The 49,005-nt window shown below is 53.0% G+C and carries 39 protein-coding genes and 1 riboswitch; of the genes, 4 read left to right on the forward strand and 35 right to left on the reverse strand.

Annotated features, from left to right (window positions below; genetic code table 11):
- The coding region (locus tag PGX44_RS08435; RefSeq protein WP_498855021.1) for a transposase at positions 1-477 on the forward strand (477 nt) is incomplete at its 5' end.
- Positions 478-718: 241 nt separating this feature from the next.
- Here PGX44_RS08435 and PGX44_RS08440 read toward each other — a convergent pair.
- From PGX44_RS08440 to glyQ, 9 genes are all read right to left on the reverse strand, one after another.
- Positions 719-976 (reverse strand): hypothetical protein, encoded by a 258-nt coding sequence (locus tag PGX44_RS08440; protein WP_498855022.1) that lies wholly within the window; start codon positions 974-976, stop codon positions 719-721.
- Positions 977-1,261: 285 nt separating this feature from the next.
- Positions 1,262-1,507, reverse strand: coding sequence for a hypothetical protein (locus PGX44_RS08445; protein ID WP_498855023.1), 246 nt, complete (start codon positions 1,505-1,507; stop codon positions 1,262-1,264).
- A gap of 654 nt (positions 1,508-2,161) precedes the next feature.
- Entirely contained in the window at positions 2,162-2,329 is a 168-nt protein-coding gene (locus PGX44_RS08450) for a DUF6198 family protein (protein WP_498855024.1), read from the reverse strand.
- Between the two features lie 174 nt (positions 2,330-2,503).
- Positions 2,504-2,713: a hypothetical protein gene (locus tag PGX44_RS08455; protein WP_498855025.1), complete on the reverse strand. Its 210-nt coding sequence runs from the start codon at positions 2,711-2,713 to the stop codon at positions 2,504-2,506.
- Positions 2,714-2,773: 60 nt separating this feature from the next.
- Positions 2,774-4,252, reverse strand: coding sequence for a putative sulfate exporter family transporter (locus tag PGX44_RS08460; RefSeq protein ID WP_498855026.1), 1,479 nt, complete (start codon positions 4,250-4,252; stop codon positions 2,774-2,776).
- Positions 4,253-4,345: 93 nt separating this feature from the next.
- Positions 4,346-4,452: riboswitch (SAM riboswitch) on the reverse strand.
- Positions 4,453-5,889: 1,437 nt separating this feature from the next.
- On the reverse strand, positions 5,890-6,231 hold the full coding sequence (gene rplS, locus PGX44_RS08465; protein WP_186504353.1) for a 50S ribosomal protein L19: 342 nt from the start codon (positions 6,229-6,231) through the stop codon (positions 5,890-5,892).
- Positions 6,232-6,379: 148 nt separating this feature from the next.
- Positions 6,380-6,946, reverse strand: coding sequence for a hypothetical protein (locus PGX44_RS08470; protein WP_498855027.1), 567 nt, complete (start codon positions 6,944-6,946; stop codon positions 6,380-6,382).
- 165 nt (positions 6,947-7,111) lie between these two features.
- Positions 7,112-9,160, reverse strand: coding sequence for a glycine--tRNA ligase subunit beta (gene glyS / locus PGX44_RS08475; RefSeq protein WP_498855028.1), 2,049 nt, complete (start codon positions 9,158-9,160; stop codon positions 7,112-7,114).
- Positions 9,157-10,035 carry a glycine--tRNA ligase subunit alpha gene (gene glyQ, locus PGX44_RS08480; RefSeq protein WP_186504356.1) on the reverse strand — a complete coding sequence of 293 codons (879 nt, stop codon included), beginning with the start codon at positions 10,033-10,035 and terminating at the stop codon, positions 9,157-9,159. The genes glyS and glyQ overlap by 4 nt, the downstream gene beginning before the upstream one ends.
- Before the next feature lie 745 nt (positions 10,036-10,780).
- On the opposite strand from glyQ, the gene PGX44_RS08485 reads away from it, so the two are divergent.
- On the forward strand, positions 10,781-11,947 hold the full coding sequence (locus tag PGX44_RS08485; RefSeq protein WP_498855029.1) for a hypothetical protein: 1,167 nt from the start codon (positions 10,781-10,783) through the stop codon (positions 11,945-11,947).
- A 310-nt stretch (positions 11,948-12,257) separates the two neighbouring features.
- Here the strand turns inward: PGX44_RS08485 and PGX44_RS08490 are convergent, their stop codons facing one another.
- From PGX44_RS08490 to dcd, 3 genes are all read right to left on the reverse strand, one after another.
- Positions 12,258-12,620 (reverse strand): flavodoxin family protein, encoded by a 363-nt coding sequence (locus PGX44_RS08490; protein WP_498855030.1) that lies wholly within the window; start codon positions 12,618-12,620, stop codon positions 12,258-12,260.
- Positions 12,621-12,709: 89 nt separating this feature from the next.
- Positions 12,710-13,687 (reverse strand): P1 family peptidase, encoded by a 978-nt coding sequence (locus PGX44_RS08495; RefSeq protein ID WP_186504359.1) that lies wholly within the window; start codon positions 13,685-13,687, stop codon positions 12,710-12,712.
- Positions 13,688-14,218 (reverse strand): dCTP deaminase, encoded by a 531-nt coding sequence (gene dcd, locus PGX44_RS08500; RefSeq protein ID WP_498855031.1) that lies wholly within the window; start codon positions 14,216-14,218, stop codon positions 13,688-13,690.
- Between the two features lie 143 nt (positions 14,219-14,361).
- Between dcd and PGX44_RS08505 the strand changes: the two genes are divergently transcribed.
- On the forward strand, positions 14,362-15,411 hold the full coding sequence (locus tag PGX44_RS08505) for a Fic family protein (protein WP_498855032.1): 1,050 nt from the start codon (positions 14,362-14,364) through the stop codon (positions 15,409-15,411).
- A 47-nt stretch (positions 15,412-15,458) separates the two neighbouring features.
- On the opposite strand, the gene PGX44_RS08510 is transcribed toward PGX44_RS08505, so the two are convergent.
- The 22 genes from PGX44_RS08510 to mltG form a co-directional block, all read right to left on the reverse strand.
- Entirely contained in the window at positions 15,459-16,049 is a 591-nt protein-coding gene (locus PGX44_RS08510; protein WP_498855033.1) for a sugar O-acetyltransferase, read from the reverse strand.
- Between the two features lie 16 nt (positions 16,050-16,065).
- Positions 16,066-17,205, reverse strand: coding sequence for a PrpF domain-containing protein (locus PGX44_RS08515; protein WP_498855034.1), 1,140 nt, complete (start codon positions 17,203-17,205; stop codon positions 16,066-16,068).
- Between the two features lie 131 nt (positions 17,206-17,336).
- Entirely contained in the window at positions 17,337-17,762 is a 426-nt protein-coding gene (locus PGX44_RS08520; RefSeq protein ID WP_498855035.1) for a hypothetical protein, read from the reverse strand.
- A 35-nt stretch (positions 17,763-17,797) separates the two neighbouring features.
- On the reverse strand, positions 17,798-18,277 hold the full coding sequence (locus PGX44_RS08525) for a hypothetical protein (protein WP_498855036.1): 480 nt from the start codon (positions 18,275-18,277) through the stop codon (positions 17,798-17,800).
- Positions 18,278-18,494: 217 nt separating this feature from the next.
- On the reverse strand, positions 18,495-20,960 hold the full coding sequence (locus tag PGX44_RS08530; protein ID WP_498855037.1) for a DNA topoisomerase 3: 2,466 nt from the start codon (positions 20,958-20,960) through the stop codon (positions 18,495-18,497).
- 212 nt (positions 20,961-21,172) lie between these two features.
- Entirely contained in the window at positions 21,173-22,879 is a 1,707-nt protein-coding gene (locus PGX44_RS08535; protein WP_498855038.1) for an ATP-dependent nuclease, read from the reverse strand.
- A 193-nt stretch (positions 22,880-23,072) separates the two neighbouring features.
- Positions 23,073-24,029 carry an epoxyqueuosine reductase gene (locus tag PGX44_RS08540; RefSeq protein WP_498855039.1) on the reverse strand — a complete coding sequence of 319 codons (957 nt, stop codon included), beginning with the start codon at positions 24,027-24,029 and terminating at the stop codon, positions 23,073-23,075.
- The gene (locus tag PGX44_RS08545; RefSeq protein ID WP_498855040.1) at positions 24,026-24,610 is read right to left on the reverse strand and encodes a TetR/AcrR family transcriptional regulator; all 585 of its coding nucleotides are present in this window, start codon (positions 24,608-24,610) and stop codon (positions 24,026-24,028) included. The genes PGX44_RS08540 and PGX44_RS08545 overlap by 4 nt, the downstream gene beginning before the upstream one ends.
- A gap of 121 nt (positions 24,611-24,731) precedes the next feature.
- The gene (locus PGX44_RS08550; RefSeq protein WP_498855041.1) at positions 24,732-25,979 is read right to left on the reverse strand and encodes an NAD(P)-dependent malic enzyme; all 1,248 of its coding nucleotides are present in this window, start codon (positions 25,977-25,979) and stop codon (positions 24,732-24,734) included.
- A 55-nt stretch (positions 25,980-26,034) separates the two neighbouring features.
- Complete coding sequence (locus PGX44_RS08555; RefSeq protein ID WP_302593377.1) at positions 26,035-27,375, reverse strand: 2-hydroxycarboxylate transporter family protein; 1,341 nt, start codon at positions 27,373-27,375, stop codon at positions 26,035-26,037.
- A 133-nt stretch (positions 27,376-27,508) separates the two neighbouring features.
- On the reverse strand, positions 27,509-28,186 hold the full coding sequence (locus PGX44_RS08560; protein WP_498855042.1) for a response regulator: 678 nt from the start codon (positions 28,184-28,186) through the stop codon (positions 27,509-27,511).
- Positions 28,187-28,206: 20 nt separating this feature from the next.
- Positions 28,207-29,769 carry an ATP-binding protein gene (locus PGX44_RS08565; RefSeq protein ID WP_498855043.1) on the reverse strand — a complete coding sequence of 521 codons (1,563 nt, stop codon included), beginning with the start codon at positions 29,767-29,769 and terminating at the stop codon, positions 28,207-28,209.
- A gap of 257 nt (positions 29,770-30,026) precedes the next feature.
- Positions 30,027-33,422: a 4-alpha-glucanotransferase gene (gene malQ, locus PGX44_RS08570; protein WP_498855044.1), complete on the reverse strand. Its 3,396-nt coding sequence runs from the start codon at positions 33,420-33,422 to the stop codon at positions 30,027-30,029.
- A 69-nt stretch (positions 33,423-33,491) separates the two neighbouring features.
- The gene (gene glgA / locus PGX44_RS08575) at positions 33,492-34,931 is read right to left on the reverse strand and encodes a glycogen synthase GlgA (RefSeq protein ID WP_498855045.1); all 1,440 of its coding nucleotides are present in this window, start codon (positions 34,929-34,931) and stop codon (positions 33,492-33,494) included.
- Between the two features lie 30 nt (positions 34,932-34,961).
- Entirely contained in the window at positions 34,962-37,010 is a 2,049-nt protein-coding gene (gene glgB, locus PGX44_RS08580) for a 1,4-alpha-glucan branching protein GlgB (protein ID WP_498855046.1), read from the reverse strand.
- Positions 37,011-37,033: 23 nt separating this feature from the next.
- On the reverse strand, positions 37,034-39,466 hold the full coding sequence (locus PGX44_RS08585) for a glycogen/starch/alpha-glucan phosphorylase (protein WP_498855047.1): 2,433 nt from the start codon (positions 39,464-39,466) through the stop codon (positions 37,034-37,036).
- 18 nt (positions 39,467-39,484) lie between these two features.
- Complete coding sequence (gene glgD / locus PGX44_RS08590; RefSeq protein WP_498855048.1) at positions 39,485-40,597, reverse strand: glucose-1-phosphate adenylyltransferase subunit GlgD; 1,113 nt, start codon at positions 40,595-40,597, stop codon at positions 39,485-39,487.
- A 2-nt stretch (positions 40,598-40,599) separates the two neighbouring features.
- Positions 40,600-41,766: a glucose-1-phosphate adenylyltransferase gene (locus PGX44_RS08595; protein WP_186504050.1), complete on the reverse strand. Its 1,167-nt coding sequence runs from the start codon at positions 41,764-41,766 to the stop codon at positions 40,600-40,602.
- 545 nt (positions 41,767-42,311) lie between these two features.
- Positions 42,312-42,560, reverse strand: coding sequence for a DUF4911 domain-containing protein (locus PGX44_RS08600; protein ID WP_498855049.1), 249 nt, complete (start codon positions 42,558-42,560; stop codon positions 42,312-42,314).
- On the reverse strand, positions 42,553-43,776 hold the full coding sequence (locus PGX44_RS08605) for a peptidase U32 family protein (RefSeq protein ID WP_498855054.1): 1,224 nt from the start codon (positions 43,774-43,776) through the stop codon (positions 42,553-42,555). The genes PGX44_RS08600 and PGX44_RS08605 overlap by 8 nt, the downstream gene beginning before the upstream one ends.
- 15 nt (positions 43,777-43,791) lie before the next feature.
- Complete coding sequence (locus PGX44_RS08610) at positions 43,792-44,385, reverse strand: O-methyltransferase (protein ID WP_498855050.1); 594 nt, start codon at positions 44,383-44,385, stop codon at positions 43,792-43,794.
- Positions 44,382-45,485: an endolytic transglycosylase MltG gene (gene mltG, locus PGX44_RS08615; RefSeq protein ID WP_498855051.1), complete on the reverse strand. Its 1,104-nt coding sequence runs from the start codon at positions 45,483-45,485 to the stop codon at positions 44,382-44,384. Before mltG ends, PGX44_RS08610 begins: the two co-directional genes overlap by 4 nt.
- A gap of 222 nt (positions 45,486-45,707) precedes the next feature.
- Here mltG and PGX44_RS08620 point away from each other — a divergent pair, with 222 nt between their 5' ends.
- Complete coding sequence (locus PGX44_RS08620) at positions 45,708-47,621, forward strand: esterase (RefSeq protein ID WP_498855052.1); 1,914 nt, start codon at positions 45,708-45,710, stop codon at positions 47,619-47,621.
- A gap of 479 nt (positions 47,622-48,100) precedes the next feature.
- Here the strand turns inward: PGX44_RS08620 and PGX44_RS08625 are convergent, their stop codons facing one another.
- The gene (locus tag PGX44_RS08625) at positions 48,101-48,772 is read right to left on the reverse strand and encodes a hypothetical protein (protein ID WP_498855053.1); all 672 of its coding nucleotides are present in this window, start codon (positions 48,770-48,772) and stop codon (positions 48,101-48,103) included.
- Between the last annotated feature and the right edge of the window lie 233 nt (positions 48,773-49,005).

Genomic DNA, 49,005 nt, shown 5'->3' on the forward strand with positions numbered 1-49,005 from the left:
TATGCTGATCTACTGAGAGAAGCCGAAACGGCTCTTATAGGTATTTTAGCACGAATGAGAGAAATCGCCAAGACCTTGCCGGAATATGAACTTGTCGGCGAAATGGGTGGTGTGGGAAACATCTTACAGGTCATGCTCATTGCAAAAATTGGAGATGTCAGGCAATTCTCTAAGAAGGGATCGCTCGTCGCGTACGCCGGATTGGATTCACCGCCCAACCAATCCGGAATAAATCTCGGTACAGGCATGCCAATCACAAAGAGAGGAACCAGCAAGCTGCGAAAAATACTGTATCAGTTAGTCATGACTTTACTATCCCATGAAGAGCCTGTCGATAACGTGGTATACAATTTTGTAAAAAGGAAAGTAGCCGAAGGGAAACCTAAAAAAGTAGCAATCATAGCTGGAATGGCGAAGTTTTTACGGCAATACTATGGCCGTGTGATGAACTTGTATAGGCAGAGCGGCTTACTATAATTCGGATATGCTCGGGCCAGCCAATGGAAATTGCCGACTGCTTGATACGAACAGCAGCTTACTAAACGAATAGCACACAAAAAAACCGATAAAAGCTCGGTTCTTTTGTGCTGTCCAACATTCTTCATACGGGAGACAATCGACAGAGATCGGAGCTAATGACAAAAGAATTAAAAAATTATTGTTGACCCCTTGACTTATGGTAGCAGGTCTCTCCCCGCTTCGCGGGGAAAGCTTTCTTTTATGTATGGTTTTTGGGATAGAGTTCCAAAATTTCGTAGTAGCCTGGGATTTCTAGCATGGATTGGCCGTTTCTTAGGGCTGTGAGGACTTCGATTTTTTTGTCTAGGAGTTCCATGCTGTTTGCATCGAAGTATTGTTTGAGTGGCATGTCTGAGCATTGGAGCAGCAAGTCCATTACCTGATACCACTTGATTTCGTCGATTATTTCTTCGGGAGAGAATGTTTTTTTCAGTGCTCCCAGGGCTTCTTGCAGCATACTGCCACCTGCTTTCTCGTTTGAATGGGTTCTAAATTTGGGGCTTCTGTGTCCCTTGTGTGACATATTATAGCAGGTTCTGTGACAATTGATAGGTTTTCTAAATCAGAGTTTATGCAGTTCATTTTTTGTTTATGGTATGGATACGAATAAAGGCTTTCTCCGCTGTGTGGAGAAAGCCTTTGTCGTGAATTTTTCTGTATCGGCCCCTATGAGCCCTATGGGTCCTCTCTCCCCCGCAAAGCGGGTACTCTCCCCGGACTAGCGCCGGGGAAAGCATTGCTTTCATGTATGGCTTTTGGGATAGAGTTCCAGGATGTTGTAGTAGTTCGGGATGTCTGAGATGGTGGCGCCGTTTCTTAGGGCTGTGAGGACTTCAATTTTTTCGTCTATTAGTTTTAGGCTGTTTGTGTCGAAGTATTGTTTGAGTGGCATGTCTGTGCATTGGAGCCAGAGGTCCATCATTTGGTACCACTTGATTTCTGTGATTGTGTCTTCTGGGGAAAAGGCTTCTTTGAGTTTTGCCATCATTTTTTGGACCATGTGTGTCCACCTGCCTTTATATAATACATATATAGTAATTATTTAATTGCGTGAGATCTGGGGCAAGCGATTGGGTTCAACCGTTTGTTCCTGCAATTCTATTATACCATAATAATTACTAAAGGATAGTTGTTATTGATTTTATTTAGAAATGTTAATGTATTCTTTAGATATATGCCGCGATAAAAAAAGGAAAAGCACCTGCGTGGGATGCAGGTGCTTGTTCCCCAGTAGAGGATTTTGTGTTGTCCTTTAGCTTAAAATTCAGTTCATAGAAAGAGGCTGACGAACTTCCATACATTTTCTTGCACGTGCTGCTGGTTTACTTCCCGTTCGTAGGCTTGAGCTGCACGCCTTCCCAGATTAGCATTTTTTGTGATGTAATGTTTTCAGCCTGTTTATAGTCCCTGTTTTCGCTTTTAGGACGAATACACAGATAAAATTAAGAAGTTGTCTTTGCCTGCGAACGCAAGTGGGTACTAGTTTCGTTCGCCTTTGTGAATCTCTAGTGTGGGGGGCACTAGGATACTAGTTCGTCAAAGACGGCTTCTTGTTCTCTTATTATAGCATAGGTTTTCTTCCTATTATTAAAATTAGATTATAATTCTATTAACTTTTTCACAAATTTCCCTGCTATTTGTTTTACTGATACGCCTTTTTCGGCAGGATAACCTGTTCCCATTGAGTAAATAGGCCATGATATACGCGAATGATATAGCCTACGAGGAAGGCTGCTACGATAGTGCCTTCGCGAACGCCGTTCAGTTTTCCCATGGTGACCAGGCACAGGGCGGCCGATATGGCGGTCATGGATATATTCATCGGCACAGTGCTAAGCAGCTGCCTATGTGGAAAAGATCAAAGCTAGGGAAGAAATGTTTTGATTGCCTGAAAATGTAAAAGGAGCCTATGCACTACGAGCTTCCCCCGAAGCTGGTGTGCACAGGCTCTTTTAAAATTCCTCGTTCTTTTCCCGGGTGAAGCTTAGATTACTTCAAAGGCCAGGATGAATGCGGCCATGAGGACGATGCCCGGGCCAAAGGAGTACGCGCAAAGTTTCTTTTCAATGGGCTGCAAGGGAAAGTATTCGTCTTCGTCCAGGTCCATTTCTGCGCGGTTCCGTTCTACGCTGATTTCGTTGTTCTGATGTTTATAATAATATTCGTCTGCTGTTGCTAAGCGTTCTGCTGCCATGTGTAATTCCCCCTCTAAAATCTACGATATGTTGATACTACGAAATGTGTCCCCTCTTGCTTAAACAGTTGGCGGTACGATGCCGTGATAGAAAATCCAGGAAATGATGAGGCCGACCCAGATGATGAAGCCTACGAGCGCAATGGCATAGACGCCGACGACGCGGCCCAGGCCTGCGTGCCAGAGCTTACGTACGTTGGTGACGAGGCCAATGGAGAAAAAGCAAAGGCCGAAGAAGATGCTGCGCAGGAGGTTGGCCTGGCCGGCGCCTGCTTTAGCTGCAGAGACGATGTCCGGGAAGACATAGCCGGCGGCAAACATGAGGACCAAGGCGGCAACGAAGCCGATGATGAATTTCGGGAAGCGTTCCCAAATTTCCCGTTTTGATACGTGTGCGCTACCGCCCTGAGCCGTGCGGCTGTTGAGGTGGTAGACGGACCAGACGACGGCGAGGATGAAGGACCAGACGCCGATGAAGACATCGATGAAGACCTTTGATGTTGTCGTGGCCATGAGGATCCAGCCTTCCTGGTAGTTCACGCCGTATTGCTGCAGGGCTGCGTTGCGGATCAGTGTGTCCGCAATGGCACCGGAGGCGACGGCACCGCCATCACTCTTGACGACCAGGCCGAGCCACGAGCCGGCTACCATAGGTTCTCCGGAAAGGAAGAAGGCTGCCGCAAAGGGCAGGACCAAAAGCTCTACGGCGACGAAAACGATAATGACGGAAGCCAGGATGGTCGGTACGATTTGCCGGACCCGGATTGCACTGCCTGTAGCAATGGCTGCGGCGACGCCGCAGATGGAAATGCCTGACGCCATCGGTGCTGCCCATTCAGGCGTAAAGTGAAAGAACTTACGGGCAATGAAGTAAACCACAGGCCAGTAAATGAGGTAGGCTTCGACGACGGCGCACATGCCACGGATGATGACCGTACTGGCCAGGCTCATGGCGCTGATGGTCTGGATGCCGATGTTCATGCCAAGGATGACGATGCCGGTCTTGATGTACCATTCCGGCTTGGCGGCGTCTGAAAGAAAACGGGAAATCTTAGGAAAGAAGTTGCCAATAATGAGTCCGGCTAAGAGAGCCACGACGAAGCCCAGTTCGCCCAAGCTCAAGGACCAGGGAATCTGGAAGGCTTCGCGCTTGTTCGGCGTAGCGGCCAAGTAGGCGTAGTTGCCAATAATGTTGGAAATAATAGTAATCCAGTAAATGACGGTCAGGCCGAGGGCGAATTTCTTTACTTTTGTCCCCATGAAGTAGGCCCCAATGGTCGTAACGGCTAAGACGAAAAGGTAGGCTGCCACTACGGAGCCCAGTCCGCCGAGCCAGGCAAATTCCCCCGAATTGGCCTTGACGGCTTGAAGCGGATCGATCCAGACGCCAAAGGATGGCACCCAGCCTAATACGTTAATACCTAAAATCTGGCTAGAGCCGAGTACGGATATAAATAACCCGAGCCACACGGCCCACCAATCTTCACTGCTTAAGAGGCTGGAACGATGCGCAGCCTCTGTATATGTCCCCTGTGCCATATACGAAAACACCCCTATCTTTTTATGATTGTTTGTAAAAAAAAGCGCACTACCCAGACAGATAGTACGCGCATATGCCATGCACTTAACCCCTACTCATCTGTCAGGTATTAGATCCTGCTGGAATTGGCACCTTCCTGCCCTCACAGGAGGTTGCCGCAGCGTCATAAGGCCAGTCCTTCAGCTGCTCTGGATGATTTGTGTGCAATTCAGTTTTGATACGGTTCTTGTTGTATCAGCACACTAGGAGCTACAACAACAACACATGATGTAATTTTTTACGTAAGTCATGATTAATACCCCTCTTCTGCCCCTCAGCAGAATTTTCTTTTTTGAATTGGTGAAGCAAACATTGCAATGTTTACGGTTATGGTACACTATGCGTTGCGTCTTGTCAAGAGGGATTTTAGAATAAAGTTCTAAAAGTTGAAACTTTTTTCACGTACTTCATAAAGGCCTATAATCAGGCTTTTTTATGACTAGCGACCTAGGAATAACAGCATTTAGCTTTCTGCAACGGTACAGGTATAGTTGTACAAATTTCTATCATGTCCGTGTGGGATATACATGTATTTCCCTATCTGAAAAAGAAAAAAACGCCCTCGTGAAGCGTGGCGTCGTTGTAATTCTATGAATGTGTTGCCCTTGCCACACGAAGAAAGGCCTCGCAGTTTCCGTCATTTCTAAAGGAATTGTCCTGCCGTAACACGAGCGATGAACTGCAGCGCATGACACGCAGGAAGATTTTCTGCGTATATTGCAGGAACGTGTCATTTTCCAGCGTAGTTGGATAAGGACAAGTCCGTGTACAAGGCGGATTGGGTGTTATGAAGGGCTGGCGTGAGAGCTTTTTTGGGAGTTCAATGGGCTGATGGGTGTGAGGAATTTTTGTTTTGCTTATGAAAAAGAGAAAATCGAGAGAATTTTTTAATCTGCTGAAAATACAAAAAGAGCCTATGCAGCAGTAGCTTTCTCCAAAGCCACCATACTGCATAGACTCCTTTTCTACAGTTTTTCCTATAGAGGTGCCTCTACCACAGTACCTTCCACTGAAGATGCTAGGTAGTTCAGTTCCTCATGTGTATTGTATCAATTTTTTTCGTAGGTTTCAAGGGATGTGGGCGTTATGGGTGCTTCGGTTTTCCGTCGATTAGTGATTAATTAACGTTATGGTTGTCCCGTTGGCTCCGGGCTTGAAATTCTTTCAAGCTCGGAGTGATTAGGCCGTAACGCCCGCACACGGGATCGGCTTAATGCGTGAAATTTTTTCACGCATTAAGTAGTGACGGCGTAACACGCGCACGGGATTGGCTCCATGCGTGAATTTTTTTCACGCATGGAGTAGTGACGGCGTAACGCCCGCACGGGGGCGTTACGCCTCTTTCCCCCATTACTTGCGCAACGGGTACCTTCCCCTTTTTGTCTATCCACGTTATGGTTGTACCGTTTCCCTCTCTCCCCCGAGGCTGCGCCTCGCGGACTCTCCCCGCTTTGTCTATCACCTTTATGGCGGCTCATTTCGCCTCTTCCCCACGAGGCTGCGCCTCGCGTACCTTCCCCCCAGGGAAGGCTATGCAAAACAGGAGCCCTTTTTTGAGGGCTCCTGTTTTCTGTTCTTGTAATAGGAAGTTCTGTTATTACCGACGTTCGCGGATACGGGCAGCTTTGCCTGTAAGGCCGCGCAGGTAATTCAGTTTTGCACGGCGAACAATGCCGCGGCGCGATACTTCGATTTTAGCCAGACGCGGGGAGTGTACCAGGAAGGTACGTTCTACGCCTACGCCGTAGGAAATACGACGTACTGTGAAGGTTTCGCGGACACCGCCGTTGTGACGGCCGATAACGACGCCTTCAAATACCTGGATACGTTCGCGGTTACCTTCGACGACCTTTACGTGTACCTTTACGGTATCGCCAGGGCGGAAGTCGGGGATGTCGTTGCGAAGCTGTTCATTTTCGAGTACGCTGATAATGTTCATTGTTTTTTCCTCCTCATAGGCATTCGTGCCCCGTCGGTATCACGTACATACCGATCGTCGGCTGGACAGAGGACTGCCTGAATTAACAATAGTATTATACTACGCTGGGAAGGCTTTTGCAAGCTCTTTTTTTATAACTTTTTCGTGCTTAGATGACGGCGCCACTGGGCGTGAAGCTTTGGCTCATGTGGAAAATGTCTTTCTGGTATTTCTTGGCGTTTTTAGCCGGGCAGACGAAGGAAAAGGCTACGTACGTATTGGTGTCCGGTACGAGGTAGAGTTCTTTGTAGAAGTACTTGTCGTCTTTGGTCCACGAAATGGTGTAGTGGTTGCCTGTCTTCTGGTTGATAGTGAGTTTCGGCGAGCCGTTGATACCTACGTCCATGTTGTACAGTTCGTCCAGGGTGAAGTTCATCTGGTTTTTGACGGCGTACGTCGAGACGACGACTTTGTCGTTCAGGTTCTGGAAATAGCAGCCATCTCCGCCTTCGTTGACGTCGGCCTTGTTGACGTATGTCGGGATGTCCAAGGCGTAGTGATAGGTGTCATTGATATAGCGGTAGTAGTTCATGTCCAGAGCCTGGTAGACCAGGACTTTATCGTAGCTTTCTTCGTTAGAGCTGTTCAGCAAACCGTAGGGAGTGTTGGCAGCAAAGGCTGTGGAAGATACGACGGCCAGTCCGGCCAGGAGAAGGGCCAATTTTTTACATTTCATTTGTAGAAATCTCCTTTCCTACTCTCTTTTGCACTAGGTTCAGATAAAAATAGATGCAGGCGTAATTCCTGCACCTATTTTTATCCTATTATAGCATATTTGAACGTAGTCTGTCAGGAATCGGGGGCAAGTGACACAGAACTGTTACATTGCGCCACTGGCAGGTTAGTTCAGTTTTTTGATATCTCCAATGGGACGGATGAGATCGAAGGTCCGTGTAAGGAGGTTCATGCGGTTCTGTTTGACAGCCGGATTTTCGTGCATGACGAGAACGTTGTCGAGGAAGTTGTTGATAGCCGGTACGCCTTTGGCCAGTTCCTGAATAGCACCGGCAATGTCATATACGGCATAGTGCTGGTGTACTGTGTTTTCCAGGGCGGTTACAGCGGCATAGAGGGCTTTTTCTTCTTCTGTTTCAAAGAGGTTCGGGTCTACGTCTGTGTCTTCGGCGTCTTTGATCATGTTGCCTACGCGCGTGAAGGCCTGGAGCAGGTCTTCCTGGCTGCGGATGTCAGCAGCGATGAGGGCGTCAGCCCGTTTGGCTGCTTCAGCGGCGTTGAGCGTGTCCGAAGCGAGGACGCAGTCGATGATGTGGTAATCCATGTCTTCGTCCTGGAAGATATTTTTCAGACGGAGCGTGAAGTAGTCTGTGAGCTGGTCGATGACCGTGGCGCGTTTGTCTGCTTCTGTATCGAGGAGGCTCAGGATGTAGGCGAATACTTCCTGCAGGTTCAGGTTCCAGCCGGCTTCCATGAGGATGTGCAGGCTGCCGATGGTCTGACGGCGCAGGGCGAAGGGGTCCTGCGAGCCCGTCGGGATGAGGCCCAGGCTGAAGGAGCCTGTAATCGTATCGAGCTTGTCGGCAAGGCCGAGGATTTTCCCAAGGGTCGTCTGCGGCAGGTCGTCACCGGCAAAGCGCGGCAGATACTGTTCATAGATGGCCGTAGCGATTTCCGGTTTTTCGCCGTCAATCTTGGCGTATTCACAGCCCATGACGCCTTGGAGTTCCGTGAATTCGGCAACCATCTGGGTCAGGAGATCTGTCTTAGCCAAGGCGGAGACGCGTTTCAGGTCTTCATCTTCTACGCCGAGGTCGAGCTTGTGATTAAGGAATACGGTAATAGCCGAGAGGCGTTCTGCTTTGTCCTTGAGCGTGCCTAAGCCGTCCTGGAAGACAATGCGCTGCAGGTCGCCGACGCGGTCGCTGAGTTTCTTTTTCTTATCTTCTTCAAAGAAGAATTTGGCATCGTCCAAACGGGCGCGGAGTACGCGTTCGTTGCCGTGCTGTACCGTTTCCAGATGATAGTCGTCGCCGTTGCGGACGGTGAGGAAGAGGTTCATGAGGTTACCAGCTTTGTCGTGCATAGGGAAATAGCGCTGATGGTCTTTCATCGGTGTAATGATGGCAGCTTCCGGGAGCTGGAGGAATTCTTTATCGAATTCACCGCACAGGGCTGTCGGATATTCGACGAGGAAGATAACTTCTTCCAGGAGGTCTTCGTCCATCATGATGGTGCCGCCTTTTTCGTCAGCCAAGCGCTGGAAACCGGCGAGGATCATCTGTTTCCGTTCTTCCGGATCGACGATGAGGAAATGTTCCCGGGCTGTATCGACATAGGCAGCCATGGACGGGATTTCAAAGTCGCCCGTACCGAGGAAACGGTGGCCCCGGCTGATTTTGCCACTCTGGACATTGGCAATGGAGAACGGAATGACGTCTGTGCCAAAGAGAGCAACGAGCCAGCGCAGGGGGCGTACAAAGTGGACGGTCTGGGAGCCCCAGATCATGCTCTTTGGGAAGCTCAGGGAAAGGATGATGTCTTTGAGGATATCCGGCAGGAGACCGGCTGTTTCAGCGCCGATGGTGGTGACGTTGGCATAGACGTAGCCATCTTCTACGACGAGGTCTTCGACGGCGATCTTCTGGCCGCGGGCAAAGCCCTGGGCAGCCTTGGTCGGTTTGCCTTCGGCATCGAAAGCGATTTTGACGGAAGGTCCTTTATTTTTAGCCGATACGTCGGCCTGTTTTTCCGCTACGCCGGCAACGAGGAGGGCAATACGGCGCGGTGTGCCGAGGGAGCGGATGGATGTATAGGTAATATTGGCGGCATCCAGTTTCTTGGCAGCCAGGTCTTTGACTTGGCTGAGAATGGATGGCATATAATGGGCAGGGATTTCTTCCGTGCCGATTTCCAGCAATATGTCTTTACTCATTTGTTTTCCTCCTTCAGCATTGGGAATCCTAATTTTTCGCGCTGTTCGAGATAAGCGCGGGCGCAGGCACGGGACAGGTTGCGGACGCGGCCAATGAAGGCGGCACGTTCGCTGACGCTGATGGCGCCGCGGGCGTCGAGCAGGTTGAAGGTGTGCGAGCATTTGAGGGCATAGTCATAGGCCGGCAGTACGAAGCCTGCTTCGATAGTGCGCATGGCTTCGGCTTCATAGAGGTCGAAAAGGTGGAACAGGAGCTTGGCGTCGCTGACTTCAAAGGCGTAGGAAGACTGTTCGAATTCGTTCTGATGGAAAATGTCGCCGTAGGTTACGCCGTCGGTCCATTCGAGGTCATAGACATTGTCTACGCCCTGGATGTACATGGCCAGACGTTCCATGCCGTATGTGATTTCCGAGGAAACGGGATGAACGTCGATGCCGCCGACCTGCTGGAAGTATGTGAACTGTGTGACTTCCATGCCGTCGAGCCAGACTTCCCAGCCCAGGCCCCAGGCGCCGAGGGTCGGCGATTCCCAGTTATCTTCAACGAAACGGATGTCGTGTTCTTTTAAATTGATGCCCAGTACTTCGAGGCTCTGCAGGTAGAGTTCCTGGATGTTATCCGGGCTCGGTTTGCAGATGACCTGGAACTGATGGTGCTGATAGAGACGGTTCGGGTTGTCGCCATAGCGGCCGTCAGCAGGACGACGGGACGGTTCGACATAGGCTACGTGCCACGGTTCCGGTCCCAGGGTACGAAGGAAGGTGGCCGGATTCATCGTGCCGGCACCTTTTTCTACATCATACGGTTCCTGTATGATGCAGCCCTGGGAGGACCAAAACTTCTTCAAAGCGAAGCTCATTTGCTGAAAATTCATGGATTATTCCCTCCTAATAATAAAAAAAGTCCCTGTAACATCGTAGTGATGTTACAGGGACGAGTAAACACCCGCGGTTCCACCCTGATTGGCCTAAAGGGCCCGCTCAGTTCAGGCGGCCATACACACCCAAAGGGGCTTCCTGCCGCAGCCTCAGGAAGGCCTTCGGCAACCGTTGGCAGGCTTGCACTATCCCTGTCTCGCTGCATGGTGGCTGTCTACTCTTTTCCGTCATGGGCTTTGTTTCATGCCGTTAATGGTATCACAAGATTGGGAGACTGTCAATAAATTCGCGCGGTGCTGGGGACTTTGTCTAATGGATTGAGAGTTCTGTAATTATGTTGTTATACGGCGCAACGCCCGCACAGGGATTGGCTCCAGGATTGAATTCTTCAATCATTGAGTAGTGACGGCGCAACGCCCGCACGGGGATTGGCTCCAGGATTGAATTCTTCAATCCTGGAGTAGTGACGGCGCAACGCCCGCACGGGGATTGGCTCCAGGATTGAATTCTTCAATCCTGGAGTAGTGACGGCGCAACGCCCGCACGGGGGCGTTGCGTCTCTATCGAGCGCTTCGCGCCCACTTTTCCCCCGGGGAAAGCTTGGGAAAGCTTTTTTCCAATTTCTTACAGTCTTTGCACTTTTGTTATACATTTCTCCTTTATACTTGGGGCAAATGAAAGATGTGCTTGCAGGTGCATGACCTGTGTTGGCATGTTCTCTCAACTCATAAGGAGGATTCTATGATGGATGAACATAATGGTGTTTCACGGCGTGGCTTTTTGAAGTTGGCAGCAGGGTCTGCTTTGGGGGCGGCTATTTTGTCGGTTCCCGCTTTATCTTTGGCCAGTGAGTTGACTGGTGGTGCAGCGACGGTGAAACGGAAGCTTGTTCCGGTGACGTTGAAGGGGTTGCCTCGTGATGCGATGGCAGCGGCTAAGGCTTCGACGCTGGTATATGATTCCTTCTCTTCGATTATTTCTATGAGCCAGAAAATTTCTGACGCCGGCTTGCGCAGTGCTGTGTTGAAGCTGCTCAACGATCCGACGCCGACGTTTATGGCCAATTACCCTGGCCAGAGTGCTATTTCCCGGCTTTACAGCCAGCTGGCCAGTGCCGGCCTGATCGATACGTCTAAGATCGATGTAGCCCATCTCCTGCCGCCGTATAACGGCAGCGTCCAGCCCTTTCGCACGGCGCCTGGCAGCGGCTACGGCAGCCATCACTCCTATCCTGGTGGCTTGGCTACGCACGTGGGCGTCAATATGCACATTACGTCGTATATTTGCGATACGTATAAAGAAGTCTTTGGCTACGATGTCCACCGCGATGTGGCCCTGGCTGGCCAGGCCATGCACGATATCTGTAAGCCTTTCGTCTTTCAGTGGCAGCCGGACGGAGCCTCCCTGAAGGAATACACCATTGCCGGACAAGGTGCGCATCACGTCATTTCTCTGGCCGAAACGATTTACCGCGGCTTCCCGCCTGAAGTTGTCGTAGCCCAGGCCTGTGCCCACGGTGCACCGTCGTCGCCGAAGGAAGAAGAAGCAGTCGTCGGCTGGCTTCGCGCCGCTGCTATGATGGCACAAAAGGATCCTGTCGATTACGGCCTCATTAACGGCATGGGCGGTCTCCCGGCACCGCATCATCAGGAAGGCTACATCGTCCACCTGGGCGACCACGACTGGGTTCTCTCCGTACCGGCAGCACAGAAATCGGTCGTTCTCTTGAAAACCATTGCCCGCGAAAAATACGGCATGTCCGAAAGTGACCTCAACGGTGCCCTCTTCAACCATTTCCGCAACTACGTAGGGGCCCAGCTTTCCTTCATGTTCCTCAACTTCCTCGAAGCTGAACCGAGCGGCATGGAACAGGCCTACAGCCAGGTACGCCGTGTCATCACGCAGTAAACTGCGCCATCTCACGGCTTCCTATACATATCCTCTCCTCTTGCACACAGGAGGGCCTCATCTCTCATCTTTTCTCTCTCGCACGTCAAAAAGCCATCGTCCTTCTCCCGTGACGATGGCTTTTTGGCGTGTTTTTTTCTTAGAGGCTGGCGCCGAGGGCGCGGGCTTTTTCCATAAAGGCGCTGTGCCGCGTCATAGACGGCGTACCGCAGCCCGTGCCAAGGATAGCCCCCTTATCGTCAAAGTGACAGTATTTGACGAGAGTCTTGTAGTGCAGGGACAGGGCTTCAAAGGTCCAGGCATCGCTATTCTAGGCGACAGCCAGGAGGGCCGATTTCATATGCTTGGCATGGAGGCTGCTGTTGAAGGAACAGAAGCGGTCGATGACGACCTTCAGCTGGGCCGACATGCCGAAATAGTACAAGGGCGTAGCAAAGACAATCATATCCGAGCTGAGGATGGCCGCCTTGATGCCGTCCATGGAGTCGTGCAGAATACACGGTCCTTCGTAGCCGCAGGCGACGCAGCCTGTGCAAGGCTGGACGTTGGCGTGAGCTACGTCGATAACCTGTACGTCGTGACCTTTAGACTGGGCGCCTTCCGTAAAGGCTTCGGTCAGTAAATGAGTCGAGCCGTTGACATTCGGGCTCGCCATGAGAACAACGATTTTCATGAAACTTCCTCCTTCGGGGTATAACAAACCGGGCCTGGGCGGCTGTTGGGACAAGATACCGCAGGCCCGGTGAAATAGCTTATATAAACTTAGAGATCCTGACAAGACGGGACACCGTAGGCGCCTTTAGCCGACTGGACGGCGCGGCGGACGGCTTCTTCCATGACATAGGCAGCGAGGGTGCCTGTCGTGTTGATTTCAGCGTTGACAGTGCCTACGCTAAGGGCATAAAGGGAATCGCCATCGGCCATGGTGTTGACAGGGCGGATGGAACGGGCAATACCGTTGCCTGCAAAGGCAGCGAGCTTACCGAGCTGTGCCTTGTCGAAGCGGCCGTTGGTAATGATGGCACCGATGGTCGTATTGGTTACGGCTGCTGCGGCGCGCTGGGAAAAGAGCGTATCTGTCTGGCCGTATTCGTCGAGGAGAACGCGGCGCGTGTCGGCAAAGCCCTGGCCGTCTTTGGCGCGCATGCCGGCCAGAATCTGACCGTCGCCACTGATAACGTCGCCTAAGGCGTTGACGGCTACGACGGCGCCTACCTTGATATCCCCTGCCTGAGCGGCAAAGATACCGAGGCCCGATTTCATCATATAGTCGGCGCCACAGGCCTTCCCTACAGTAGCGCCTGTACCGGCTCCGTAGTTACCTGGCTGAACGTCGTTCGTTTCGGCAGCCACACAGGCAGCGTAGCCTAATGCCGCATCAGGACGGACATTGCTGCCACAGCCTAAGTCGTAAATGCATGAGGCGACGACGAGGGGCACCTTGCAAATGCGCGTATCGAAGCCAATATCGTGTTCTTCCAGGTAACGCATGACACCGCCGGCGGCATCGAGACCGTAAGCGCTGCCACCGCTGAGGAGGACAGCATGAATCCGGTCGGCTGCTGCCCGCGGGTTGAGAAGCTCCGATTCCCGGCTGGCCGGACCGCCACCACGTACATCGAGGCCGCAAGGAGCGCCGTCGGGGCAAATGATGACAGTACAGCCTGTGCCGGCCGCTTCGTTTTGGCTGTTACCGATGGAAAAGCCACCAATATCTGTCAGTTTAATTTCTTGAAGCACTTATTTCACCTTCTTCTGAAAGTCCTGCCAGAGCATACTAGGCTGGATGCCTGTGTTGTTCTGGTATTTACCACCGTGGTACGTATCGTATTCTCCGTCAATATCATGATAATAAATCTGGCAAATTTCGACATCCGGGTAAATGCGGATCGGCTGGACGCAGAAGATTTCCAGTGTCCAGTAGCCGGCAAAGCCGACGTCGCCAAAGCCAGCCGTGACGTGGATGAAGACGCCTAAACGGCCAACAGACGAGCGGCCTTCGAGCATGGGGATGTAGTTTTCCGTTTTCGTGTATTCATTGGTCCGGCCCAAATAGAGCTTGTTAGGCTGCAGGACATAGCCGCTCTTGGGGATATAAATGGTCGAAGCCGGGTTGGGCTTGGCCATGTCGAGCTCGTGGTTATCGTAGACCATAAGCTGGTTGTGTAAGGACAGGTTATAGCTGTTGGGATTCACCCGGTCAGGATGAAAGGGCGTAATGATGATTTCTTTACCTAAATGTTTGACAATTTCCTTGCCGGACAAGATCATGATAGTTCCTCTCTCTTCGTACGCGCCTGGGGGACGCAGTGGTATCGTTTTTATAATTTTACATGATATATTATACTCTAGAGAGGAACAGGCGTGCAAGTCTGGGCGCCAGGCAAAGCCCCGCTTCAGGAAGGAGGTTTTTGATGAAACGATTCGATTATGAGCAGACACCGCTACGGCTTTTTACTACTGAGTTGATACAGCGGGTCAATGGCATCCACGAACGGAAAGGCTGGTGTGATTTCTTTTTGGAAATGCACACAGGCTCGTTGCAGGCAATGGCAGATTTGTCCCTCTTACAAAGTACGAGATCCTCAAACCGTCTGGAGGGCATTTCTACGAGTGACCAGCGTTTGGAGGAACTGGTCAATAAGAAAGCTGAACCCCACAACCGGTCAGAGCAGGAAATTTCCGGGTATCGGGATGTACTGGCTACCATCCACGACAGCTACGAATATATTGCCATCGTGCCCAATGTCATTTTGCTGCTCCACCGGGATTTATATGCATTTTCCGGTGGTGCTGTCGGTGGCAGTTACAAAAATGCCGATAATGTCATTGCTGAAACGGATGCAGAGGGACACCAAAAGGCGCGGTTTGTCCCTGTACCTGCTTTCCAAACACCGGAAGCTATGGAGTCCCTGTGCACACAGTTCAATCGGGCCTGGCAGGAAGGCACGATCGATAGGCTGCTCCTGATTCCCATGTTTATCCTTGATTTCCTTTGCATCCATCCGTTCAACGACGGCAACGGCCGCATGAGCCGCTTGCTGACCTTGTTGCTGTTGTATAAGGCAGGCTATATTGTCGGCAAATATGTAAGTATTGAAATGATTATCGAAAATACAAAGGAAACATACTATGAGGCCTTGCAGGCCAGTTCTATGGGCTGGCACGACAACGAAAACAGGTACAATGCGTTTGTCTCCTATTATCTGGGCATCTGCCTGAAAGCCTATCACGAATTTGAAAGCCGTGTCGAATATTTAGTAACGAAGAAAATGACCAAGCCCGAGCGGGTAAAAGCCGTCATCGACCAAAAGGTCGGCAAGATCACGAAGCAGGAAATAATGGAGCACTGCCCGGATATCAGCAAGGTCACTATCGAGCGCACGTTGGCAAAGCTGGTTCGGGACGGCTATCTCGTCAAAATCAGTGCTGGTAAGACTACGGCGTACGCAAAAAAACAATAAGTTCTCCATACAAAAAAGGACCCTTAGCGGGTTCTTTTTTGTGTATATTATCCCCTGTCGAAGCAGGTTTTCTTGTCGGCTTCTGTGATGGGCCGGATGACCTTGCAGGGGTTGCCTACGGCGACGCTGTTGTCGGGGATATCTTTGACGACGACGCTGCCGGCGCCGATGACGACGTTGGTGCCGATGGTGACGCCTGGGAGGACGTGGACGGCGGCGCCGATCCAGACGTTATTGCCGACGGTGATGGGATAGGCGTATTCCAGGCCGGCATTTCTTCTTTCGTAGTCGATGGGGTGGCCGGCCGTGTAGAAGCCGCAGTTCGGGGCGATGAAGACGTTGTCGCCAAAGGTGACGGGGGCGCCGTCCAGAATGACCGTGTTGTGGTTGGCGAAGAAATTGTCGCCTACGTGGATATTGTAGCCGTAGTCACACCAGAAAGGCGCCATAATAGCACAGTTTTTGCCCTTACTACCCAGGAGCTTTTCCAGGATAGCGGCCTGCTTTTCTGTTTCTGATGGGCGGAGGGAATTGAAATCGTAGCAAAGCTCCTTGGCCGCCGTCCGTTCGGCCACGAGGGCTGCATCGTTGTTGGCATCGTAAAGCTGCTCATGTTGCATTTTTTCTTTTTCTGTCATGGTGTGCTCCTTGGATTTAGTTTCGTATGTATACGGTGCCGTCCATGATGCGCCGGGCTGTGCGCTGGACGGCGACGCTGGTTACATCCAGTGTGCCGTTTGTTTCTTTGAGGTGCGGATAGAGGGTCATGACGCCGCTGGGGTGGCCGATGCGGACGGCGGTCGTGTCCTTTGGCAAGGGGCCCAGGGTCTTTTCTACGATGCCACCGGGCAAATGGGCTGCTACGGCCAGGGCTGTCGCTGCTGTAAGGGGGCTGGCCTTATGGCACTTGAAGACGGAGATGACGCGGACGCAGAGGTCCATGTCGCTGGCGGCGACGGGCTGGCCGGCTATATCCGTATACGCAGCCGGGGCTGCAAAGACGCCGATTTTTGGGATGCCCGGCGAATTGGCACTGGCGTCGGCCAGATCCTTAGCAAAGCCCAGTTTCACGGCCGCCGTGGCGCGAATTTTTTCCAGAAGGGTAGCAGCTTTTTCCTTAGCGTCGACGGCTGCCGGCAGTTCCGTACCGGTAAGGCCGACAGCGCTGGCCCGGACAAGGACGAAGGGATTGGACACATCGAGAAGCGTCGCTTCTATTTCCCGGCCATCAATAGTCAGGACATCCAAAGCCTGGCCTGTGGGCAAGAGTTTCCCCGTTTTGGCACCGCCAGGCTGCAGGAAATGGACCTGGAGCTCCGCCGCTGTGCCGTCAATACCGGCAATGTGGCAGTCCCCGTCTTGGGCGAAGGTGTGCGTCGCCGCATCAATAGGGACAGTGACATTGATGTATTTGTCCGTATTGCGGTTTAGCATGCGCACGGTAGTGATAGGTTCGACAACGGGCACCAGCCCTTCTTCTACGGCAAAGGGCGCTACGGCTGAGGTCATGTTGCCACAGTTGGCCTTGTAGTCGACCTGGTTTTTGCCGACGATGACCTGGCCGACAAGGTATTCAATATCTACGTCCGGTACGTCGCTTTTCCAGACGACGACAATCTTATTGTTGGACGACACGGTCCCGCCGAGGCCGTCGATCTGCTTCGGTTCGGGATTGCCCATGACCTGGAGGAAAATGCTATCCCATTCTTTGGGGTCGGCAGGTAAATCTTCGCGGTGAAACAGGCAGCCCTTGCTCGTGCCGCCACGCATATATACGACATTAAACTTTCGCATGAAAAAGCCTCTTTTCTATGAGTATCACGTTTTTCTATTGTAATCCTGTACTACCTCCGCATTATAACACGGATCACGGCAACAAAAAAACACGACGGTCTGGGTCGTCGTGTTTTTTCTCTGCGTTTCCCCTAATTCTCGTCCGTATCGTATTGGATGAAAAAGCTCCATTGGTGATAGTTTTCGAGATACGTCAGGTCCAGAAGCATGTCTTTTTTCTTGTACATGTAGCACTTTTGTGCCGAGTCCTTGTACTCTTCCATGCCTGTTTTTTCCCAGCCTGCGGCCTGCAGCTGCTTATCAGAGTAGGCTACGACGGCCGTTTCATCCAGCGGATACGTATAGATGGCGCTGAACCAGATGCGTTCTACCTTGCGCGCTTCGTATTCCTGTATCAGCTGGGCCCCGGCCGGCTGTTCAATAGCATCGTAGGCAGCGCGCAGGTTTTCTTCCCGCTGCTGGACGCTGGGGAAAAATCCCAACAGGATATGGGCTACGACAATGAGACAGACGCAGGACATAAAGGTAATGATTTTTTTCTTTTTGCTCACTCGCATAGGCGACCCCCCTCGCCATCACAGACAAAACGAAACTATCTTTTTCTGTACGTTGCTATGAGAAGCAGTACGAGCGCTGCCATTGTCGTCCCAGCAAGGACACACAGCTCGAGCACGGAGTATCCCCAGCCGGCCACCTGTATGCCTACCCACGGCAGTACGAAAAGGACTGCAGCATACACGCGGCGGAAGAAGCTGTAAAAAGCAGAGAGCCACGCCGACAGGAGCATTGTTTGCCCGGCAATATATAGCAGGTTTTGCGTTGCCGCAAACAGCGCCGTAGCTGGCATAGCTTGCGGCCCCTTTGTCAGCACCATCCAGGTCTCAGTATCGGCTACGACGAACCAGATAAAAGCCAGGGCCAGGGCTGTCAGCACTTGCAGTACAAAGCGGAGAATACTCGTCTTTCCCGTCAGGGACAACTGGCTATGCCGTTTGGTATAAAGAAACAAAAGGAGAAAAACAATACCAAAGCGCAGGGCCATTCCCACATGGTCCACATTGAGCGCTATCATGCCTACCTCCTGCAACGGAAAAAGATTCCTAACACTATTATTATAACCTGCTTTTCTTATAATATCCAATCTGTTTTAAGAATGGATTGCACTTTTTTCCGTTTTTTTCTTTAGATTTTCCTGTTTTTCCGATAACTTTCGAAATATATGGCTGTGTATACAAAAAAGCAGCGTTTATCTCGTAGGACAAACACTGCTTTTTTCCATTATTTTCTTATCACTTTTTGGCATAGATACTGGGCACACCGTCTACGTCGGCACATTTTGTATTGCACGTCGGCGTGCTGCACGACCACACGGTACCGTTAGGGCCTCTGTGGGCTTCGAAATGGCCTGTCTTACACAGAGGACAGGGATAGACACCGTCGGCTGCTGCAGGCCTTGTCAGGGTCTGGGCCTGTGTCGCCTGGCCGGCTTTTGCAGCCGTCCCCTTGCCCGTACGGGCCGCACGGGGCTTGGCCGTCTTTTTGGCGGTCGTGCCGGCTTCTTTGCCAGCTGCCTGGGCCGTCGTCCCTGCCTCTGCCGCAGTGGCTGCGTCTAGGCGCAGAGTACCACGGCACGCAGGATAGTTGCTGCAGCCGTAGAAATCACCATACTTACTATGACGCCGTACCATGGGGCTGCCACACTGCGGGCACTTGGGTGCATCCGGATCCGGCTGGGCCTTGTGGCGCGCCGCCTTTTGCGCCCCGTCTGCACTACTGCTGCCGGCCGGGCTAGAACCATCGAGACGGACGACAGTACGGCAATGGGGATAGCGGCTGCAGCCGTAGAAGTCACCGTACTGGCTGTGCCGCCGTACCATGGGGCTGCCACACTGCGGGCACTTGGGCGCATTGGCGTCAGCGCTTTCCATGTGGCTTGTGCCGGCTGCTTCGATAATCAGTTGCAGGAACGCTACCTGATCGTGCAGGAAGGCGTCGAGACTGTCCTTGCCTTCACTCATTTTATAGAGCCGGTCTTCCCAGACGGCCGTTTCATCGGGATAGACGAGGGCTTCCGGCAAAGCATCGATGAGCATGTACGCTTGGTCTGTGGGCTTGAGGTACTTCTTCTTCCCTTCTTCTATGAGGAAATGGCGGGAAATGAGCTCGCTGATGATTGTCGCCCGCGTCGCTTCTGTGCCGATGCCTTGTACTTCCTTCAGTTTCTTTTTCAGGGAATCGTCCTTGACGTATTTATAAATTTCCTTCATGGCAGCCAGGAGGGTTGACGCCGTAAAGCGGGCCGGTGGCTTTGTCTGTTTCTCTTCTATGCGGCCTTCCTGATACCGGGCCGGATCGCCCTTGCACACGACAGGCAGGGTCTTGCTTTCATCTTCGTCGTCCTGTTTCTTGTCGCCGCCATAGAGGTCGCGCCAGCCCATTTGCGTAATCGTCCGGCCGTGGGCGACGAAGCCTTCACCGGCAGCGGCAATGTCGATACGCATTTGGTCGTATTCGTAATCGGGGTAAAACTGGGCGATGTAGGACCGGGCAATGAGGTAATACACGTGCTGCTGCATAGACGTGAGCTGGGCGAAGTTGCAGGCGACTGTCGTGGGGATGATGGCGTGGTGGGCTGTAATCTTACTATCGTTCCAGGCACGGCTCTTGCGCTTGCCGTCGGCCTGGCCGGCCCATTCGCCTAAGTGGCCGGCCGGGATTTGCGCCAGGTTGCCCAAAATGGCAGGAATGTCCTTGCGCTGGTTGAGGGGCAAATATTCGCAGTCCGAGCGGGGATACGTCGTGAGCTTTCGTTCGTAGAGCTGCTGGGCCGTATCGAGGACCTGCTGCGGGCTGTAGCCGTAGCGTTTCCCTGCCAAGACCTGGAGGGACGACAGGGATAAGGGCAGCGGTGGCGGTTCCTTCTTTTTCGTCTTTTTCTGTCCGGCAATGACGCCGTCCGGTGCGGCAGCCAGGCGGGTTAAGACAGCTTCTGCCTGGGCCTTATCGATGACGTGGTTGTCTGCATCCAATCCGGCCTGCGTATCCTTGGGCTGCCACTGGGCCGTAATGATGCCCTTTTCGTGGAGAAAATCGGCTTTTACGACGTAGTACGTCACTGGCGTAAAGGCATCGAGCTCGCGCTGGCGCCGTACGACCAGGGCCAGGGTCGGCGTCTTTACGCGGCCTACAGGGAGTACGCCCCGGTGTCCTTGCCGTCTGGCGGCGAGGGAAAAGGCACGGGAGGCGTTCATGCCGATGAGCCAGTCGGCACGGCTCCGGGCCAGGGCTGATTCCTTGAGGTGCAGGAAATCCCGGTTGTCGCGGAGATCGGCCAGGGATTCGCGAATACTCTTTTCATCCAAGGCGTTGAGGAGAATCCGTTCGACAGGCTTTTTGTTGCCTACGTAGTCGAGAATTTCATCGATCAGGAGCTGTCCTTCCCGGTCCGGGTCACCGGCGTTGACGATGCGGTCGGCTTCGCTGATAAGTTTCGCGATGACCTGGAACTGGTCCTTGCTGTTCGGGCTTATGAGGAGTTTCCAGTCCGTAGGGATAATGGGTAAGTCGGCAGCGTTCCAGCGTTTATATTTCGGGTCGTAATCCTCCGGTTCTGCCTGTTGGAGGACATGACCATAGGCCCAGGTAACGGTGCCGCCGCCTGTCGTGATATAACCTTGCTTGCGCTGATGCGGCTTAGGCAGGCATTGGGCCAGTTCACGGGCCATGCTCGGTTTTTCGGCAATAAATAGTAACACGCGTCTTTCCTCCTAACGTGATAATCGCAAAACAGGTAGTGCCTATACTACACCAAAGTGACTAGAAAAACAAGGGACGGGCACAGGGGCTTTGCAGGTGTGCAAAAAAGGCCTCTGTCCCGTCCGCTGAGGTTCGGCTAGGCTGAAGAAGTATGGCTGCCCGCACGCCTTGGCGCAGGGCTGGGCCTACGAAAGGGCCCGTACTTCCGGTCTTACTCCCGTTCGACGTCGTCGTGCGGGTAAATCTGTTCGGCTGCTTCGTGCTGGATCGTAACCTTGGCCAAATTGCCAGCAGCACGGATTGTCTTGGCAAAGGCCGGGGGAATGAGCTCCGCCGGTAAGGACTGGCCTATAAGACGGCCCAGGATGACGCCTTTATTGCTATAGAGCCAGGCGAAATAATAGACGTACAGGGCCTTGTGATTGCGGGGATTAACATTCCACAGGCGGCGCGGCGGGTAGTCGTGATAGTTGACGTCGAGCTTACGGCACGCCCGTTTCAGCATATCTGTCGACGCCCGGGCGTGTTCGCCGTTGACGGCGTCGATAATGTGATCCAAATCGCGGCGGTGGTTGTGGTCGATCATGGTCTTGGCCAAATCCATTTCAAAGCAAATGCCGTCTGTAAAGTACGTGTACGGTTCCCGTTCCCTGCCGTTTTTCACGTCGGCGTCATACAGGACGACCGTAGGGATGCGGAAGAATTCAAGCAGCTTGCGGATTTTCGAGATGGAGCTTTCGCCGCGGGCGTTGATGAGGCAAATGCCGTAGTAGTCAAAGGGCAGGCCCAGGGTCGTGCCGAAGAGGCTGAAGCAGCCGTATTCTGTTTCGCCTTCGACGATGATGACGCTCCGCGAATAGAGGGCTTCTTTGACTTCCGGGAAGTGCATGATCAGGTGCTTTTCGATTTCTTCGTTGAAATGGAACTTGGCCCCGCAGGCAGCGCGGACCTGGCCGTAATCGTCACGGTAGAAGCGGACGATGTTGCGGTAATCGTCGACGAGGGAATCTGTCGAATGGGTAACGACAAACATCTGGCCGCGCAGGCCGTCGATGTGGAAGAGTCCTTTCAGGAGCTCTACAAACTGAGGGTCTTCGTTGTTCAAGAGCCGTTTGTAGTAGTTCAAAACCGACCGCTGCATGTACGGGTGCAAGTGGATTTCCGGTTCGTCAATGGATGTAATGAGGGGCAGCCAGCGGTGCCCGGCCTGGTCGACGATGAGCGTGTGTTCCAGCGGTACGGCCTTGCTTTCGCAAATGAGGTAAATCTGCGTAATGATTTCCAGGGCAACGACGGATATGAATTTCATATTATCTGCCCGGGGACGGTCTTCGCGGCTGAGGAAGCACGACAAGAGGAAAATGTCGACGTAAAAGGATGAATCGAGACTGCCGTAGCGCGCTTCGTGGTTGATGAAGGCCTTCAGTTCCGGTGAGAACGTGTCGAGCTGCTTGCTCCCCCATTTGGTCAGCATCCGTTCGAGAGCCCTGTAGACCCGGGCCGGCGCTAAACCTTCTTCAGCCATGCTGGCCGAATAGGAAATGTAACGGATGCGGCGGATCACATCGAGGGGCAGTTCTTCTTCCGTATCGACGTCGTACAGGCGGGGATATACTTCTTCTACCCGTTTTTCCATGCGCACGCGGATGCTTTCGCGATGCTCTTCCGGCAGATCATAAAAGTATTCGTTCAGGGAATCGAGCAAGACCAGCTCTACAGTGATGATCAAGGGCACATCCGGGTCGGCGTAGTCGTTTTCCGTGATGCCGCTGCCTTCGCTCATGAGCTTTAAGAGGCGTAAGAAACCGCTCTTGCCGATGGCGTTTTCACCGACGAGGTAGTTGGCCTTATCGTGAAAGGTCATTTCTACGTCCTTAAAGTTGCGGTAATTTTGGATGCGAATATAGTGTATGTACATAAGGTTCACTCCTTTAGGAGCAGGGTGCCGCCTCGTTTCGCATGAGGCGTTGTGATAGCTGCCGTTTCCCGGCTGGAGTACGCAGCCCCAGGCCGAATGTTATTGTTCTATTATATCATATTCGACATAGGCAGCGCATTTCCTTTTTTCCGTTCCCTGGCCTTATCCTGCAGGAGTGGTCATGTGGTTACTCTTAATACGCTTTTTCGTAGGCCAGAGCCCGGGTGGCACACGTGCGCAGGGTCTGCGTTTCTTCAGGCCGCAGGTGATCCACTGTAAGGGGAATGACCTTTTCCCGCAGGATGTCATCGGGGGCCTGGACGAGTGCTTCCGGCGCCAGGAGGTCCGTCAGCTCTTCTACTTCCGCTATGGCTTCGCCTTGGGACCAGTCGTGGCGGCGGTTGTAGGGACAGGCGTCCTGACAGGCATCGCAGCCGCAAATCCACGTGCCGAACTGGTCAGCCTCTAAATGGGGCGGTACCTGGCCCTGGCCGAAGGTGGTCCAAAAGGAGACGCACGATAAGGGATTCATCGTATAGGGTGCACACAAGGCGTGGGTCTTGCAGGCATTTTGGCAGCACATGCACGTATCCGCACAGGGACGCAGGCTGCACTGTTGGCGATACGTCACGTCAGCATCGATGAGATAGCCTTCGAGATCGTAGTACGAGCCTTTTTCGCCGTAGAAGAAATTATTCTTGCGGAAAATACCCAGGCCGGCGGCGACGGCAGCATAGCGCAGGGGCAGGATGTGGGACGGCGCGTTTGCTTCTCCTCCTTCAATGCGCAGGCCTTGCGCCTGCAGCCATGCTACAAACTGCTGCTTTTGCTCATGCCGCGGGCTGTCCGCGACGGCATCGGCGGCGAGGAAAAAGGCCTTGGCGTATTTTCCCTGGAAGGACTGGGGAAAGCGATACTTGCCCAGCCAGGTCGTGCAGATGACAACGGACTTAGCCCAGGGATAGCGTTCTTTTAGTTCTGTAAAGCGTTCCATATTTGCATAGACTGCCTTGCTGGCCGGGATCTTTTCCTGCCGTTCCTGGAGCCGTGCGGCGTAACCGTCCAGATCGGACACGGGAATAACGCCACAATTATCGTAGCCGTATTTTAAGGCTGCCGCGTGGATGGCAGTACCTGTCAGTGTAGTCATATTCTATCCTTCCTTTGCTGATATTCCCGGTACGTTGCCAGGAGCTGTTCTTTCATCTTCTCTATATAGGAATCATCCTTACTCATGCGGTACAGCAGCAGATCCCCTTCGTAGATGGCAAAGAGACGGCCTGCCAGGCTGTCCGCCTGGTCTGACGGAAGGCCTGAGGACACGAGAATCTGCCCAAAGAGGCCCTGCATTTCCTTCATGGCTTCCATATATACGGCGGCAATGGCTTTATGGGAAAAGGCCAGTTCCATACCGACGACGGCAATGGGACAGCCGTAATGCTCGCCTTTTCTGGCGCCGTCCAGCATAGCCCCGGTAAAGCGCGTGACAAAGGTTTCCCAGTCTGCATCTGCCGCAAAGCCGGCAAGCCATTCGTAGACGACTTGGTGATAGTAGCCGACGACGGCGACGGCCAGGTCCTCCTTGGATTTGAAATAAAAGTAAAAGGACCCCTTAGTCAGGTGTGCTTCCTTTAAGATTTCACTTAAACCTGTCGCTGCGTAGCCGTTCTGCCAAAAGAGGCGGCCGGCGCAGGCGATGAGATGTTCTTTCGTTGCTTCTCCTTTTTTCATATGAATCCCTCCTGAGAATAAAATATACCAATCGGTCTATTTTGTCAAGAAAGAGACAAAAAGACGCCGCTTCTCCCCTCGTTTGACGTGGGAAAAGCGGCGTCTTGTCCGTACTATGGTATTATTTCTTTTTGAGGAAGGTAGCGGCAATGTCTACTTCTTCTGCGTAGGTCAGGGGGTTACCGGCAATGCCTTCTTCTGTCGCGGCTGCAGCTACGGCTGCGGCGACACCGATGGTGACGCGCGTGTCGAAGGCGTCAGGCAGGATGTAGTCTGCCCGCAGGCCGTCGTCCTGGGCTACTTTGGCGATGGCCTTGGCAGCGGCAAGCTTCATGCCTTCAGAGATGTCCTGGGCATGGCAGTCTAAGGCGCCACGGAAGATGCCTGGGAAAACGAGGACGTTGTTGACCTGATTTGGGAAGTCCGAGCGGCCTGAGCCGACAACGGCTGCACCGGCTTCCTTTGCTTCGTTCGGGTAGATTTCCGGAATCGGGTTGGCCATGGCGAAGACGACGCTGCCCTCTGCCATGGACTTGATCATATCCTGGGAGACGAGACCGCCGCGGGAAACGCCGATGAAGACGTCCTTGCCGGCGATAGCCTCTTTCAAGGTGCCACGGAAGTGGGCCTTGTTGGTAACCTTGGCCATTTCCTGCTGGGCCGGGTTGAGGCTGTCGTCGCCTTCGCAGACGGCGCCGTTGATGTCGCAGAGCGTGACATCGCCAAAGCCATAGGCCAAGAGGAGTTTGGCAATGCTGATACCGGCAGAACCGGCACCGTTGATGACGACCTTGGCCGTCTTTTCTGATTTCTTAAGGTACGCCAGGGCGTTGATGACACCGGCCAGAACAACGATGGCCGTGCCGTGCTGGTCGTCGTGGAAGACGGGAATGCCCATGGTTTCACGCAGGCGCTTTTCGATTTCAAAGCAGCGCGGTGCACTGATGTCTTCCAGATTGATGCCGCCAAAGGACGGTTCTGTAAGCTGTACGAATTTGACGAGCTCATCTACGTCCTGCGTATTGACGCACAGGGGGATGGCGTTGATGCCGGCAAATTCATTAAAGAGAAGGGCTTTGCCTTCCATGACGGGCATGCCTGCATCAGGACCGATATTACCCAGGCCGAGGACGGCACTGCCATCGCTGATGACGGCGACCGTATTGCCCTTGCCCGTGTAAACGTAAGCGTCTTCTTTCTTTTCGGCAATGGCCAGGCAGGGACCGGCAACGCCAGGCGTATAGAGGATGGACAGGGCTTCCTTCGAGTCAGCCGGGAGTTTGCTGCGGATTGCCAATTTGCCGCGCAGCTGGGCGTGTACGTCAAGAGCTTTCGTATAGCGTTCGTCGTTATGTACAGAATTACTCATTTTTTTAATTCACCGTAACCTTTCGCGTTATTTCTAGTATGTGTCGTTTCGTGTGTTAGCTGAACATGCGCATGAGGATGGTGGCTGCGATAACCGTGCAGGCACCGCCAAGGCGCGTGGAAATCTGGGCAAAGGGCATGAGTTCCATGCGGTTTGCAGAAGACAGGATGGCAACGTCACCTGTGCCGCCGAGGCCGCTGTGGCAGGCTGTTACTGTAGCCGATTCAACGGGATACATATTGAGGAAGCGGGCCGAGAAATAGCCTGAGCCGACCATAGCCAGTACCGTACCGAGTACGGTGAAGATGTACGCCGGCGTGATGGCTGCAATGACGTCAGCCCAAGGTGTGTAGAGGACGCCGATGCCGACGAGGAGAGCCCACGTGAGGTTGGCCGATACGAATTTGTAGAGCTGATGCGCACCCTGTTCCATGCTGGCCGGTACGATATTGAGGACTTTCAGCGTAGCGGCGGCAATGATCATGAGAATCGGTGCCGGAATGGGAACGACCATGTTCAGGAGCCGTGCGCCGATGAAGAGGCTGCTAGCAATGAGCAGGCCGGCGCCCATGAGCTTCAAATCGATGGCTTTTTCTGCGCCTTTCAGGGCGTTCAGGTCCAAATCGCCCGATTTAACGAGCATGCCGTTACCGGTGAGGTGCGGCTTCTTCTGGCCGAGCTTTTTCAGGTAGCCTGCGAGCATGATGGCGAAGAGGTTACCGAGCATCGCAGCCGGTACGAAGTGTACGAGGAACTGGTCCGGCGACTGGCCGAGGATTTCCGAGTAGGCTACGGAAAGAGGCAGGATGCCTTCGCCAACGCCACCGGAAAGGATGGGAATGACGATGAAGAAGAACGCGTGGTACATGTCGAAGCCGACGACCATACCGATGGCTGTGCCGACAACACAGGCAGTCACCGTGCCAATGACCAAGGGCACGAACATGCGGATGAAGCCTTGAATGAGGACCTTTCTAACCATGCCGAGGATACTGCCGGCAACGAGACAGGAGATGTAGAAGTACAGGAAATTGGCACCTTTCGTGAAGGCTGTGACCGATTTGACAGCGTTTTCATCGAGCAGGCCGTAAAAGACCATGCACGACGGCACGAAGATGGAAAGGATGGCCGGGCCGCCAATGTCCTTGAGGATGGGCAGGCGTAAGCCTACATCGCCGAGGAGAATGCCGAGGATCATCATAATGGCCAGGCCGCCGATCATATCGGCCGGGAGCTTGCCGTAGAAGCTGGCGCCGAAGATAATGGCAACCATGGTCAGGTACACCGGCAAGGGCAAGGGTCCGATTTTAATGGACATGGCCTTGTCTTTCCAGTAAGAAAAACCGGAGGTGCGGACTTCCGTCACAGGCACTTTCAATTCAACTTGTTGTTCCATGCGTAAAACCCCTTTCAGAAATCAGGTAGAATCATTTCGATGGATTCACTATACCATTTCCGGAAAGGGGTTCATAGAATTAGGAATTTAGGTAAAAGTTATGTAAGTTTTGTAAGTTTAAGAAATAATTTCCTTATTCTCTACTATTTTTGTATAGATAGATGGGCCGCCCTTTGGAGCGGTATTCCAGATTGCCGCTAATGAGGCCTGTTTCTTCCATGTAGTTCAGGTATTTGCGCATGGAAATACGTGACAGGCCGACGGCATCGGCAATGTCCTGTGTGCTAAAGAGGTCGTCCCAGGCGGCGCACGCTTCTTTGACCCGTTCGAGAGTCTGCTTATCGATACCCTTGGGCAAATCACGGCTGGTCGTTTCTTTCTTTTGGCCAAAGAAATTAGCGTCTAAGATGGACTGGTCGAATTCGCCGTCGTCGAGGAGGATTTTACGCCGTTCCAAGTAGGACAGGAGGGTCATATTCAGGCGGTCGAAGGTAAAGGGCTTGATGATGTAATCTACGACACCGTGGGAAAGGGCTTTTTTCAGGTAGTCCTTCGTCTGGGCTGCCGTAATCATGATGACGTCGATTTCGGGGTACTGTCCTTTGAGTTCCGTCAAAAAAGTGATGCCATCCATCTTGGGCATAAATACGTCCAGGAGGATCAGGTCTACGTCGTGGCTTTCGAGAAATGCGAAGGCCTCCAGACCGTTACGGGCCAGGCCGGCCACGCTGAATTCGTCGACGCGGCAGATATATTGCCGGTTGATTTCTGCTACCATCGGATCGTCTTCAATAATCAGTACACGTACCATGTTTCTTCTCCTCTATTTTCTCAATTTCCCCGCAAAAATACTGTAAAAATGGTCCCCTCCGGCTCGTTGGGCTGGACGTTCAGCTTGCCATTGTAGCGCTGGACAGCCTTGGCCAGGATAAAGAGCCCAAAGCCCCGGTTTTCCCCTTTCGTCGAATAGCCCTTCTTAAAGATCTGCCGCACATTCGCAGGCAGGCCCGTGCCTGTGTCGGATACTTCGATATACCAGCCATCCCTTTGATAGACGTGGAGACGCACGATTTTCGTCTGCGTGAGCTGTACCGCCTCCATGGCATTATCGATGAGGTTACCCATGATCGTAATGAGGGAGTTACGGAACTCGGGATCGCGCACGACGGGAATGGTCATATCCGGGTGAAAGACCAGGTGTACGTTGAGCTCGCGGCTGCGGCTTTGCTTGCTCTGCAGGAAAGACAGGATGACCGGGTCCTTTACTTGTTTACTCATGGCAGCAAATTCCGTTTCGCTCGTCAGGGACAGGCTTTGGATGTATTCCTGGAGCTTGTCGTACTCGCGGTTGGCTACGAGGCCGTTGATGACGTGGAGCGTATTGCGGTACTCATGGGCCCGTACGCGCAGGGCTTCGACGTAATTTTTGAGGCCCGTCACTTCTTCCGAGAGCTCCCAGACTTCCTGGAAGTCGCGGAAGGTGGCAATGGCGCCGACGATTTCCCCGTTTACGACGAGGGGTACGCGGTTGGTCAGGATGACGACGGAATTGAGACGCTGTTCCTGATTGAGCTGTTTTTTGCCTGAGCGGACGATATCCATCATGCGCGTATGGGGAATGACGTCCATGGACTGCTGCCCCAGGAGATCGCCCGTAATACCGGCCTTGGCAAAAATGCGCCGCGCTTCGTCGTTGACGACCTGGAGAATCCCCTTTTTATCGATAACTATGACCCCTTCGCAGACAGACTGGATAACCGTATTGCGTTCTACAGTAAGGCGCGCCAGGTCCTGGGGCTCCATGTTGAGCAAGGTACTCTTAATTTTGCGCGACACACCTAAGGTCAGGACGAGGCCAACGCAAAGGACGGCAATACCGCCGCCGAGCATTTGCATGTTGCGCTTCTTAATGGCTGCTTCGACGGCATTCATGGACACGCCTGTAGCAACGACGCCCACTTCTTTTCCCTGGTAATAAATAGGCGCAAAGGCCCGGACGGACTCGCCCATGGTTCCTTGGGCAATAGACACGTAGGATTCGCCGTGTAAGGCCTTTACTTCATCGCCGCCGCGAAAATGCTTGCCAATATTATCGGGATTGGGATGGGACATGCGGATGCCGTCAGTCGTCATGACGACGACGAAATCGACGCTCGCTTCGGTCCGCAGTCGCTCAGCAAAGCGCTGGATATTTTCCTGCTCTGCTTCAGGATGGGTCATCCACTCCTGCAGAAATGGGGCTGACACGGCGATTTTCGTCACGGCAACGGCCCGGTTGGACAATTCCTCCTGAACGTATTTGTTTTCGTTATAAGCTAAGAGGGCAAACATGACGGATGCCGAAAGTAACCACGTCAGCATGACGAGGGACACAAGTTTTGTCCGTAATTGCATGGGCCTGTCCTTTCCACAAAAAAATGTCGACAAGTATCTTCCAGTATTCTTATTTTACCATATAGCAAATATTGTAAAGGAATTATGAAACTTATGTAAGCGCCAGGAGCTTGCCAATTGTGCTATTCTTTTTCTTCTCTTATGTATGTAGGGCATGGAAGGCTTCTTCCAGGTAACTGTACGAAGAAAACCAAAAGAGGCTGCGCAAAAGGGAGATCCTTAGTACGCAGCCTGTTACAGCTATTACATATTTAGTTTTAGCGGTTATAGGTGCGGCAAAGCTGGGAAAGCCAGCGGGCCGTGTCCAGGCGGAGCTGGCCGTCTTTGAGCTGCCAGTGCCAGTTGCCGGTGGCTGTGCCGGGGATGTTCATGCGGTCCCCTGCCGGCAGGGCCAGGGCGTCCTGAAGGGGCACGATGACCGTTTCTGCCCGGCGGCTGTAGAGGTATTCAATGAGGGCGCCCGTGATTTCCGTACCGCTCGTGTCGTCGTCCATGTGGAGCATGCGGCAAAGGCGGTGGCGCTGGTCGTCGTCCAGGTCGTTTTCGTACCAGCCACGGGTCGTATTGTTGTCGTGTGTGCCTGTGTAGGCAAGGCAATTAGGCTCCGTATCGAAGGATGTGAGCCCGTCGGCGCCTTCCATGAGGTGGAATTGCAAAACCCGCATCCCCGGCAGGCGGAATTGCGTGCGCAAGTCGCACACTTCATCGGTAATGATGCCCAGGTCTTCGGCGACGATGCGCACGTTGCCCAAACGGTGCCGTACTTCTTTGAGGATTTCCGCTCCTGGTGCTTTGACCCACTTTCCTTCGCGGGCCGTCTTGGCTGTGGCAGGAACGGACCAAAAGGCTTCCAGGCCGCGGAAGTGATCGAGGCGGACTTCGTCGACAAGGCGGAAGGTGTAGCGGAAGCGCTGTACCCACCAGTCGTAGTGATCCTTTGCCATGCGGTCGTAGTCGTACAGGGGATTGCCCCAGAGCTGGCCGTCGGCACTGAAATAATCCGGTGGCACGCCGGCAACGCTCGTCGGCTGTCCCTTTTCATCCAGGGCAAAGAGATCCTGATGGGCCCAGCAGTCGGCGCTGTTGTGAGCGACGAACATGGGAATATCGCCGAGAATGGAGACGCCGTTGCGGTGGGCGTAGGCCCGTACGTCCTGCCACTGGCGATAGACGATGTACTGAAGGAACTTGACGTGAGAAATAGTGCCGGACAAGGTCTTTTGGTAGTATTCTATAGCCTCTTTCCGGCGCATGCGGATATCGTCAGGCCACTGGCTCCAATCGCGGCCGCCGTAGAAATCGCTGACGGCACAGAACAGGGCGTAGTCGTCGAGCCAGTACGCATTATCATGGCAAAACTGGTTAAAAGGAGCCCAAGGGATGGTCAGGTTTTTGTCGTGGGACATATCCCACAAGGCGGCGCTGCGGCATTTCCATTCGTCGTCCCAGGTCTTGGCCTGGGCAGCTTCTGCCTGATACTGGCTGTAGCGTTCGTCCGAGAGCCAGCCAGCCCGGTTGAGGAAATCGAGGGAAATGAGCTTTTCGTTGCCGGCAAAGGCCGACCGTGATAAATACGGCGAGTCGCCTAAGAGCGGCGGTGTAAGGGGCAGGATTTGCCAGAGCGTCTGGCCTGCTGCCTTGAGAAAATCAATAAAGCGGTAGGCATAGTCGCCGAGGACGCCGTTACCCGGGCCGTTGCTCGGCAGGGATGTCGGGTGCAGGAGAATACCTGCCCGTTTGGGGCCGCTTTCTTTCGCCTGCAAAATGGCGACGCCTAAGGGTGGCAGGGTCAGTTCCAAACGACTGTTTTGCGTGTGTATCGGTTCCATATTAGGAATGAGAGCGTTCGTCAGGTCGCCGTACAGGAGACCATTGGTAAAGAAGCTGATCGTGTGCAGGGCCGTCGTGCTGCGGTTGAGGGCAATGACGAAGAGACCGTCTTTGGCAGGCTTGCCGAAGACATCACGGCCGCCTTCAATAACGCGGCAGTACACGTAGAGGTCGCCCTTGCTGTAGAGGGGAATGAAACGGCCCGTCTGCAGGGCGTCATTGTGGCGCCGCAACGCGGTCAGGCGTTTAGTCCAGCGCAGGAGGCTCTTGTCTTCGTGGCCCCACGGATATGTACGCCGGTTGTCCGGGTCTTTGCCGCCTACTTGGCCGGCTTCGTCACCGTAATAAATACACGGCGCGCCGGGCATGGTAAACTGCCAGGCCGAAAGGAGCTTCACCCGGCCTTTGGTAATGGATTCACCACGAACCATCCCCTTTTCGCCGCTCATGACGGTGAGGATCCGTTCGATGTCGTGACTGCTAATGAGATTGAGCATGGCATAGGCATTTTCCATGGGATAATTTTCCATGAGCTGCCAAATTTCCTGGCCCAGGCGCGTGCCGTCTTTACGTCCTAAAACGAAATCGACGACCATAGCCCGCAGGACGTAGTTCATAGCGCTGTCAATGTCGTGACCGCACAGGTATTCCCGCTGTTCGCTATAGCTGATCTTATTGGAGGCGTCTTCCCAGACTTCACCAATGAGGACGGCGTCGAGATTTTCTTCCTTCAGCGTTTTGTAGAAATTGCGCAGGAAGGGCACGGGCAGTTCGTCAATGACGTCCAGGCGCCAGCCGCTAATGCCGGCGCGGAGCCAATGGCGCAGGACGCTGTTTTCGCCGTTGATGATAAAGTTCATGTACGACGGGTTCGTTTCGTCTACGTCGGGCAGGTCCTTGACGCCCCACCAGGCTTCGTATTCGTCGGGATAGTCCGTAAAGCGGTACCACGAATAGTACGGCGACTCTTTGGACTGGTAGGCACCGAGCGACGGGTAATGGCCAAAACGGTTGAAATAGATGCTGTCCGCACCGGTATGGCTGAAGACACCGTCGAGGATAATGCGGATGCCCCGCTTTTTAGCAGCCTCGCAGAGGGCCGAGAATTCTTCGTTCGTGCCCAGGAAGGGATCGATTTTATGGTAATCGGCTGTGCCGTAGCGATGGTTGCTGCAGCTTTCAAAGACCGGATTCAAGTACAGGGCCGTAACGCCCAGGTCGGCCAGGTAATCGAGTTTCTGGCGTATCCCTTCGAGGTCGCCGCCGAAGAAATCGTACTGCACGACGTCACCGGTTTCCGTATTTTTGCAATAATAAGGGACGTCGTTCCAATCGCTGTGGATGACGGCACCGCTTTTCCCGCGCAGGTTTTCGCCATGCTTGTGGCCACGGTAAAAGCGGTCCGGAAAGATCTGGTAAACAATGGCGTGCTTGAACCAGTCCGGCGTGTGGGAGTTTTTATCATATACAGTAATCTGATAGGCTGGCGGCACCGTATCGTATTCGGCGCCGACGCCACCCAGATGATCCTGGTTATTGCCGTAGTAACGGACCTTATCGTCTGTGGTGATGATGAAATAGTACCAGAGCAGGCAGCCTGTTTCCGGTACGGTCCAGGTGACGGTGAAATAGCCGTCCTTTGCCTCCATAGGCAGGAGTGTTTCGCCGTCGTTGCTCTTCCACAGGCGCACCTTGGCGGTACACTCTGTAGCCGGCCGGCCGCTGATGCCGAGGCGCAGGGTCAGGCGTGTGCCTGTAGGGATGGCGCCAAAGCGGGAACGCCAGCGGCTGCTGTGTGAATCGTGATACAAACGTAATTCCATAGTAATTCCTCTTTTTTCAAAGACCCCTGTCACAGACGATGCCGGACAGGGGTCATAGACAGACTGTTTTTACTTCTTCAATACGCGCTGGTACAAGTCAGCGTAGGCTTTGGCCGAACGGCTCCAGCCGTAATCGCTTTCCATGGCATTGCGGACGAGACTTTCCCAAACGACGCTGTCGGCATAATAGCCCAAGGCCCGTTTGATCGTAAAGAGCAATTCATGGGCATTAAAATTCTTGAAGGTCAGGCCGTTGCCCTGCTTCGTATACTTGTTGAAGGGAATGACCGTATCCTTCAGGCCGCCCGTTTCCCGGACGACAGGAATGGACCCGTATTTCAAGGCAATGAGCTGGCTCAGGCCGCACGGTTCGTAGCTCGACGGCATGATGAAGATGTCCGAGGCTGCGTAGACCTGATGGGCAAGGCCTTCATTAAAGAGAATGTTCGCCGAGACTTTTGTCGGATAACGCTGGGCCAGGTTGCGGAACGTATCTTCATAGGCCCAATCGCCGGTACCGACGAGGACAAACTGTACGTCTTCTGCCAGGAGTTCATCGATGATGCAGGTCACAAGGTCCAGGCCCTTATCGGCAACGAGGCGCGTCACCATGGCGATCATAGGCACGTTGCGGTTTACAGGCAGGCCCAATTCTTCTTGGAGTGCTTCTTTATTGACGTGCTTCCAAAGCGGGAAATTAGCTGCCGTGTACGGTGCCTTAATAAACGTATCCGTTTCCGGATTGTACACGTCTTCGTCGAGACCATTGATGATCCCTGTAAGACGGTCTTTGGCATCGCGCAGGTAGCCGTCGAGGCGTTCGCCAAAGTGGGGATACATGATTTCCCGGGCGTAGGTCTTGCTTACTGTCGTAATGTAGTCGGCGTAGACCATACCGGATTTCATGTAATTTACGCAGCCATCGCATTCGAGGTTGCCGTTGTCGAAGAGTTCCTGCGGCAAGCCGATGATGTCCTGCATGATGGATGGCGGATAGATTCCCTGGTATTTCAGGTTATGAATGGTGTAAATAATCTTCATATCCTGGTAGAACGGATCGTGGGCAAAGTCTTCTTTCAGGAAGACGCCCATGAGGCCTGTGTGCCAGTCATTACAATGAATGATGTCCGGCTGGAAGCCGATTTGCGGCAGCATGGTCAGGACAGCCCGGCAGAAGTAGGCAAAGCGTTCGTCGTCGTCTTCAAAGCCATAGAGACGGTCACGCTTGAAGTACCATTCATTGTCAATGAAATAAACCGTTACGCCGTCGATTTCGACGGATTCCACACCAAAATACAGCTGGCGCCAGGCCAGGTTGACCATACCGTGGACGACAGGCTTCATCTTGGCCTGCCATTCTTCGCTGATCTGGCTGTATTTCGGCAAGACGAGCCGGACGTCCATCCCCTGTGCGGCCAACGCTTTGGGCAAAGAGCCCATGACGTCAGCCAAGCCACCGGTCTTAATGAAAGGAACGGCTTCCGACGCCGCGAATAATACGTTAACCATTAAGTATCACCCTCTTTTATCTCAAACAAGTCAGGCGTTTTTAGCGCTTTTCTTTGTACTAGCCCGTTTTTTAGGAGCTGTGCTCTTTTTCGTCGTACCTGCTGTACGCTTGCTGCTCTTAGCTGCCGGACGACGCCGTGCCGGCACAGGCTGCACTAATTCCGGCAGGGCCTGGCCCGCTTCGGCTTCGGGCTTCAGTTCCAAATAAATCGTTGCTAACGGCGGCAGGGTCAGGCTCAGAGACTGGTCCATACCGTGCATGGCAATGTCTTCGGCTGTAAAGGCGCCTTCATTGAGCACGTTCGAGCCGCCGAACCGTTCGGTATCACTATTGAGGACTTCCACGTACGTGCCCGGACGGGGTACGCCAAAGCGGTAGTCGTGCCGTACGACAGGCGTAAAGTTGCAAACCACAAGGGTCATGCTCTGGCCATCACGGCCGCTGCGGTAAAAGGCAATGACGCTGTTGTCGCAGTCGTCACAGCTGATCCACGAAAAGCCGGACCAGTCACAATCTTCTTCCCAGAATTCACGGTGTTTGCCGTAGAATTCGTTCAGTTCCCGTACGTAATTGTGCATGGCTAAGTGTTTTTCGTATTTCAGCAAGTGCCAATCGAGGCTGTCATCGTATTTCCATTCGATGAACTGGCCGTACTCGCTGCCCATAAAGAGCAGCTTTTTGCCCGGGTGTGACATCCAGTAGCCGTAAAAGGCGCGCAGGCCGGCAAATTTCTGCCAGTAGTCACCAGGCATTTTATCGAGGAGCGAGTGCTTGCCGTGTACAACTTCATCGTGCGACAAAGGCAGGACGAAGTTTTCTGAGAAGGCATAGCACAGGGAGAACGTAATCAGGTTCTGGTTATCCTTGCGGAACAAGGGATCCAGGGCCATATAGCGGAGCATGTCGTTCATCCAGCCCATATTCCACTTGTAGTTAAAGCCCAGGCCGCCTACATCGACGGGCTTGGTCACGAGGGGCCACGCCGACGATTCTTCGGCAATCATGAGGGCCTGTGGTACGTTTTCAAAGACGGCTTTGTTGAGCTTGCGCAGGAAATCGATGGCTTCCAGGTTTTCCCGGCCGCCGTATTTATTAGCCTGCCACTGGCCGTCGCTATGGCCATAGTCGAGGTACAGCATGTTGGCTACGGCGTCGATGCGCAGGCCGTCAATGTGGAACTGGGTCAGGAAAAAGAGAGCACTCGAAATAAGGAAGGACTGCACTTCTGTGCGGCCATAGTCGAAATTCATGGTGTCCCATTCCGTGTTTTCTGCCAGCATGGGGTTGCCCGATTCATAGAGCGGCTGCCCATCGAAGTGGCGCAGGCCATGGGCATCACGGCAGAAATGGCCTGGTACCCAGTCGAGGATAACGCCAATGTCGTTGCGATGGCACAGGTCGACGAAATACATGAAATCCTCTGGCGAGCCGTAGCGGCTGGTGACGGAGAAATAGCCCGTTCCCTGGTAGCCCCACGAACCGTCAAAGGGGTATTCGCACAAGGGCATGAGCTCAATATGCGTGTAATGCATGTTCTTAACGTAGGCTACGAGCTGCTCTGCCAGTTCCCGATAGGTCAGCATCTCCCCTTCGGCATTACGCTTCCACGAGCCCAGATGGACTTCGTACGTCAGCATAGGCCGACTGTACGAATCGTAGTCCTTGCGGCTGTCCATCCATTTGCGGTCCCGCCACGTATAGTGGAGCTTTGTCAGGCGCGATGCCGTGTTGGGCCGCACTTCTGAACAAAAAGCATAGGGATCGCTCTTTAGGATCTGACTGCCGTCGGCGCCTGTAATGGCATATTTATAAATATCCCCTTCTTGGAGATTTGGGATGTGAGTGACCCAGATTTCCCCATCGGAGCTGCTCCGCTCCATAGGGTTGGCACCGGCATCCCAGTTATTGAAATCGCCGACGACGCTCACAGCCAGGGCATGGGGTGCCCAGACGGCAAAGCGTACGCACGACTGATGCTTGTACGCCGTAAAGTGGGCGCCCAGCATGCGGTAGGCATTATAATTTGTTCCCTGATGAAACAAGTACGTACTAAATTCATCAATGGCGCTTATTTTCAATTACGACTCCTCCCCTATGATACTTAGTGAATCATTTTCCTCAAGTGCCAAATATCGTTGGCGTACTGCATGATTGTCCGGTCACTGGAGAAATAGCCCGAATGGGCAATGTTGATGGCACTCGAATGGAGCCAATGACGGCGGTCGTGGTAGCGGTTGGCAATTTCCACCTGGGCCTTACAGTACGGTTCAAAGTCCTTGAGGACGAAGTATTCGTCGTTCCGGTCAAGGAGAGATTCGTACAGCATGTCAAAGGTTTCGCCGTAGCCCAGGGAGCCATCGACGAGGCTGTTCATGACCTGGCGGATGTTTTCGTCCTGGCTATACATATTCCAGGACGAATAGCCGCCGTGGATATAGTAATCCATGACTTCGTTGGCTCTGAGGCCAAAGATGACGCAGTTGTCATCGCCTACTTCGCGGTGGATTTCGACGTTGGCCCCGTCCATGGTGCCCAGCGTAATGGCGCCGTTCATCATGAATTTTATATTGCCTGTGCCGGACGCTTCCTTGCCGGCTGTAGAAATCTGTTCGCTCACGTCGGCTGCCGGGAAGAGAATCTGTCCCAGGGAGACATTGTAGTTTTCCAGGAACAGGACCTGCATCTGCTTGCTCACGCGGCGGTCCGTATTGACCATGCGGGCGACGACGTTAATAAGACGGATGGTCTGCTTCGCTTCGCCGTAGCTGGCTGCGGCCTTGCCCCCAAAGAGGAAGGTCCGCGGCGTAATCTGGACTTTAGGATTATCGCGCAGGAAATAGTACAAGTGCATGACGTGCAGGATGTTGAGCAGCTGCCGTTTGTACAAGTGGATACGCTTGATCTGGACGTCGAAAATAGACGACGTATCGACGGTCATAGCGTATTTCTTTTTAATATAATCAGCCATGATTTCCTTGCGTGTCTTCTTGACCTGGCCCAGCTGTTCCAGGAAGGAACCATCGCTGGAATAGCCCTTGAGGTCTAAAAGGCGGCGCGGATCACGGCGCCAGTCCGTTCCGATCGTGTCATCCAGGAGGTCTGCCAGCTGCGGGTTCGACTGGATGAGCCAGCGGCGATGGGAAATGCCGTTGGTCTTGTTGGAGAAACGGGCCGGGAAGCACGTGTAGAACTGATGGAGTGTCGAGTCCTTGAGGATTTGCGAGTGGATTTCGGCTACGCCGTTGACGCTGTGACTGCCGAGGACGGCCAAATGGGCCATGTGGACCTGCCCATCCCAGAGGATAGCGACGTTGCGGGCCATGTCTTCGTTACCCGGGTAGCGTTTGCGGACCTCCTTGAGCCAGCGCCGGTTGATTTCATCGACGATGAGGTAAATACGCGGCAAAAGCTCTTTAAACATAGGGATGGACCATTTTTCCATAGCTTCCGGCAAGACCGTGTGGTTCGTATAGGCTACGGAACGGACCGTTACCTTCCACGCATCTTCCCAGTTCATGCCTTCTTCGTCCATGAGGATCCGCATCAGTTCGGGGATGATCAAGGCCGGATGGGTATCGTTAATGTGCAGGGCAATGTAATGATCGAAATCATACATGCTTTCTTTAATCTTCTTCTTATAGTAACGGACGATGGACTGCAGGCCTGCGGAAACCATGAAGTATTCCTGCATGAGCCGCAGCTTCCGCCCTTCTTCTGTGCTGTCTTCCGGATAGAGGAAACGGGAAATGAGCTGAACGCTGTTCTTATAGCGGAAGGCACGGTGCCGGTCGCCCATGGAAAGTTCCCGGTACATGTCTTCCCGCGAATATTCAGCCCGCCACAGGCGCAAGGTGTTGACCGTATGGTTGTGGTAGCCGATAACCGGTACATCGTACGGTACGGCACGGACGGAAGAATATTTCTCGTATACGCATTCCAGGTTGCCTTCGCCGTCAGGACGCATGTAGGCATTGCCGCCAAAGCGTACGTTTACGGCCTTATCGACTTTCTTAACTTCCCACGGGAACCCGTTGACGAGCCAGTTATCCGGCAATTCTACCTGCTGGTCGTCAATGATGCGCTGGTTGAAGAGCCCGTACTGGTACCGGATGCTGCAGCCATGGCCCGGCAGCTGCAGGGCTGCCAGGGAGTCGATGAAACAGGCTGCCAGACGGCCGAGGCCGCCATTACCGAGTCCAGGGTCCCGTTCTTCCGGGATGATTTTATCCAAGTCCCAGCCCAGATCCTTCAGGCCGTCGCGGCAAACATCTTCCATGCCGACGCCGATGAGGTTGGACTGGAGCAGGCGTCCCAGTAAAAATTCAATGGAAAAATAATAGACTTGTTTTGCCTTTTCTTCGGCATAGATCTGGTTCGTCCGGATCCAGTCTTCACTTACCAAGTCGCGGACCATATAGGCTACGGTCTGGTAGACTTCGTTTGGCGTCAGGTCCTGCAACTCTTTTTCCCACAAGATATGGGCTTTTACGGTAAATATTTTTTTGAATTCTTCCTTATCCTGCCATGTATTCACTGATGTCAAAACTCCTTTTTAGATGACGGAACAATTCCCGATGCACAAAGGATTTTCTCTTGTTCCAGACAATGCAGCTTCCGGCTGGATTACGGCTTCTTTATCGCAGACGACGTAATCCAAGTGCGCATCGTCGCCGATATCTGAATGCTGCATGATAATACTGTTGCGTACGACCGCGTTCTTCCCTACGTGTACCTTACGGAAGAGAACAGAATTTTCTACGCGGCCTTCAATAACGCAGCCATTTGCAATGATGGAGTTGCTAACCCGCGATTCTTCCATGTATTTGGCCGGCGCTTCATCCTTGATTTTGGTGTAGATGTGGCGCTGGTTTTGCAAAAAGAGGTGACGCCAAATACCCAGGTCCAAAAGATCCATATTGACGTCGAAATAGGAACGGATAGAATCGACGCGTTTCGCATACCCTTTATAATTATAGCCAAAAATACGCAAGCGGTCTACATTGCGCAAGAGGACCTCACTGACGAAGTCGTGGTAGCCCTGGGCAAAAGCCCGGCGTACGCAGTGCTGGAAAATCTGGTTATCGATGAGGATCTGGTGCTGGTAGACGTTGTCGCCGCTGAGCGTGCCAATCTGTTCCTTCATGCCCGTTACGCGGTCGTTATCGTTTACAGACAGAACCGTTTCGCTTTTGTCGCCGCCTACAGCCTGCTGGCTATAGATCATGGTCACGTCGGCGTTGTGGTGCCGGTGGAAATGAAGGACTTCGTCGTAATCGATATTCTGGACGAGGTCGCAATCGGAAATGAGGATGTACGGGCTCGTACCGCGTTTGACGAACTGCAGGTTTTTGTAGAGGGGCTGAATGTTGCCGGCTACAGGATGAAGAATGTCTTCCACTTCGGCTGGCAAATAGAAGAGGCCGTCGCGTTTGCGGGCCAGGCCCCATTCCTTACCGGAACGGATATGATCGAGGACCGACCGGGACTGGGCTGACAGGAGCAGGCCGACGTTGCCGATACCGGCGTTGACCATGTTGGACATAGTAAAATCGATAAGCCGGAATTTCCCGCCAATGGGGATGGTCGCGAGAGGCCGGTTTTCATTGAGTTCTTTTAAGGGGCCGCTTTCTTTCAGGTTGATAATGCCCATAATTGTACTATTCACGATTACTCATCTCCTTTGGCTGCTTTGACGTTCTTTTGTGGCGCCACTTCGGTATGGCGGCCAAAGACGGCTACAGTGCCATCCTTGTGGTGCACGACAGCATTGCTGTGGACCGTGCAGTCTTCACCGATGATGGCTTTGTCGACGACGGCATTCTTTTCGATGACCGTGCCCGGCATGACCACCGAGTCGACGACCTTAGCGCCTTCTTCCACGGTGACACCGTAGAAAATGACGGAGTTTGAAACCTGGCCGAGGATGGCTGCCCCTTCGGCAATGAGGGAGCTCGTTACGCTGCCCTTCGGGCCGATGTAGTGCGGCGGCATGGACTGGTTGGCCGAATAGACACGCCATTCTGTATCACTCAGATCGAGGGGCGGGTCGTCGGCTAAGAGGTCCATGTTGGCCTGCCAGAGGCTGTCGATGGTGCCTACGTCTTTCCAGTAGCCTTCAAAGGGATAGGCATAGAGGGCAATCTGATCGCGCAGCATAGCGGGAATGACGTTTTTGCCAAAATCGTGTTCCGAATTTTCATCGGCTGCGTCGGCTTTCAGATAGTCTTCGAGAATCGTACGGTTAAAAATATAAATACCCATGGAAGCGAGGTTGCTTTCCGGTTGTTTTGGTTTTTCCTGGAATTTCGTTATGCGCATATTGTCGTCAGCGACCATAATGCCGAAACGGCTCGCTTCGTCCCAGGGCACGCGGATCGTGCCGATGGTGACAGCGGCTTCATGCTTTTTGTGGAAGGCCAGCATCTTCGCATAGTTCATGGAATAAATGTGGTCCCCTGACAGGATCAGGACGTAGTCGTCACCGATCATGTCGACGAAATTCAAATTCTGATAGATGGCATCAGCTGTGCCGCGGTACCAGTTGGATCCGGCGTCGTTCGTATACGGCGGCAAGACGAAGGTGCCACCCGTATCGGAGTCGAGGTCCCAGGAGCTGCCGTTACCGACGTACCAGTTCAGTTCGAGCGGCTGATACTGCGTCAGGATGCCCACTGTACCGATGCCGGAATGCCGGCAATTGCTGAGGGTAAAGTCAATGATTCTGTACTTGCCGCCAAAAAGCAGGCCCGGTTTGGCCTGGTCTTTCGTCAGGACCCCGAGACGGCTGCCTTTCCCGCCTGCTAGGATCATGGCCAGACAATTCGATTTTCTCATACCATTTCCTCCTCTTGTGAAAAGTCCCGTATTTCTTTGCCGTTTTCTGGTACATACCGGACACTGCAAAGGCCGTGTGCTTTTCTCTCTCTCATTTCTTGTACTAAACTTGCGGCAGATTGGAGTTACAATCCGTTTATGTAAATATTATACACTACTTATTTACGTTTTTTAATAGCAAAAGAGAATGTTTTACTGAAATCATACATTATACAATACAAAATATACCTAATGATTTGTCTTTACATCCCGTATATAGTAGTTGACAAAACTTTTGCTTATAAGTAAAACGTTGAACGGTTATCATTCCAGTACCTCTTCTCTTTTTTCTTATAAAAAGAAATATTTTTTATTTATGACTATAAGTTATGATACTTTTTGTTGCGTTGATGCCGTTTGACATATTTTCACCTGTACGTCCTCGCTGTAAACGGGCAGTACGTACGATGAGGACGAAGATGGCTCAAAAAAACGAAAAAGCACAGTCTCTTATCTCCCTGAGGAGACAAAAAGCTGTGCTGCTATAGTTTGTAGTTTCGTCTTTGTTACTGGCCGTCGCCGTTGCTGCAGGCCAGCGCTTCGTCGAAGGTCAGGATGTCTACGGGAAAGGGCAAGTGGCCTAAAATGTCTACGGCCATAGGTGCCGTGTCTGGTGTCGTGCGGACGAAGCCGATACCTTTTTTGCCATCTAAGGCGGTGACGACGCCGACGTACTCAAAGCCTTCCATAATCCGCGTGACGTACGTCATGTCGTGGGGATTGATGCGGAAGTAGACCCAGTCGCGATCAAGCATGGCTGACCTCACGGCGCATGAGGCTGTACGCTTCTAAAGGTGTATCGACGGCAATGCCCACGAGCATTTGCGCATGATTGGCGGCTTCGATGGGATTGCCTTCTTCGTCTGTGAGGGACGTCAGGGTCTGCGTTACTACCGGACCATGGGGCTGCAGAAATTCGACGGTCTGGCCGACGCGGAAGTGGTTGCGCTGTTCTACCCAGGCAATTTTCTTTTCTGCATCATAGGAACGGACGAAGCCGATGAAATCGTGGGTCTGCGTGTTGCTCGAGTGGCTGTAGACCTGGTCTGCAGCCGTCGGCCGGGAGACAGAAAAGCCCTTCGTATAGGGGCGGTGGGAAATCTTTTCCAGTTCTGTGAGCCAGCGCGGCAGTACCTTAAAATGCTGCGGATCCCGTTCGTAGGCATCCATAGCTTCGCGGTAGACCTTGACGACAGTGGCGACGTAATGGATGCTCTTCATGCGGCCTTCGATCTTGAGGCTCGAAAGACCGGCCTGGTAGAGGTCGGGCAAATACGGCAGGAGACAGAGATCCTTGGAGTTAAAAATGTAGGTTCCCCGTTCATCTTCGACGACAGGGAAATACTGGCCCGGCCGTTTTTCTTCGACGATATTGTATTTGAAGCGGCAGCACTGGACACACTGGCCACGGTTCGAGTCGCGGTCGTGGGTGAAGTAATTACTGAGCAGGCAGCGGCCGGAATAGGAAATGCACATAGCGCCGTGGACGAAGCCTTCGAGTTCGATGTCCGGCACGCGGCGGTGGATTTCGGCTACGTCCTTGAGGCTGACTTCGCGGGCCATGACGACACGGCTGGCCCCCATTTTATGCCAGAAATCGACAGTAGACCAGTTCGTTGTATTGGCCTGGGTGGAGATGTGAATAGGCACTTCCGGTATGAGCTCACGAGCCATATTGAAGATGCCCGGGTCGGCAATGAGCAAGGCATCGACGTGAATGTCGCGCAGGAAGCGCAAGTATTCCGGCAGGCCTGTGAGATCATCGTTGTGGGGGAAAATGTTGACCGTCACGTGAATCTTCTTGCCAATGCTGTGGGCATACGTAACAGCTTCGCGCATTTCTTCCGGCGAGAAGTTGTCGCTAAAAGCACGCAGGCCAAAGGACTTGCCGCCCAGGTACACCGCATCGGCGCCATAGAGGAAGGCTATTTTCAGTTTATTCATATTCCCGGCCGGAGCCAGGAGTTCCATTTTTTGCATCTATTTTTATCCTTTCCAACGGGAAACGGTGAGGCCGTCCCCATTTTCAAAAAACACCGTATCGTAATGGGCCGGATCATCGAGGCGCGCCAAAAATTCGCGCAGCCGCGTAATGGCTGTGCGGTGTTTGTGTGGCAGTGTGCCTTCAATGTACAGCATGTCGTGGTAACGCAGGTTGTCTGCCACGACCAGGGCGCCCGGAACCAGCTTAGGCTCTAAGAGCCTGAGCTGCCGGCCGTATTGCCCTTTAGGCCCATCCATAAAGACGAAGTCCCACGGACCGGCAAGCTTTTCGAGCCATTCATTGGCGTCGCCCGTAAGGGACGTGATCTGCGCCGCATAGGGCGAGCGCCCAAAGTAAGCAGCGGCCCGGCGGCTACGCTCACGGTCGACTTCGATCGTCGTCAGTGTGCCGTCAGGTGCCAAAAAGGGTGCCATAGTGAGTGCCGAATAGCCCACGCAGGTGCCGATTTCCAGGAGCCGCTGCGGCCGGGCGTGGCTCAGGATACCCGTCAGGACGGGCACTTCGCTATCGCGCAGGATGGGCAGATTCTCTGCCTCGGCCTGTTCTTTAATTTCTGCTAACAGGTCTGTCATCATGGCATATATTCCTTTACATTCTGCATATGCTCTTCATAGGTCGCCGCGTAGTGATTGTGGCCGTCTTTGTCGGCGACGAAATAGAGATATTTCGTCTGTGGCGCTTCTAAAATGGCTTTCATACAGTCCATGCCGGGATTACCAATAGGTCCCGGTGGCAAGCCTTCGTAGCGATACGTATTGTAGGGTGAATCGTATTCCGTTTCATCGATGCTGTACGACGCTTTATGAGTCCCCATGGCATAGGAAATACTAGCGTCGGATTGGAGCTTCATGTGCTGGGCCAGACGGTTCAGGAACACAGACGCAATGAGCGGCCTGTCTTCGGGATACTTCGCTTCTTTTTCGATGAGCGACGCCAAGGTGACAAACTGGTAAATAGACATATTGGTCTTGCCGATTTCCTGGCGCATGGCCGGCGTCAAATGCTTGTCGAAATTTTTCAGCATTTCCTTGACGATTTCTTCAGCCGTCGCGTCGTTAGCAATGGTATACGTGTCAGGGAACAGGAAGCCCTCTGTGACGAAGGACACCTTGCGATTGCCCTTCATATAAGGGTACAGGAGGCTTTGGTCGTTGGCAGCCTTCAGGAAATCCTCTTCCGAGACGATGCCCAGCTTGGCTAAGGCCTGGGCTGTCTGGCGAACCGTGTAGCCTTCGGGCACGACGAGACGCGCCGCTTCCGATTCACCGCTCGTGAGCTTGGCCAGGATTTCGTGGAGGCTCATGCGCGAATCGATAGTGTACTCGCCTTGCTTCAGATCGCTGGCCTGGCCGCTCAGGGTCGTAACCAGACGGAACCACAGGGGATGCGTAATGAGGCCATCGTCGGTGAGCTGGTCGGCAATATCCGACGCCGTCATGTTGTCGCGGACGTGGAGGTACGCACTCGTATCGGGCAGAAAGTAATTGGGCACATAGTACCCGGCGAGAGAACCGGCAACAGCCAGGACAGCGAGACAGGCTGCACCACGGGCCAGTAATTTTTTACGCCCCATAGCTTGGGCACGCCTGCAGAGGCTGTGGGCTTCGCTGACTGTCGTCTCTTCGACCTTTTCTTCTATTTCTTTGATTTCTTGGGTGAGTTTATTTTTTTCCATCCGTATATTATACAGCAGATAAAAAGAGCTTGGCAAGATAGAGCGGAAAAAGCTGTATCTTATGGGGCCTGGCGTCTACACAGGGCCGTCTGGACAGGTATTTTTCACAGTTTGAGCACAGTTTTGCCATTTTCCTTGTCTGCCTTTCCTTTTTCTTTTATACTAAAAGCATAATATAATACATTATAATATATAGCATTTTGCTTGAGAGGGGTCTTATTCATGCAATATCGTCACACAGCAGCTCTCCTTTGCGCCTTTTGCCTGGCTACGGCCACGGCTTGTGCCGCTACGCCGGCTGCGACACTGGCTGGACCTGCGCCGCTACAACAGGTACAGGAACAGACACAGGGAACTATCACATCCGTTACGTCTGTAGCCCATAATTACGGTTTTGGCGAAAACGTTGCTGCCGTAGCGCTCCATTATACGGCGCCCGTTCTTTCTTCTTCTCTCTCGCCGGCAGATTTTGTCGTCAGCGGCAAGACCATCAGCAAGGCCTATGCGTCCGATACGGCTTATCCGGGCGAGGAAAAAAAGGCCGGACCCTATGTAATCCTCGATTTGGTCAATACGAATCCGCAATCGGACCAGCCCTTTAGCGCACAAAGCCAGGCAGCCCATGCCCATGCAGACGGTGGCAAGGCAGGCGATGCGCCAAGTCATAGCGACCGCACGATTCCGGACCTGAATGTCACGGTACAACAGGTCAATCCCATTGCCCGTGCGGACGGAGCTTATTTTGCACCGTCTGACAAAGCCCTTACAACGACGACCTCATTAGAGCCGGATATTAAGGGCTTTACAGAATATACGTATACAGATGCTGAAACGGGCGCTACTATCCCTTATTATCTCTATTTGCCTGAGGGCTATACGCCAAAGAAGTCGTACCCGCTCATGGTTTTCATTCCCGATGCCAGTACGAATATTGACAACCCGAAGATCACCCTCGTCCAGGGGAACGGTGCTACCGTTTGGGCTGAGCTGGAGGAACAGAAAAAGCATCCGTCCATCATCCTGGCCGTACAGTATCCCCAGCGCCTCGTCAATTCTCTCGGCATGATGACGACAGACGATAACGTGTGGACGCCGGGCCTGACGCTCGTATCAAATTTGATCAAGCACGTGACGGATACCTACAGCGTTGACAAGAACCGCATTTACGGTACAGGCCAGTCCCAAGGCGGTATGGCCAACATCGCCATTAGCGATAAATATCCGGACCTCTTCGCTGCCCAGTACCTCGTAGCCTGCCAATGGAATACAGACGAAATGGAAGTCCTCAAAGATAAAAACCTCTGGATCCTTGTCAGCGAAGGTGACACGAAGGCCTATCCCGGTATGAACGACGCCGTTAAAAAATGGGAAGCCTTAGGTGCTAAGGTAGCTACGGCACCGCTTTGGAACAGCCATGCAACGGCAGCGGAATTTTCCCATCTCGTACAGGATGTAGAACGACAGGATGCCAACATCAATTACACGGTCTTCAAGGCTGGCAATCACATGTACACGTGGACCATTGCCTACAACATCGAAGGTATTCGCGACTGGATCTATTTGCAAACCCTGAACGGTACGCCCGTTTCCTTTAACACGGATGGCCTGCCCCTTGAGGAAAAGCGGCAAATCGCCGGCTACGTTCTCGATCAAGGCTTGCGCTACGAAAAGCTGAACACACCTGCAGCTGATACGAAGGCTCTCGCCTACTTCCGCGAAGCCGACAAATTGGGCCACTTCAAGGCAGCCCGCTGGATTGGCCTCGCCTATGCCAACGGCCGCGGCACGACACAGAGCTACAAAGAAGCGGCAAAATGGTACAAAAAGGCAGCTAAAGCCGGTGATATTACAGGTACCTATCTTCTGGGCCAGCTGTACGAACAGGGCCAAGGTGTAGGACAGAGCTATAAAAAGGCTCTGCAGTATTACAATCAGGCTGCCCAGCGCGGCGACATCATCGCAGCGCCGGCCATGACGGCTGCCGCTGTGCTCTATGCAGATGGCAAAGGAACAACACAGGATGTAGCCAAAGCGAAGGAACTGCTCACGAAGGCGGCCGCTGCTGGCTATGCACCGGCTAAAGAAGCCCTGGCGGGACTGACGGCGTCGGCTGTACAGATGACAGCGCCCGTATAATAGCCTCGCTGGCAGTCATCAGGTTTGCGGCCTCCCATACGCCGATAGCTATATTAGTTTCAAAAAAACACGGTGTGCCTGGGGCATACCGTGTTTTTTATTTTTCTATGAACGCATCTACAGCGAATACAAGATACAGGCAACAGGCACTTCTCCGGGATAGTGAGAAATGCCTGTTGCCAAAGGTGAGAAAGAAAGAGGGGTATTTACATGTGGAAAAGTGGGAACTACCATATGGGGAAGTGCCTGTATACGGGAAAAGGGCAGGCTGACACTACAGGAGTGCCGATGTAAGGTACCTTTTCCACACGCCTCTTATGATGATTATAGCAGGACGGAATGCAATCTACTATTATACGAACGTATACATTTTATCTGAACTAGAAAGAGCCGGCAATGCTTGGGGAGGGCATTGCCGGCTCTTTCTGATGTGTTATGCTATTAGCATTTCTTGGGTGAGAAAGGAGATTGTGTGTCTATTACTGCTGGCTATCTTCTACAGGCGGCTGGCCCTGGGGATGAGCCAGTTTCATGATTTCCTGGAGACGGTCTGTAGAGATACCTGTTTCTTCAGACATTTCTTTCAGGAGCTGCTGCCGGTCCGGACGTTCGCCGGTGTGTTTTTTCATGACGTCTGTCTGGTTGTCGCCGTCAGGACGATGGTTTTTGAAGAATGTTTCCAGCGCAGTTGCTTCCTGCTGGGTAATGCTGCCGTTCTGAACGAGCTGCTGCATATGCTGTTGCGGGTTCATGCGGGGACCACCCATACGCGGTGGCAGGGTGAAGATTTGCTGCAGTGTGGCTTCAGGAATACCCGTCTTCTTGGGCAGGTTCTTCATGAATTCCAGGCGTTCTTTTGCTTGTTTGCCCCGGAATTCTTTCATGGCGTCTTTCAGTTTGTCTGCCTGTTCCTGGGTAATCTTGTTTTCACTGACCATCTGTTCAATGCGGCCATTGCGCATATCGCCAGGATGGCGTTTCATGTGCTGCTGCACTGTCGTCTGGTTGGTCGTAGCGCCCGTTGCAGCGTCAGCGGCCTGGACGGGAATGTACGGCGAGGCGGCGAAGATAACGGCAGCTGTGCCGGCTAAGAGAACGGCAGTCGTGCGTTTTTTCCATGTATATTTCCAGTTTTGCATATTCTTTGTCATAAGAATCACTCCTTAACAGTTGGCTTGCTCCCTTGTGAGGTGCTTTTAATTTTGTTGATGCTGTAAGTATAGCAAGCCATTGTTACAATTCCATGACGCCACCGTTACAAATCTTGTTCAGTTTTATGACTACTAGCACTATATTTGAAAACTATTCAAGGACAACACTTTTTGTGGGAGTGTAAAATAGTTTGTGTAAATCGGTATTGCATGAATCTACTTTATGCCCCATA

The sequence above is a fragment of the Caecibacter sp. AF58-12pH5A genome, from assembly GCF_027681725.1.
GTDB classification, from domain to species: domain Bacteria; phylum Bacillota; class Negativicutes; order Veillonellales; family Megasphaeraceae; genus Megasphaera; species Megasphaera hominis.

Coding starts and splice junctions, on each gene's coding strand:
- PGX44_RS08440 (WP_498855022.1), bottom strand. CDS start 976: ATGCTGCAAGAAGCCCTGGGAGCACTGAAAAAAACATTCTCTCCCGAA.
- PGX44_RS08445 (WP_498855023.1), bottom strand. CDS start 1,507: ATGATGGCAAAACTCAAAGAAGCCTTTTCCCCAGAAGACACAATCACA.
- PGX44_RS08450 (WP_498855024.1), bottom strand. CDS start 2,329: ATGACCGCCATATCGGCCGCCCTGTGCCTGGTCACCATGGGAAAACTG.
- PGX44_RS08455 (WP_498855025.1), bottom strand. CDS start 2,713: ATGGCAGCAGAACGCTTAGCAACAGCAGACGAATATTATTATAAACAT.
- PGX44_RS08460 (WP_498855026.1), bottom strand. CDS start 4,252: ATGGCACAGGGGACATATACAGAGGCTGCGCATCGTTCCAGCCTCTTA.
- rplS (WP_186504353.1), bottom strand. CDS start 6,231: ATGAACATTATCAGCGTACTCGAAAATGAACAGCTTCGCAACGACATC.
- PGX44_RS08470 (WP_498855027.1), bottom strand. CDS start 6,946: ATGAAATGTAAAAAATTGGCCCTTCTCCTGGCCGGACTGGCCGTCGTA.
- glyS (WP_498855028.1), bottom strand. CDS start 9,160: ATGAGTAAAGACATATTGCTGGAAATCGGCACGGAAGAAATCCCTGCC.
- glyQ (WP_186504356.1), bottom strand. CDS start 10,035: ATGAATTTTCAGCAAATGAGCTTCGCTTTGAAGAAGTTTTGGTCCTCC.
- PGX44_RS08485 (WP_498855029.1), top strand. CDS start 10,781: ATGATGGATGAACATAATGGTGTTTCACGGCGTGGCTTTTTGAAGTTG.
- PGX44_RS08490 (WP_498855030.1), bottom strand. CDS start 12,620: ATGAAAATCGTTGTTCTCATGGCGAGCCCGAATGTCAACGGCTCGACT.
- dcd (WP_498855031.1), bottom strand. CDS start 14,218: ATGATCTTGTCCGGCAAGGAAATTGTCAAACATTTAGGTAAAGAAATC.
- PGX44_RS08505 (WP_498855032.1), top strand. CDS start 14,362: ATGAAACGATTCGATTATGAGCAGACACCGCTACGGCTTTTTACTACT.
- PGX44_RS08510 (WP_498855033.1), bottom strand. CDS start 16,049: ATGACAGAAAAAGAAAAAATGCAACATGAGCAGCTTTACGATGCCAAC.
- PGX44_RS08515 (WP_498855034.1), bottom strand. CDS start 17,205: ATGCGAAAGTTTAATGTCGTATATATGCGTGGCGGCACGAGCAAGGGC.
- PGX44_RS08520 (WP_498855035.1), bottom strand. CDS start 17,762: ATGCGAGTGAGCAAAAAGAAAAAAATCATTACCTTTATGTCCTGCGTC.
- PGX44_RS08525 (WP_498855036.1), bottom strand. CDS start 18,277: ATGATAGCGCTCAATGTGGACCATGTGGGAATGGCCCTGCGCTTTGGT.
- PGX44_RS08535 (WP_498855038.1), bottom strand. CDS start 22,879: ATGTACATACACTATATTCGCATCCAAAATTACCGCAACTTTAAGGAC.
- PGX44_RS08540 (WP_498855039.1), bottom strand. CDS start 24,029: ATGACTACACTGACAGGTACTGCCATCCACGCGGCAGCCTTAAAATAC.
- PGX44_RS08545 (WP_498855040.1), bottom strand. CDS start 24,610: ATGAAAAAAGGAGAAGCAACGAAAGAACATCTCATCGCCTGCGCCGGC.
- PGX44_RS08550 (WP_498855041.1), bottom strand. CDS start 25,979: ATGAGTAATTCTGTACATAACGACGAACGCTATACGAAAGCTCTTGAC.
- PGX44_RS08555 (WP_302593377.1), bottom strand. CDS start 27,375: ATGGAACAACAAGTTGAATTGAAAGTGCCTGTGACGGAAGTCCGCACC.
- PGX44_RS08560 (WP_498855042.1), bottom strand. CDS start 28,186: ATGGTACGTGTACTGATTATTGAAGACGATCCGATGGTAGCAGAAATC.
- PGX44_RS08565 (WP_498855043.1), bottom strand. CDS start 29,769: ATGCAATTACGGACAAAACTTGTGTCCCTCGTCATGCTGACGTGGTTA.
- malQ (WP_498855044.1), bottom strand. CDS start 33,422: ATGGAATTACGTTTGTATCACGATTCACACAGCAGCCGCTGGCGTTCC.
- glgA (WP_498855045.1), bottom strand. CDS start 34,931: ATGGTTAACGTATTATTCGCGGCGTCGGAAGCCGTTCCTTTCATTAAG.
- PGX44_RS08595 (WP_186504050.1), bottom strand. CDS start 41,766: ATGAGAAAATCGAATTGTCTGGCCATGATCCTAGCAGGCGGGAAAGGC.
- PGX44_RS08600 (WP_498855049.1), bottom strand. CDS start 42,560: ATGCTTGATCGCGACTGGGTCTACTTCCGCATCAATCCCCACGACATG.
- PGX44_RS08605 (WP_498855054.1), bottom strand. CDS start 43,776: ATGGAACTCCTGGCTCCGGCCGGGAATATGAATAAACTGAAAATAGCC.
- PGX44_RS08610 (WP_498855050.1), bottom strand. CDS start 44,385: ATGATGACAGACCTGTTAGCAGAAATTAAAGAACAGGCCGAGGCAGAG.
- mltG (WP_498855051.1), bottom strand. CDS start 45,485: ATGGAAAAAAATAAACTCACCCAAGAAATCAAAGAAATAGAAGAAAAG.
- PGX44_RS08620 (WP_498855052.1), top strand. CDS start 45,708: ATGCAATATCGTCACACAGCAGCTCTCCTTTGCGCCTTTTGCCTGGCT.
- PGX44_RS08625 (WP_498855053.1), bottom strand. CDS start 48,772: ATGACAAAGAATATGCAAAACTGGAAATATACATGGAAAAAACGCACG.